Source organism: Burkholderia sp. HI4860 (assembly GCF_002223045.2).
Lineage (GTDB): Bacteria > Pseudomonadota > Gammaproteobacteria > Burkholderiales > Burkholderiaceae > Burkholderia.
In genome coordinates, this window is sequence record NZ_NKFO02000003.1 from 1,746,568 (window position 1) to 1,804,238 (window position 57,671).

The 57,671-nt window shown below is 68.6% G+C and carries 42 protein-coding genes, 1 tRNA gene and 2 riboswitches (1 of these 45 running past the window's edge); of the genes, 19 read left to right on the forward strand and 24 right to left on the reverse strand.

Annotated elements, in window-relative coordinates:
* Positions 1 to 187: 187 nt before the first annotated feature.
* A tRNA-Arg gene (locus tag CFB34_RS23405) sits at positions 188 to 263 on the reverse strand.
* A gap of 251 nt (positions 264 to 514) precedes the next feature.
* Between CFB34_RS23405 and CFB34_RS23410 the strand changes: the two genes are divergently transcribed.
* Complete coding sequence (locus CFB34_RS23410; RefSeq protein ID WP_089438956.1) at positions 515 to 1,405, forward strand: c-type cytochrome; 891 nt, start codon at positions 515 to 517, stop codon at positions 1,403 to 1,405.
* 88 nt (positions 1,406 to 1,493) lie between these two features.
* Here CFB34_RS23410 and CFB34_RS23415 read toward each other — a convergent pair whose 3' ends face one another.
* Positions 1,494 to 3,581: a UvrD-helicase domain-containing protein gene (locus tag CFB34_RS23415; RefSeq protein WP_071335374.1), complete on the reverse strand. Its 2,088-nt coding sequence runs from the start codon at positions 3,579 to 3,581 to the stop codon at positions 1,494 to 1,496.
* Between the two features lie 286 nt (positions 3,582 to 3,867).
* On the opposite strand from CFB34_RS23415, the gene CFB34_RS23420 reads away from it, so the two are divergent.
* From CFB34_RS23420 to CFB34_RS23455, 8 genes are all read left to right on the forward strand, one after another.
* Positions 3,868 to 4,575 (forward strand): SGNH/GDSL hydrolase family protein, encoded by a 708-nt coding sequence (locus tag CFB34_RS23420; protein WP_089438955.1) that lies wholly within the window; start codon positions 3,868 to 3,870, stop codon positions 4,573 to 4,575.
* A 236-nt stretch (positions 4,576 to 4,811) separates the two neighbouring features.
* Positions 4,812 to 5,864: an oxidoreductase gene (locus tag CFB34_RS23425; RefSeq protein ID WP_089438954.1), complete on the forward strand. Its 1,053-nt coding sequence runs from the start codon at positions 4,812 to 4,814 to the stop codon at positions 5,862 to 5,864.
* 158 nt (positions 5,865 to 6,022) lie between these two features.
* Entirely contained in the window at positions 6,023 to 6,385 is a 363-nt protein-coding gene (locus CFB34_RS23430; RefSeq protein ID WP_039351336.1) for a hypothetical protein, read from the forward strand.
* A 114-nt stretch (positions 6,386 to 6,499) separates the two neighbouring features.
* Positions 6,500 to 6,601: riboswitch (glycine riboswitch) on the forward strand.
* A gap of 33 nt (positions 6,602 to 6,634) precedes the next feature.
* Positions 6,635 to 6,768: riboswitch (glycine riboswitch) on the forward strand.
* A gap of 84 nt (positions 6,769 to 6,852) precedes the next feature.
* Positions 6,853 to 7,971 (forward strand): glycine cleavage system aminomethyltransferase GcvT, encoded by a 1,119-nt coding sequence (gene gcvT, locus CFB34_RS23435; protein WP_089438953.1) that lies wholly within the window; start codon positions 6,853 to 6,855, stop codon positions 7,969 to 7,971.
* 118 nt (positions 7,972 to 8,089) lie between these two features.
* A complete protein-coding gene (gene gcvH, locus CFB34_RS23440; RefSeq protein ID WP_089430428.1) occupies positions 8,090 to 8,470 on the forward strand; it encodes a glycine cleavage system protein GcvH in 381 nt (126 codons plus the stop codon).
* Between the two features lie 57 nt (positions 8,471 to 8,527).
* Positions 8,528 to 11,455, forward strand: coding sequence for an aminomethyl-transferring glycine dehydrogenase (gene gcvP, locus CFB34_RS23445; protein ID WP_089438952.1), 2,928 nt, complete (start codon positions 8,528 to 8,530; stop codon positions 11,453 to 11,455).
* A 150-nt stretch (positions 11,456 to 11,605) separates the two neighbouring features.
* A complete protein-coding gene (locus CFB34_RS23450; protein ID WP_089438951.1) occupies positions 11,606 to 12,742 on the forward strand; it encodes an alginate lyase family protein in 1,137 nt (378 codons plus the stop codon).
* Positions 12,743 to 12,771: 29 nt separating this feature from the next.
* Positions 12,772 to 14,160, forward strand: coding sequence for an L-serine ammonia-lyase (locus tag CFB34_RS23455; protein WP_089438950.1), 1,389 nt, complete (start codon positions 12,772 to 12,774; stop codon positions 14,158 to 14,160).
* 70 nt (positions 14,161 to 14,230) lie between these two features.
* Here the strand turns inward: CFB34_RS23455 and CFB34_RS23460 are convergent, their stop codons facing one another.
* Positions 14,231 to 14,632: a type II toxin-antitoxin system VapC family toxin gene (locus CFB34_RS23460; RefSeq protein WP_039351354.1), complete on the reverse strand. Its 402-nt coding sequence runs from the start codon at positions 14,630 to 14,632 to the stop codon at positions 14,231 to 14,233.
* Positions 14,632 to 14,868 (reverse strand): type II toxin-antitoxin system VapB family antitoxin, encoded by a 237-nt coding sequence (vapB, locus tag CFB34_RS23465; protein WP_089438949.1) that lies wholly within the window; start codon positions 14,866 to 14,868, stop codon positions 14,632 to 14,634. The genes CFB34_RS23460 and vapB overlap by 1 nt, the downstream gene beginning before the upstream one ends.
* A gap of 345 nt (positions 14,869 to 15,213) precedes the next feature.
* Here vapB and CFB34_RS23470 point away from each other — a divergent pair, with 345 nt between their 5' ends.
* Both CFB34_RS23470 and CFB34_RS23475 read left to right on the forward strand, forming a co-directional pair.
* The gene (locus CFB34_RS23470) at positions 15,214 to 16,917 is read left to right on the forward strand and encodes a thiamine pyrophosphate-binding protein (RefSeq protein ID WP_089438948.1); all 1,704 of its coding nucleotides are present in this window, start codon (positions 15,214 to 15,216) and stop codon (positions 16,915 to 16,917) included.
* Complete coding sequence (locus CFB34_RS23475) at positions 16,914 to 18,011, forward strand: ADP-heptose--LPS heptosyltransferase (RefSeq protein WP_089438947.1); 1,098 nt, start codon at positions 16,914 to 16,916, stop codon at positions 18,009 to 18,011. Before CFB34_RS23470 ends, CFB34_RS23475 begins: the two co-directional genes overlap by 4 nt.
* Before the next feature lie 297 nt (positions 18,012 to 18,308).
* On the opposite strand, the gene CFB34_RS23480 is transcribed toward CFB34_RS23475, so the two are convergent.
* From CFB34_RS23480 to CFB34_RS23490, 3 genes are all read right to left on the reverse strand, one after another.
* Positions 18,309 to 19,343: a helix-turn-helix domain-containing protein gene (locus tag CFB34_RS23480; RefSeq protein WP_089438946.1), complete on the reverse strand. Its 1,035-nt coding sequence runs from the start codon at positions 19,341 to 19,343 to the stop codon at positions 18,309 to 18,311.
* A 217-nt stretch (positions 19,344 to 19,560) separates the two neighbouring features.
* Entirely contained in the window at positions 19,561 to 20,115 is a 555-nt protein-coding gene (locus CFB34_RS23485) for a hypothetical protein (protein ID WP_089438945.1), read from the reverse strand.
* Between the two features lie 316 nt (positions 20,116 to 20,431).
* Entirely contained in the window at positions 20,432 to 21,958 is a 1,527-nt protein-coding gene (locus tag CFB34_RS23490) for an aldehyde dehydrogenase family protein (protein ID WP_089438944.1), read from the reverse strand.
* Between the two features lie 322 nt (positions 21,959 to 22,280).
* On the opposite strand from CFB34_RS23490, the gene CFB34_RS23495 reads away from it, so the two are divergent.
* A complete protein-coding gene (locus CFB34_RS23495; RefSeq protein ID WP_089438943.1) occupies positions 22,281 to 22,709 on the forward strand; it encodes a pyridoxamine 5'-phosphate oxidase family protein in 429 nt (142 codons plus the stop codon).
* Positions 22,710 to 22,808: 99 nt separating this feature from the next.
* Here CFB34_RS23495 and CFB34_RS23500 read toward each other — a convergent pair whose 3' ends face one another.
* Positions 22,809 to 24,422, reverse strand: coding sequence for an MFS transporter (locus tag CFB34_RS23500; RefSeq protein WP_089438942.1), 1,614 nt, complete (start codon positions 24,420 to 24,422; stop codon positions 22,809 to 22,811).
* A gap of 154 nt (positions 24,423 to 24,576) precedes the next feature.
* Between CFB34_RS23500 and CFB34_RS23505 the strand changes: the two genes are divergently transcribed.
* The gene (locus CFB34_RS23505) at positions 24,577 to 25,461 is read left to right on the forward strand and encodes a LysR family transcriptional regulator (protein WP_039351377.1); all 885 of its coding nucleotides are present in this window, start codon (positions 24,577 to 24,579) and stop codon (positions 25,459 to 25,461) included.
* A gap of 72 nt (positions 25,462 to 25,533) precedes the next feature.
* On the opposite strand, the gene eutC is transcribed toward CFB34_RS23505, so the two are convergent.
* From eutC to CFB34_RS23525, 4 genes are all read right to left on the reverse strand, one after another.
* On the reverse strand, positions 25,534 to 26,328 hold the full coding sequence (gene eutC, locus CFB34_RS23510) for an ethanolamine ammonia-lyase subunit EutC (protein ID WP_089438941.1): 795 nt from the start codon (positions 26,326 to 26,328) through the stop codon (positions 25,534 to 25,536).
* Positions 26,325 to 27,722 carry an ethanolamine ammonia-lyase subunit EutB gene (locus CFB34_RS23515; protein WP_089438940.1) on the reverse strand — a complete coding sequence of 466 codons (1,398 nt, stop codon included), beginning with the start codon at positions 27,720 to 27,722 and terminating at the stop codon, positions 26,325 to 26,327. Before CFB34_RS23515 ends, eutC begins: the two co-directional genes overlap by 4 nt.
* A 90-nt stretch (positions 27,723 to 27,812) precedes the next feature.
* On the reverse strand, positions 27,813 to 29,225 hold the full coding sequence (gene eat / locus CFB34_RS23520; protein WP_089438939.1) for an ethanolamine permease: 1,413 nt from the start codon (positions 29,223 to 29,225) through the stop codon (positions 27,813 to 27,815).
* A 324-nt stretch (positions 29,226 to 29,549) separates the two neighbouring features.
* Positions 29,550 to 31,013: a mechanosensitive ion channel gene (locus tag CFB34_RS23525; RefSeq protein WP_089438938.1), complete on the reverse strand. Its 1,464-nt coding sequence runs from the start codon at positions 31,011 to 31,013 to the stop codon at positions 29,550 to 29,552.
* Positions 31,014 to 31,288: 275 nt separating this feature from the next.
* Between CFB34_RS23525 and CFB34_RS23530 the strand changes: the two genes are divergently transcribed.
* On the forward strand, positions 31,289 to 32,167 hold the full coding sequence (locus tag CFB34_RS23530; protein WP_089438937.1) for an AraC family transcriptional regulator: 879 nt from the start codon (positions 31,289 to 31,291) through the stop codon (positions 32,165 to 32,167).
* Between the two features lie 83 nt (positions 32,168 to 32,250).
* Here the strand turns inward: CFB34_RS23530 and CFB34_RS23535 are convergent, their stop codons facing one another.
* Together CFB34_RS23535 and CFB34_RS23540 are read right to left on the reverse strand one after the other, a co-directional pair.
* On the reverse strand, positions 32,251 to 32,622 hold the full coding sequence (locus CFB34_RS23535) for a zinc ribbon domain-containing protein (RefSeq protein ID WP_089438936.1): 372 nt from the start codon (positions 32,620 to 32,622) through the stop codon (positions 32,251 to 32,253).
* A 10-nt stretch (positions 32,623 to 32,632) separates the two neighbouring features.
* Positions 32,633 to 35,248, reverse strand: coding sequence for a heavy metal translocating P-type ATPase (locus tag CFB34_RS23540; RefSeq protein WP_089438935.1), 2,616 nt, complete (start codon positions 35,246 to 35,248; stop codon positions 32,633 to 32,635).
* An 81-nt stretch (positions 35,249 to 35,329) separates the two neighbouring features.
* Between CFB34_RS23540 and cadR the strand changes: the two genes are divergently transcribed.
* On the forward strand, positions 35,330 to 35,761 hold the full coding sequence (cadR, locus tag CFB34_RS23550) for a Cd(II)/Pb(II)-responsive transcriptional regulator (RefSeq protein WP_011350541.1): 432 nt from the start codon (positions 35,330 to 35,332) through the stop codon (positions 35,759 to 35,761).
* A gap of 68 nt (positions 35,762 to 35,829) precedes the next feature.
* Positions 35,830 to 36,402, forward strand: a complete 573-nt coding sequence (locus CFB34_RS23555; RefSeq protein WP_089424169.1) for a PadR family transcriptional regulator — start codon at positions 35,830 to 35,832, stop codon at positions 36,400 to 36,402.
* 45 nt (positions 36,403 to 36,447) lie between these two features.
* Here CFB34_RS23555 and CFB34_RS23560 read toward each other — a convergent pair whose 3' ends face one another.
* The 4 genes from CFB34_RS23560 to CFB34_RS23575 form a co-directional block, all read right to left on the reverse strand.
* The gene (locus CFB34_RS23560) at positions 36,448 to 37,878 is read right to left on the reverse strand and encodes an FAD-binding oxidoreductase (RefSeq protein ID WP_089438934.1); all 1,431 of its coding nucleotides are present in this window, start codon (positions 37,876 to 37,878) and stop codon (positions 36,448 to 36,450) included.
* 13 nt (positions 37,879 to 37,891) lie between these two features.
* The gene (locus CFB34_RS23565) at positions 37,892 to 38,680 is read right to left on the reverse strand and encodes an ABC transporter substrate-binding protein (protein WP_089438933.1); all 789 of its coding nucleotides are present in this window, start codon (positions 38,678 to 38,680) and stop codon (positions 37,892 to 37,894) included.
* Positions 38,681 to 38,750: 70 nt separating this feature from the next.
* Positions 38,751 to 39,905: a pyridoxal phosphate-dependent aminotransferase gene (locus CFB34_RS23570; RefSeq protein ID WP_089438932.1), complete on the reverse strand. Its 1,155-nt coding sequence runs from the start codon at positions 39,903 to 39,905 to the stop codon at positions 38,751 to 38,753.
* Between the two features lie 210 nt (positions 39,906 to 40,115).
* On the reverse strand, positions 40,116 to 40,784 hold the full coding sequence (locus CFB34_RS23575; protein ID WP_089438931.1) for a TetR/AcrR family transcriptional regulator: 669 nt from the start codon (positions 40,782 to 40,784) through the stop codon (positions 40,116 to 40,118).
* Between the two features lie 120 nt (positions 40,785 to 40,904).
* Here CFB34_RS23575 and CFB34_RS23580 point away from each other — a divergent pair, with 120 nt between their 5' ends.
* Positions 40,905 to 42,557 (forward strand): acyl-CoA dehydrogenase family protein, encoded by a 1,653-nt coding sequence (locus CFB34_RS23580; RefSeq protein WP_089438930.1) that lies wholly within the window; start codon positions 40,905 to 40,907, stop codon positions 42,555 to 42,557.
* Positions 42,558 to 42,618: 61 nt separating this feature from the next.
* On the forward strand, positions 42,619 to 44,127 hold the full coding sequence (locus tag CFB34_RS23585) for an AMP-binding protein (protein ID WP_089438929.1): 1,509 nt from the start codon (positions 42,619 to 42,621) through the stop codon (positions 44,125 to 44,127).
* A 118-nt stretch (positions 44,128 to 44,245) separates the two neighbouring features.
* Here CFB34_RS23585 and CFB34_RS23590 read toward each other — a convergent pair whose 3' ends face one another.
* From CFB34_RS23590 to hemE, 4 genes are all read right to left on the reverse strand, one after another.
* The gene (locus tag CFB34_RS23590) at positions 44,246 to 45,385 is read right to left on the reverse strand and encodes a branched-chain amino acid ABC transporter substrate-binding protein (protein ID WP_089438928.1); all 1,140 of its coding nucleotides are present in this window, start codon (positions 45,383 to 45,385) and stop codon (positions 44,246 to 44,248) included.
* A gap of 84 nt (positions 45,386 to 45,469) precedes the next feature.
* The gene (gene putA / locus CFB34_RS23595; protein WP_089438927.1) at positions 45,470 to 49,402 is read right to left on the reverse strand and encodes a trifunctional transcriptional regulator/proline dehydrogenase/L-glutamate gamma-semialdehyde dehydrogenase; all 3,933 of its coding nucleotides are present in this window, start codon (positions 49,400 to 49,402) and stop codon (positions 45,470 to 45,472) included.
* Between the two features lie 388 nt (positions 49,403 to 49,790).
* Complete coding sequence (locus CFB34_RS23600) at positions 49,791 to 52,052, reverse strand: primosomal protein N' (protein ID WP_089438926.1); 2,262 nt, start codon at positions 52,050 to 52,052, stop codon at positions 49,791 to 49,793.
* A gap of 454 nt (positions 52,053 to 52,506) precedes the next feature.
* Positions 52,507 to 53,601: a uroporphyrinogen decarboxylase gene (gene hemE, locus CFB34_RS23605; protein ID WP_278190121.1), complete on the reverse strand. Its 1,095-nt coding sequence runs from the start codon at positions 53,599 to 53,601 to the stop codon at positions 52,507 to 52,509.
* Between the two features lie 149 nt (positions 53,602 to 53,750).
* Here hemE and CFB34_RS23610 point away from each other — a divergent pair, with 149 nt between their 5' ends.
* Positions 53,751 to 54,551, forward strand: coding sequence for a transporter substrate-binding domain-containing protein (locus CFB34_RS23610; protein ID WP_089438924.1), 801 nt, complete (start codon positions 53,751 to 53,753; stop codon positions 54,549 to 54,551).
* A gap of 721 nt (positions 54,552 to 55,272) precedes the next feature.
* Here the strand turns inward: CFB34_RS23610 and CFB34_RS23615 are convergent.
* Together CFB34_RS23615 and CFB34_RS23620 are read right to left on the reverse strand one after the other, a co-directional pair.
* A complete protein-coding gene (locus CFB34_RS23615) occupies positions 55,273 to 57,000 on the reverse strand; it encodes an AMP-binding protein (RefSeq protein ID WP_089438922.1) in 1,728 nt (575 codons plus the stop codon).
* Positions 57,001 to 57,254: 254 nt separating this feature from the next.
* A protein-coding gene (locus CFB34_RS23620; RefSeq protein WP_006477288.1) for a F0F1 ATP synthase subunit epsilon crosses the window boundary here: on the reverse strand, positions 57,255 to 57,671 show its 3' portion. Its footprint extends 9 nt past the window's final position; 417 of the gene's 426 nt are visible here — the last part of the coding sequence; its start codon lies off the right edge, out of view; its stop codon occupies positions 57,255 to 57,257.

A 57,671-nucleotide genomic window follows, 5' to 3' on the forward strand; every position in this document is an offset into this window, starting at 1 on the left:
TGTCGTTTCGGTCGACACTTTCAACCAGTGTTTTCAGATGGGTTTCGCGCACGTCGAACCGGACCGGCGAACGACTGAGCCGGATCGGATGCGCATGCGATCGAACACCGCTAACCGGCCGGGATATTACTGCAAACGGGAAAACGACGAAGCGATGAAACCGCAGAGTGCCTGAACAGGCATGTTTTGGCGCGCCCGGCTGGGATCGAACCAGCAACCCCTGCCTTCGGAGGGCAGTACTCTATCCATTGAGCTACGGGCGCCTGTGACAGTGAAGCGACCCCAATATACAGGCCGCCCACGATTGGCAAGACGGCAAGGATACCCGGTTTCCCATGACGCGTCCACCTTGCCCGACGAATCCCCGCCGGGCCGGGCCGCGTGCGGGTAAACACGCGCCATCGCACCGCTCGCCGTGATGTAAACGTTCCGTCTATAATCGACCGGGCTTCATTGGACTGCCATTTGCCGTTGCACCGCGCTCACAATTCCTATTCACGGAGACGAGGCAAGCATGAGCGAAGCACCCCACGAATCTCCCGTCAAAACCCCCGGGCAGCTGATTGCCGTCATCATCGCGTCGTTCGCGATTCCGATCATCCTGATCGTCCTGTTCGCCAACTATGCGAACCATGCGTTCCGTTCCGGCGCCGGCACGGACGCGCTATCCGACGAACAGGTCGCCGCACGTGTCGCCCCGCTCGCGAAGGTCGACGTGAAGGACGCCAACGCGCCCCGCACGTTCAAGACCGGCGAGGAAGTCTACAAGGCCGTCTGCGTGACCTGCCACGGCACGGGCGCCGCCGGCGCGCCGAAATTCGGCAACAAGGACGACTGGGCGCCGCGCATCTCGCAAGGCTTCGACACGCTGCTGAAGACGGCGCTGGCCGGCAAGGGCGCGATGCCGCCGCGCGGCGGCACGAGCCCTGACGACGTCAGCGACTATGAAATCGCCCGTGCGATCGTCTACATGGCGAACAACGACGGCGCGAACTTCCCCGAACCGGCCGCGCCGGCCGCCAACGCGGCGCAACTGGCCAGCGGCGCCGCAGCCGCGTCGGGCACGGCGGACGCCGCCAGCGCGCAAATCGCCGCGGCCCAGGCTGCGATCGCCGCGATCCCGAAGGCCGGCGAAGCGCCTGCGGCAGCAGCCGCTCCGGCCGGCGCCGACGCCGGCAAGGCGCTGTACACGTCGACCTGCCAGGCCTGCCACGCGGCGGGCGTGCTCGGCGCGCCGAAGTTCGGCAGCAAGGAAGACTGGGCGCCGCGCCTGAAGGACTCGATGGATACGGTCTACAACTACGCGCTGCACGGCAAGGGCGCGATGCCGCCGAAGGGCGGGTCGAACGCGTCGGACGCCGACGTGAAGGCCGCCGTCGACTACATGGTCAACGCGTCGAAGTGACCCCACCCGGCCGTCAGTAAAAAGCCCCCGCGATGCACACGCGTCGCGGGGGTTTTGTTTTGCTGGCGCTCAGCCGGAACGCCCGGCGTCACTTCTGCAGCAACGCCTTCAGGCTCGCGAGCCGGTCCTTCGGCGACATCGGCGCCTCCTCCGGCGTCGGCGGCGGCGCGTCGTCGAGCCCCATCTCCGGGATGAAGCGCGACGGTTCGCACACGACCGTCTCGCGCGCCCGCTTGCGCTTCTTGCACCAGTTCAGGTGCAGGCTGCGCTGCGCGCGCGTGATCGCGACGTACATCAGCCGGCGCTCCTCCTCGATCCGCTCGTTGTCGATCGGGCCGTCGTCCTCGGAGCCGCCGCGGTGCGGCATGATGCCTTCCTCGACGCCGACCAGGAACACGTGCGGATACTCGAGCCCCTTCGACGCGTGGACCGTCGACAACCGCACCGCATCCGGATCCTCGTCCTTGCCCTCGAGCATCGACATCAGCGCGACGGTCTGGATCAGGCCGAGCAGGTTCTTGCCGGTATCGGCGAGCCCGTCCGCGTTGTGAAAACCTTCCGCCTCGCCGTCGACCGCTTCCGTCTCGGGCTTGGTGCCCTTGCGCTTCAGCCATTCGAGGAATTCGAGCACGTTCTGCCACTTCGACTGCGCCTGCCGTTCGTCGAACGCGTCGTACAGGTACGCCTCGTAGTGGATCGCCTCCATCATGTCGTCGAGCACGGCGGTGGCGGGATCCTTGTCCGCACGCTCGGTCAGGCGCTGGATGAAGTCGCAGAACATCCGCAGCGGCTCGACCTGGCGCGCGGACAGCCGCGCCTCGATCCCGCCCATGTACACGGCCTCGAACAGCGACACCTTCGCCTGGCCCGCGAACGAGCCGAGCGCTTCGAGCGTCGTGTTGCCGATCCCGCGGCGCGGCGTGGTGACCGCGCGGATGAATGCAGGATCGTCGTCGGCGTTCGCGATCAGCCGCAGGTACGCGCACAGATCCTTGATCTCGGCCTTGTCGAAGAACGACTGGCCGCCCGACAGCACGTACGGAATCCGCTCGCGGCGCAGCACCTGCTCGAAGATCCGCGCCTGGAAGTTGCCGCGATACAGGATCGCGTAGTCGCGAAACTGCGCGCGACGCTCGAACTTGTGCGCGGACAGCCGGAACACGACCGATTCGGCTTCATGCTCCTCGTCGTTGCACGGCGTGACGGTGATCGAATCGCCCATCCCGTGCTCGGACCACAGCTTCTTCTCGAACAGCTTCGGGTTGTTCGCGATCACGTTGTTCGCGGCGGTGAGGATGCGCACCGTCGACCGGTAGTTCTGCTCGAGCTTGATCACGTGCAGCTTCGGGAAATCCTTGCCGAGCTGCGCGAGGTTCTCGAGCGTCGCGCCGCGCCAGCCGTAGATCGCCTGGTCGTCGTCGCCCACCGCCGTGAACGCCGCGCGCGGGCCGGCGAGCAGCTTCAGCAGCTCGTACTGGCACGCGTTGGTGTCCTGGTACTCGTCGATCAGCAGGTAGCGCAGCTTGTTCTGCCAGCGGTCGCGCACCTGTTCGTTCTTCGCGAACAGTTCGGCCGGCAGGCGGATCAGGTCGTCGAAGTCGACCGCCTGGTACGCATGCAGCGTCGCGACGTAGTTGCGGTAGACCAGCGCGGCCTGGTGCTCGTCCTCGTTGGCCGCGATCGTCATCGCCTCGTCGGGCATGATCAGGCCGTTCTTCCACAGCGAGATGGTGCTCTGGATCTTGCGGATCAGGCCCTTGTCGGTCGTGCCGATCTGCTCCTGGATCATTCCGAAGCAGTCGTCCGAATCCATGATCGAGAACTGCGGCTTCAGGCCGACGTGCTCGGCCTCCTGGCGCAGGATCTGCACGCCCAGCGAGTGGAAGGTGCAGACGGTGAGCTGGTTGACGGGCACCTTGCGGCCTTCCTTGCCGGGCGTGGTGAGCGTCTTGCCCTCGAGCAGCTTCGACACGCGCTCGCGCATTTCGGCGGCCGCCTTGTTCGTGAACGTGACGGCGGCAATGTGGCGCGGCTCGAAGCCTTTCGCTTCGATCAGGTGCGCGATCTTCTGCGTGATCACGCGGGTCTTGCCGCTGCCCGCGCCGGCGAGCACGAGACAGGGACCGTCGAGGTAGCGCACCGCTTCGTTCTGGGCGGGATTCAGGCCTGCGGACATGATGACGGATGGTGTTGCGGTTGACGGCGGAACGCCGGGAGGATGCCGTGCGCGGCGGGCTGGCGAAGCAGGCGGACACGCGGGCAGGACGCGCATGTTAACACGTCGGCGGCGCGCTTTTCGGGAGCGCCGCCGCGCGGGGCTGCGCGGGCCGACCGGCCGGCCGCCCCCTGTCCGTTCGGCCAATCCGGCCCCGTTCGCGCACCGATCGGCCACAATACGTCCACCCCGGCGCCGCCCCGCGCCGGCCCGTTTGCCTCACTTGCACCACCACCGGATCGACATCATGGGATACCCGTTCGCCACCGCCGCCCTCGGCCCGCTGCTGTTCGCGCAGGGGCGCCACGTGCGCCGCGTCACGCCGCGGCTGCCCGAGGCGGCCGGCCCGCGCGACGGCGTGGCGGGCGACGGCCCGCCGCTGCGCGTGCTGGTGGTCGGCGATTCGGCCGCCGCGGGCGTCGGCGTCGCGACGCAGCGCGACGCGCTGTCCGGGCAACTGGCGAGCGCGCTCGCGGCCACCCATCGCGTGAGCTGGAAGCTGCTCGCGCGCACCGGCCTGACCACGCGGGAGCTGGTCGACTGGCTCGCCGCCGAGCCGGCCGAGCCGTTCGACGTGGCCGTCACGTCGCTCGGCGTCAACGACGTGACGGGCGGCGTGCCGCCGGCTCGCTGGCAGGCGCAGCAGGCCGAGCTCGTCCGGCTGCTCGCCGCGCGCTTCCGGGTCGGGCACGCGATCCTGTCGGCGGTGCCGCCGATGGAGCGCTTTCCGGCGCTGCCGCAGCCGCTCGCGTGGTATCTCGGGCTGCGAGCAAAGCGGCTCAACACGGCGCTCGCCGGGTGGGCCGCCACGCAGCCGCACTGCACGTTCCTGCGCGTCGAGCTGCCGCTCGAGCGCCACCTGATGGCCGCCGACGGCTTCCACCCCGGCGCAACGGCCTGCGCGGTGTGGGCGGCGCAGGTCGCCGCCGCCGTGCGGCAGCGGGCAACCCTATGACGCCGGGCGGCGCCCCTGCGGCAGCCGTTCATTGCACGGGCGCAGGCGGGCAAACCCCGCTCACGCGGCCACCCGGCCTGCGCAAATGCCGGCTTGCCTTGCGCAAGCGCCGCATCGCATCGCGCATTTCGCCTGAACGCGCCGGTGCAAGCGGCGGCGCCATGCCAAAATAGCCGGTCGTCTACGCGCCGTCCCGGCGCGCCATCCTTTAGTTTCCTTCGCAGCCAGGAATTGCCATGTCGTCATTGCTCAGGATTGGTTTGATGGGTTTCGGTTTCGCCGGCGCGACGTTCCACGCGCCCGTGATCGCCACGAGCGGCCGCACTGAAGTCGCCGCGATCGCGACGGGTCAGCCCGATCGCGCGCAGGCGGCGTATCCGGGCGCGCGCGTCGTCCCCGATCTCGACACGCTGCTCGGCCTCGACGACATCGAGTGCGTGGTGATCGCCACGCCGAATGACACGCACTTCGCGCTCGCGCGCCAGGTGCTCGAAGCAGGCCGCCACGTGGTCGTCGACAAGCCCGTGACGCTCACCGCCGACGAGGCGCTCGCGCTCGCGCGGCTCGCGAACGCACGCAGCCGGCTGTTCGCGCCGTTCCACAACCGCCGCTGGGACGGCGACTTCCTCACCGTGCGCGACATCGTCAAGTCGGGCGAGCTCGGCCGCATCACCCGTTTCGAGTCGCACTTCGACCGCTTCCGCCCGACGCCGCGCACGCGCTGGCGCGAGGAGCCGGCTCGCGGCGGCGGCCTGCTGCTCGACCTCGGCCCGCACCTGATCGACCAGGCGCTCGCGTTGTTCGGCCTGCCGGAAACGGTGAGCGCGACCGTCAAGACGCGCCGCGACAACGGCACGGCGCCCGATTTCGTGCACCTGCAGCTCGGCTATCCGGACAAGGACGTCGCGCTGCATGCGAGCGCGCTGTCGGCGATCGAACCCGCGCGCTTCACGCTGCACGGCACGCGCGGCAGCTACCAGAAGTTCGGGCTCGACACGCAGGAAGACCAGCTCAAGGCCGGCCTCACCGCCGACGATGTCGAATTCGGCGGCGGCAACCCGCCCGGCCTGCTGCGCGTGCTCGACGGCGAAGTCGAGGTCGAGCGCCCGGTGCCGACGCTCGATGGCCAGTACGCGGAGTTCTACCGCGCGCTCGCCGCGTCGATCCGCGACGGCGCGCCGTTCCCCGTCACCGCGCAGGACGCCGTCGACGTGATGACGATCATCGAGCTCGCCGCGCAGAGCGAGCACGACGGCCGCCGGCTGCCGTTCGTGCGCCGCACGATCTGACACCGCGCGCCGGCCGGTCGCGGCCGGCCGGCGCCGGTGCACCGGGATCAGCCGGAACATTCGGTTACAAATGCCGGGGGAACGAAAGTCAGCGGCAGACTGGTCTGATGCGTTTCTCAAAAAAGTCGATCCGACACCAATCCGTCAGGAGAATGTTGATGCAACGGTTGATTCGCGCAGCAGTGTGCTGCGCCCTGGTTTCCTCGCTTGCGGCCTGTATCGTGCAGCCGCAGCAGCCGGTCCGCCCGGCGCCCCCGCCGCGGCCCAATCCGCAGGTCGTCGCGAACGAGCGGATGCAGCAGATCCAGGGCCGGATCGACAACCTGCACCGCCGCATCGATGCGCGCGTGAACGGCGGCTACTACCCGCCGCCGTACGGCGCGCAGCTGCATCATCGCCTCGACGTGATCCGCCAGGAATCGAACGACATGTCCGCGCAACACAGCGGCGGCCTGTCCGGCGACGAGCAGCGCGTGCTGAACCAGGAACTCGACACGGCCGCGCGCGCGATCGGCGAGTAACGCACCGGCGCCCGCCGGAGCGTAAAAAAGCGGCGGCACCGGTTGCCGCCGCTTGTCGCGAAGCGACATTCTTTTGCTCAAATTGACAAGGCCCACCCGCTCGCGTACAGTCGCCCGCACGCGTCGGGAGAGCGTGTGACCGGGCTGTTTCAGCCGGTTGCGCCGCCGAAGGGGCACACCCGCAAACTCTCAGGCAAAAGGACCGACCGCGTCGGGGAATCCCGTCCGCGCATTGCGCGGGCCACACTCTCCCCGCACTCTGGAGAGCGGCAGTAGCCCGCAGCGCATCCGCTGCGCGGGCAAGCTGCCCACCGAAGGGGCGCGCGTTCGCCAGGCCTGGCCGGCAACGCAATCTCTCAGGTATCGAGGACAGAGGGGCATGTACCGGATCGCTCGCAGGCCATCGGCCGCGGTGGTCGGCACATGGCCGTTCTGATCCGCGCGCAAGCGCCTTGCCTGAGGCCTCGATGACTGCACTGAATCACACCCCGCTCAACGCCGCGCACCGCGCGCTCAATGCCCGCATGGTCGACTTCGGCGGCTGGGACATGCCCGTCAACTACGGCTCGCAGATCGAAGAACATGAAGCCGTGCGCACCGACGCCGGCATGTTCGACGTGTCGCACATGTGCGTCGTCGATTTCACCGGCAGCCGCGTGCGCGCGTTCTTCGAGCATGCGATCGCGAACAACGTCGGCAAGCTCAAGACGCCCGGCAAGGCTCTCTACTCGTGCCTGCTCAATCCGCAGGGCGGCGTCATCGACGACCTGATCGTCTACTACTTCACCGAAGAATTCTTCCGCGTCGTCGTCAACGCCGGCACGGCCGAGAAAGACATCGCGTGGTTCAACCAGCTGAACGAGCAAGGCGGCTTCGGCGTCACGATCGCGCCGCGCCGCGATTTCGCGATCATCGCCGTTCAAGGCCCGAACGCCCGCGAAAAAGCCTGGGCGACGGTGCCCGCCGCGCGTGCCGCCACCAGCGAACTGAAACCGTTCAACGCCGCGCAGGTCGCCGGCACGCCGTTCGGCGATCTCACCGTCGCGCGCACCGGCTACACCGGTGAAGACGGTTTCGAAGTGATCGTCCCGGCCGTGCACGTCGAAGCGCTGTGGAACGCGCTGCAGCAAAACGGCGTGCGCCCGTGCGGGCTCGGCGCGCGCGACACGCTGCGCCTCGAGGCCGGCATGAACCTGTACGGCCAGGACATGGACGACACCGTGTCGCCGCTCGACGCGGGCCTCGCGTGGACGGTCGATCTCTCCGCGCCGCGCGACTTCGTCGGCCGCGCCGCACTGGAAGCCAACGGCACCCGCGCCGCGTTCGTCGGCCTGATCCTGCAGAAGGAAAACGGCAAGGCAGGCGGCGTGCTGCGCGCGCACCAGAAAGTCGTCACGCCGCACGGCGAAGGCGAGATCACGAGCGGCACGTTCTCGCCGTCGATGCAGGAATCGATCGCGTTCGCGCGCGTGCCGGCGGCCGTCCAGATCGGCGACCTGGTCCAGGTGCAAATTCGAGACAAGAATCTTCCCGCGCGCGTGGTAAAACTGCCGTTCGTGCGCAACGGCAAGGTCCTCGCTGCGTAACGGCCGGGAGGCCCGCCTCCCGGGAAGCCGGGAGATGGCGCCCGGCGCAACACCACACCCGGCGCGCCCCGGCGGCGCGCCAGCATAACGAACACACCCTTTTATCCAGGAGCATCCGATGAGCAACGTCCCGGCCGATCTGAAATACACCGACGAACACGAGTGGATCCGCACCGAGGCGGACGGCACGCTGACGGTCGGCATCACCGATCACGCGCAGAGCACGCTCGGCGACATCGTCTTCCTCGAACTGCCGCAAGTCGGCAAGTCGGTGACGGCGGGCGACGCCGTCGGCGTCGTCGAATCGGTGAAGGCCGCATCCGACATCTACTCCCCGGTGTCCGGCGAGGTCGTCGCGATCAACGAAGATGCCGCCAATTCGCCGGAAGAAGTGAACAGCGACGCGTACGGCGTGTGGCTGTTCAAGATCAAGCTCGCGGCCGGCGCGTCGACCGACAAGCTGATCGACGCTGACGCATACAGCAAGCTGATCGACTAATTTCCCTACCCGATCCGCGCGGCGCCGGCTCGGCGCGCGCGGAACCAGAGTCACGCCATGAAGCTCGAACACCCGGACCGCCTGATGAACCGCACGCCCCTCTCGCTCGCCGCGCTCGAAACGCACGACGCGTTCGCCGAACGCCACATCGGCCCCGACGCCGCCAGCCAGCAGGCCATGCTCGACACGCTCGGCTTCCCGACGCGCGCCGCCCTGATCGACGCCGTGATCCCGGCCTCGATCCGCCGCGCCGAAACGCTGCCGCTCGGCCCGTTCGCGCAGCCGAAGAGCGAAGCCGAAGCCCTCGCCGCGCTGCGGGTTCTCGCGGACAAGAACCAGGTGTTCCGCTCGTATATCGGTCAGGGTTACCACGACACGCACACGCCGGCCGTGATCCTGCGCAACGTGCTCGAAAACCCGGCGTGGTACACGGCCTACACGCCGTACCAGCCCGAAATTTCCCAGGGTCGCCTCGAGGCGCTCCTGAACTTCCAGCAGATGGTTGCCGACCTCACCGGCCTCGCGATCTCGAACGCGTCGCTGCTCGACGAAGCCACCGCCGCCGCCGAAGCGATGACGCTGCTGCAGCGCACCGGCAAGCCGACGTCGAACGTGTTCTACGTCGCCGACGACGTGCTGCCGCAAACGCTCGAAGTGATCCGCACGCGCGCGCTGCCGGTCGGCATCGAGGTCAAGACCGGCCCGGCCGCCGACGCCGCGCAAGCGAATGCATTCGGCGTGCTGCTGCAGTACCCGGGCGTGAACGGCGACGTGCGCGACTACCGCGCGCTCACCGAAGCGATCCACGCGGCCGGCGGCCACGTGGTCGTCGCGGCCGACCTGCTCGCGCTGACCGTGCTCACGCCGCCGGGCGACTGGGGCGCGGACGTCGCGATCGGCAACACGCAGCGCTTCGGCGTGCCGATGGGCTTCGGCGGCCCGCACGCCGCGTATCTCGCGGTGCGTGACGAATTCAAGCGCCAGATGCCGGGCCGCCTCGTCGGCGTGACGGTCGACGCGCAGGGCAAGCCCGCGCTGCGCCTCGCGCTGCAGACGCGCGAACAGCACATCCGCCGCGAGAAGGCGACGTCGAACGTGTGTACCGCGCAGGCACTGCTCGCGATCATGGCCAGCATGTACGCGGTCTACCACGGCCCGCACGGCCTGAAGACGATCGCGCTGCGCGTGAACCGCATCGCGGCGCTGCTCGCCGCCGGCGTGAAGCAGCTCGGCTTCGCGACCGTCAACGACACGTTCTTCGACACGCTGACGATCGACACCGGCGCGCGCACCGCGCAGGTTCACGAATTCGCGAAGGCGAAGCGCATCAACCTGCGGCGCGTGAGCGACACGCAAGTCGGCGTATCGGTCGACGAAACGACGACGCGCGACGACCTCGCCGATCTCCTCGCCGTGTTCGCGCAGGCCGCGGGCGGCACCGCGCCGGCCGTCGACGCGCTGGATGCGGGCCTCGCCGGCGTCCCCGCGCTGCCGGCCGGCCTCGAGCGCACGAGCGCGTACCTGACGCACCACGTGTTCAACCGCCACCATTCCGAAACCGAAATGCTGCGCTACCTGCGCAGCCTGTCGGACAAGGATCTCGCGCTCGACCGCTCGATGATCCCGCTCGGCTCGTGCACGATGAAGCTGAACGCGACGTCGGAAATGCTGCCCGTCACGTGGCCCGAATTCGGCCGCATCCACCCGTTCGCGCCGGCCGAGCAGACCGTCGGCTACCGCGAGATGATCGACCAGCTCGAGCAGATGCTCGTCGCGGCCACCGGCTACGCAGCCGTGTCGCTGCAGCCGAACGCCGGCTCGCAGGGCGAGTACGCGGGCCTGCTGATCATCCACGCTTACCACGCGTCGCGCGGCGAAGCCCATCGCGACGTGTGCCTGATCCCGGCGTCGGCGCACGGCACAAACCCGGCATCCGCGCACATGGCCGGCATGAAGGTCGTGGTCGTCGCCTGCGACGCGCAGGGCAACGTCGACATCGCCGACCTGAAGGCGAAGGCCGAGCAGCACGCGAAGGACCTCGCGGCAATCATGATCACGTATCCGTCGACGCACGGCGTGTTCGAGCAGAACGTCCGCGAGATCTGCGAGATCGTCCATGCGCACGGCGGCCAGGTGTACGTCGACGGCGCGAACATGAACGCGATGGTCGGCCTGACCGCGCCGGGCCAGTTCGGCGGCGACGTGTCGCACCTGAACCTGCACAAGACCTTCTGCATCCCGCACGGCGGCGGCGGCCCGGGCGTCGGCCCGGTCGCGGTCGGCGCGCACCTCGCAAAGTTCCTGCCGAACCAGCGTTCGACCGGCTACACGCGTGAAGAAGACGGCATCGGCGCGGTGTCGGCCGCGCCGTACGGCTCGGCGTCGATCCTGCCGATCTCGTGGATGTACATCGCGATGATGGGCGCGAAGAACCTGACCGCCGCGACGGAAACCGCGATCCTCAACGCGAACTACATCGCGAAGCGCCTCGCGCCGCACTACCCGGTGCTGTATTCGGGCCCGGGCGGGCTGGTCGCGCACGAGTGCATTCTCGACCTGCGTCCGATCAAGGAATCGAGCGGCATCACCGTCGACGACGTCGCGAAGCGCCTGATGGACTATGGCTTCCACGCACCGACGATGAGCTTCCCGGTGCCGGGCACGCTGATGGTCGAGCCGACCGAATCGGAGTCGCAGGAAGAACTCGACCGCTTCATCGCCGCGATGATCGCGATCCGCGAAGAAATCCGCGCCGTCGAGGAAGGCCGCGCCGACCGCGAGGACAACCCGCTGCGTCACGCACCGCACACGGCGGCCGTCGTCACCGCGAACGAATGGCCGCACGCGTACTCGCGCGAGCAGGCTGCGTACCCGGTCGCGTCGCTGGGCACGAACAAGTACTGGCCGCCGGTCGGCCGCGCGGACAACGTCTACGGCGACCGCAACCTGTTCTGCTCGTGCGTGCCGATGTCGGACTACGCATAACGCGCGCCAGCCCAGGAGCCGCCCGATGGTGACCGCACCGCACGCAACCCGGAGTTGCGTGCGGTTTTTTGTTCGCCGCTCGAACCGGTTCACGTTCGTCCGCCAATCCGGCTAACATCACACGCGATCCAGCCAATGAAGGAGTTCCGCATGGTGCGTCCGATGTTTCCGGGCCATGGTGCAATGCAAGCGCGGCCGCGCGCGCGCCGCGTCGTGCCGATGCTCGTCGCGTCGCTGTCGTTTGCCGCCGCCGGTCTCGGCGCGTCCGGCAGCGCGCGCGCGGCGATGAATTTCTGCGCGGCGCCGGCACTGCAGGCGAGCGAGACGACACAGGCCGAGCCGGGCATCCAGGCGCTGATCCGCAGCGTCGACGCGCGCATCGGCGAGCAGCCGAAGGCGATGGCGCGCGTGCACACCGAGGGCACGCTGCCGCACGAAGGCATCTACGACCAGAGTGCCGCCGCGCTGAAGGATCTCGACCTGATGCGCGATGCCGCGCTCGCGTGGCGCGTGACGAACGCGCCGCGCTACCTGCAGCTCGTCGACCGCTTCCTGTCCGCGTGGGTCGCGACCTACCAGCCGAGCTTCAACCCGATCGACGAGACGCGTTTCGAAAGCCTGATCGTCGCGTACGACATGACCGCGAGCGCGCTGCCGGTGAAGACCCGCAACGCGACGGCCGCGTTCATCGCGAAGCTCGGCGCCGGCTACGTCGCGCAGATCGACGCGCAGAAGCGTCCGCTCACGGGCACCTGGCGCAACAACTGGCAGAGCCACCGGATCAAGCTGATCGCGCTGTCCGCGTTCACGCTCGGCGACCGCAAGATGATGAACGCCGCGCAGCGGCTGTTCGTCGAGCATCTCGCCGACAACATCGGCCCGGACGGCAAGACCTGGGATTTCGAGGAACGCGATGCGCTGCATTACGCGGTCTACGACCTGCAGCCGCTGGTGACGGCCGCGCTCGCCGCGCGCCGCTTCAACCGCAACTGGCTGCGCGAACGGGGCGCGAACGGCGCGACGCTCGCGGCCGCGCTCGACTGGCTCGTGCCGTACGCGCTCGGCGAAAAAACCCACGAGGAATTCGTGAATTCGCCGGTGCCGTTCGACGCGAAGCGCCGCGAGGCCGGCCTGCCGGGCTACACGGGGCAGTGGGACCCGAAAAACGCCACCGAACTCTTTCATCTGGCTGCGCGGCTCGACGGGCGCTATGCCCGCGTCGCGCAGCAGCTTTCCCCAACGCCGCCCGCATGGCTCGCCGCGTGCCTGCCATTGCAGGCGCGCTAGCACATTCTTAAAGCAAGGCAGGAATCACTATGGCAGTCAGCGTCTTCGACCTTTTCAAGATCGGCATCGGCCCGTCCAGTTCGCATACGGTCGGGCCGATGCGCGCGGCGCTGATGTTCGTCCAGGGACTCGAGCGTGACGGGCAACTCGCGGCGACGGCCCACGTGAAGGTCGAGCTGTACGGCTCGCTCGGCGCGACCGGCAAGGGCCACGGCACCGATCGCGGCGTGATGCTCGGCCTGCTCGGCGACGCGCCCGACACCGTCGATCCCGACACGATCGACGCGCGGCTGGAAGACATCCGCAAATCGAAGCAGCTCGCGCTGCTCGGCACGCATCCGGTGCCGTTCGTGCTGAAGGAGAACATCGCGTTCTACCGTCAGGCGCTGCCCGAGCACCCGAACGGGATGAAACTGCGCGCGTCCGACGCGAGCGGCAACGTGCTGGTCGAGCGCACCTACCTGTCGGTCGGCGGCGGCTTCGTCGTGACGGCCGGCGCACCGAACACGAAGGTGCTGAGCGCGGCCGAGCAGATGACCCACCCGTTCCGCACCGGCGCCGAGCTGCTCGCGCTGACCGAGTCGACCGGCAAGTCGATCGCGCAGCTGATGTGGGAAAACGAGCGCGCATGGCACACCGAGGAAGAGACGCGCGACGGCCTGCTGAAGATCTGGGCCGTGATGCAGTCGTGCGTGTCGCGCGGCTGCGGGATCGGCAACCCGGAAGCAGACGGCAACCTGCCCGGCCCGTTCCAGGTCAAGCGCCGCGCGCCGCAGCTGTACCGCACGCTGACGGGCAGCCCCGAGCGCGCGCTGCAGGATCCGCTGTCGATGATCGACTGGATCAACCTGTACGCGATCGCGGTCAACGAGGAAAACGCAGCCGGCGGCCGCGTCGTCACCGCGCCGACCAACGGCGCGGCCGGCATCATCCCGGCCGTGCTGCACTACTACACGCGCTTCACGCCCGGGGCGAACGAACAGGGCGTGATCGACTTCCTGCTGACGGCCGCCGCGATCGGCATTCTCTACAAGCTCAACGCGTCGATTTCGGGCGCGGAAGTCGGCTGCCAGGGTGAAGTGGGCGTCGCGTGCTCGATGGCGGCCGGCGCGCTCGCGGCCGTGCTCGGCGGCACGCCGCGGCAGGTCGAGAACGCGGCCGAGATCGGGATGGAACACAACCTCGGCCTCACCTGCGACCCGGTCGGCGGGATGGTGCAGATCCCGTGCATCGAGCGTAATGCGATGGCGTCGGTGAAGGCGGTCAACGCGGCGCGCATGGCGCTGCGCGGCGACGGCTCGCACTACGTGTCGCTCGACTCGGTGATCAAGACGATGCGCGAGACGGGCGCCGACATGAAGACGAAGTACAAGGAAACGTCGCGCGGCGGGCTGGCGGTGAATATCGTCGAGTGCTGATGCTGGATCCGGGCGTCATGCGGGACAATCCGACGTCTCGCATGACCCTCGGGCGCCCTGCGTGCCCTGATCAATCGTCCAGCCAGTTCTCCAGCCGCAATCCCGGATAGCTCACAAAATCCCGCTCGTTGTTGGTCACGAGTACGACATCGAGCGACACCGCATGGGCGGCGATCAGCTTGTCGAGGTGATCCTTCTTCCGCTCCCGGGTTGCCTCGCGAACCGGACCATACGCTTGCGCCGCCGCGACGTCGAACGGCGCGACCGGAATGTCGTCGATCAGCGCGGCAAGATTGCCGCGCTCCCGCGCAGGGCTCGCGCACGCCGCGACGCCGTACTCGAGCTCGGCGTACGTGATCGCCGACATCACGACGTCCCCCGTGTAGCACTGCGCAAACCGCCTCGCAACCTGCTCCGGCTGATTCTTCATCAGGTAGATGCACATGTTGGTGTCGAGCATGTAGCGCGGCATCACCAACCCTCGCGTTCGGCCTGCTCGTGGTCGCCGCGCCCTTCGGCCATGAAATCCGGCCCGAATTTCGCGAATTTCTCGAGGACGCGGGTCAACGGCCGCCGCGCCGGCCGAATGCGGATTTCGTCGCCGATGCGCTCGATTTCCAGTTCGATATCACTGCGTTCATAGGCAAGGTCGGCAGGAATTCGCACGGCCTGCGAGTTGCCGTTCCGAAATACCCTCGTCGTATGCATGTCGCCCCCAAGATCCGGATGTACTGTGGATGTACAGTATATCCGCTTGGCCGACGATGTAAATCCATGTGTGTACATCAGCGCTTACCTCGGTATCGATTCGGACGCGAACGCCGGCACGCCGCTCTTTTCTTCGCGGACGCGGCCCCTTCCGTAACCCCACGCCGAGCGGGCCGGCGAGACATTCGTAGCGTTCAATTCTTCTGCGTTGGGGCGGCACGCACAAGCTGGCCGTTCGGCCGAAACCGCGTTGCATGCCCCGCATCCCTACGTGTTCCGACACTATTCAGGGGCCGCCCAACGGGCGTAAGCTGTACGTCCCGCTACCCAGGGAGACGGCAGCCCATGTCGCATTCCAAGGATCTCGAGCAGCCCGCCACCACCGGCGCACGACTGCTCGTCGATGCGTTGCTCGCCAATCACGTCGAACGCGTGTTCTGCGTGCCGGGCGAGAGTTTCCTCGCCGTACTCGATGCGCTGGCGGACGACACCGCGCGCATCCAGACGGTCGTCTGCCGCCACGAGGCGGCCGCCGCGAACATGGCCGAGGCCGTCGGCAAGCTCACCGGCCGCCCCGGCATCGCGTTCGTCACACGCGGCCCCGGCGCGACCCATGCGTCGATCGGCGTGCACACCGCGTTCCAGGATTCGACGCCGATGATCCTGTTCGTCGGCCAGTGCGCCCGCGAGCACCTCGATCGCGAAGCCTTCCAGGAAATCGACTACCGGCGGATGTTCGGCCAGATGGCGAAATGGGTCGCGCAGATCGACGACCCGCGCCGTATCCCCGAATACCTGAGCCATGCATTCCACGTCGCGACGTCGGGCCGCCCCGGTCCGGTCGTGCTCGCGCTGCCGGAAGACGTGCTGTCCGACGCGTGCGCGCCGCAGCCGGTCGTGCCGGCCGCAAAACGCGTCGCAGCCGCGCCGTCGGCCGCGCAGCTCGACGAACTGCGCGAGCGGCTCGCGCGCGCCGAGCGGCCGTTCGCGATCGTCGGCGGCAGCGGCTGGACGCCCGACGCGTGCGCGAACCTGCGCACTTTCGTCGAGCGCTGGCAGTTGCCGGTGGCCTGCGCGTTCCGCTACCAGGACACGATCGACAACGCGCACCCGAACTACGCGGGCGACGTCGGGCTCGGGATCAACCCCGCGCTCGCGAAGCGCATCCGCGACGCCGACCTGCTGCTCGTGATCGGGCCGCGTCTCGGCGAAGCGACGACCGGCGGCTACACGCTGCTCGACATCCCGAAGACGCGCCAGACGCTGATCCACGTACATCAGGGCGCGGACGAGCTTGGCCGCGTGTATGCGGCCGACCTGCCGATCGTGTCGGGCATGCCCGAAATCGCCGCGCCGCTCGCCGCGCTCGAGGCGCCCGACCACCCGGCGTGGGCCGGCACCCCTGCCGACGCGCATCGCGCGTACCGCGAATGGCATGCGCCGCTGCCGATGCCCGGCGACGTCCAGCTCGGCGACGTGATGGTGCAGCTGCGCGAGCGCCTGCCGCATGACGCGATCCTCACCAACGGCGCCGGCAACTATGCGATCTGGCTGCATCGCCACTTCGCGTACCGGCACTTCCGCTCGCAGCTCGCGCCGACCAGCGGCGCGATGGGCTACGGCGTGCCGGCCGCGCTTGCCGCGAAGTCGCTGTACCCGTCGCGCGCCGTCGTCGCGCTCGCGGGCGACGGCTGCTTCATGATGGCCGGCAACGAGCTCGCGACCGCGATGCAGTACGGGCTGAACATCGTCGTGATCGTCGTCAACAACGGGCATTTCGGTACGATCCGCATGCATCAGGAGCGCAACTACCCGGGGCGCGTGCATGGCACGGGGCTCACGAATCCCGATTTCGCCGCGTATGCGCGTGCGTTCGGCGCGCATGGCGAGACCGTCGAGCGCACCGCCGATTTCGCACCCGCGCTCGAGCGCGCACTGACCTGCGGGCTGCCCGCGCTGATCGAGATCCGCATCCCGCAGGACGCCAGCACGCCGGCCGCGACACTCGAGCAGATCCGCGAACAGGGCCGCCGCGCGCGCGGCGGATGACGATGGGCACGCACGCCGCGCCGCCCGCCGTCGCGCTGTCGCACGACGACGCGCTCACGCTCCCCGGCACGCTGCTCGCGCCGGACGGCACGCTCGTCGCGCCATACGACCTCGAGCAGGGCGGCGCGCGCGCCGTCGGCCACGTGCCGGCCGCGTCCGCGCGTGGCCTGCTGCACGCCGCGCACCGGCCGTTCCGGCTCGACTACGACCGCGCACGGCACGTGCACGTGATCAACGGAATGGGCGTCACGCTCGGCGATTCGGTGATCGGGCTCACCGCCCTCGCCGCGCTGCGTGCGGCGCACCCGGGCCTGCACTTCACGCTGTACCGGCCGGCCCGCGCGCCGCGCTACGTCGAGGCGCTGTATGCGCTCGCGGCCGACCTCGTCGCGCCGTCGCGCGCATTGCCGTACCGCGCCGACACGCTGCCGGCGGATGCACCGTGCATCGACGTCGGCAATCACCTGTACTGGCCCGCGTTCGCGCGGCTGCCGATGATCGATTTCTTCCTCGACGCGCTCGGCGTGGAGCCCGAGTCGGTACCGGCGTCGGCCAAGCGCAACCGCTGGCTCGCGCGGCTGCCGCTGCCTGCGCTGCCCGAGGAATGGCGGCGCCCGTACGTGCTGTTCTGCCCGACCGCGAGCACCGCGTTGCGCAGCGTGCCGCCCGCGCTGCGGGCAACGTTCGTCGAGCAACTCGCGCAGCGCTACGGATTGCCGGTGGCCGGGTTCGGGCCCGTCGCCCATCCCGCCTATGTCGACGTGAGCGCCGATGCGGCCGACGATACGGCCCGGTTCATCGCATGGGTCAAGGGTGCCGCCCTGCTGTTCGCGCCCGATACCGCCGCGCTCCATCTCGCCGACGGTTTCGACGTGCCGACGCTCGCGTGTTTCACGACGATCGGGCCGGCGCTGCGCGTGCGCGACTACCCGCATTGCGTGCCGGTCGCGCTCGACGTGCCCGCCGAATTGTTCGGGATGCATCGCAGCGAGCGGCCGGCCGATCTCGCGGCGGTCGAGGCCGCCTATCGCGCGATCGACTGGGATGCGCTGGCGTGGCCCGCGCCGCGCGAAGCGGCGGCTACGGCCGAATAGGGGAACAGGGTGCGGCGGCCGGTTGGGAGGCTGAAAACGTCGCTGCGTGTACGCGCGGCCTGAGCCCGAGCCTGAGCCCGAGCCTGAGCCTGAGCCTGAGCCTGAGCCTGAGCCTGAGCCTGAGCCTGAGCCTGAGCCTGAGCCTGAGCCTGAGCCTGAGCCTGAGCCGGAGCCGGAGCCGGAGCCGGTGCCGGTGCCGGTGCCGGAGCCGGTGCCGGTGCCGGAGCCGGTGCCGGTGCCTGCTCCTGAGCCGAAGGCCGCGTCTAAACCAGACCCGCTTCGCCTACCGCCCCACGCTCACCCCACCGCCACCATCACCGCGCGATCGCGCAGCGTCTCCGACGGCCGCTTGCCGAACAGCCGCCGGTAATCCGTCGCGAACTGGCTGAGGTGCCAGAAGCCCCACGCCTCGGCCACGTCCTGCACCGAGCCGGCCGCGCGGCCGCACAAGTCACGCCGCGCGCCGTTCAGCCGCAGCGTGCGCAGGTAAGTGGCGGGCGCCATGCCGAGCACGTCCTGGAAGCAGTACTGCAGCGTGCGCCGGCTCACGTGCAACTGCTCGCACAGCTCGGGCACGCCGACCGGGCGCGTGCGGTGCGCGAGCACGTAGTCGCGCGCCTGGTCGACGATCCAGCGGCGCATCGACGGCGCACGGCCCGAATCATCGTCGGCCGGCTGCGCGCACGCGTCGAACAGCGCGGCCAGCACCTCGGCCTGCAGGTCGTCGCGCTGCGCATCGGCCAGCGGGCCGGCCATCGCCACCGCGCCGTCGAGCCGGCGGCCGAGCAGCGCACACAGGCGCGCGAGCCGCGCATCGCCGACCTGCATCACGCGCTGCGTGAACAGCCGCTCGTCGAGCGCGCGGTGTTCGACGTCTTCCGCGTAGTGACGCAGCACGTCGCCGCGCACGACCACACCGTAGATCGAGAACTGCGCGGGCGTCACCAGTTCGAACTCCACGTTGCCGGGCCGGAACGCGAGCGCACCCGGCCCGATGCGGCACGCATCGACGCGCGCGGTGCCGTCGCTCACGAGCGGAATGCCGAACCAGTACGCATCGCCGCGCACCTCGCATGCCTGGCGCAGCAGGTGGCTCGTCGATTCGCGAAACAGCTTCATCGTGTCGAGCGGCAGCTCGGTCAGCGTGCCGACGAAGCGGCCGGCCGCGAGCTGGTCATAGGTCTGCCGCCAGCCGATCAGGTTGCGCGCCTGCTCGTCGGCGTCATGCGCGACGCTGACGACCGCCTGCCCGGCCAGCGCGTCGTCACCCTGCGCGTTGCGCCGCGTGTCTTCGGCCGTCGGTTCTTCGCTGCACGCCACGTATTGGTCCATCGTGTCCTCCCCTCACCTGCCCGGAACCGCACCTGCCACGCAAGTCCCGTGCCGAACGGCGCGCGACCCGCGCAAAGTCCGTCATTCGACGCTGCGCGGCACGGAAGCGCCATGCGGGCATGCCCGAACGCCTTGTCGCACGCACCCCGTCGGTGCGGCACGCGCCGCGCCGGCGCATCCGATACGCAGCGCCCGCCCGGCACTGCGCGGCGACCGGCTAGCCACCGTTCGCGGGCCGCAACCGCACGACGCGCGTGCCGCAATTGCCGTACGCCTGAGTCACCGCCAACTCGACGATCGCGCTGCCGGCCGGCCACGGCGCCGCGTCCGCACCCGCCAGATCGGTCCGCAGCGTCGCGCGCCCGTTGATCCGGTAACGGATGCCGCGCACGAAGTCGACGAACAGCAACCCGACGCCGCTGCCATTACACCGCGCCGCGTCAATCCGGCCGCCGTCGCTCTCGCCGTACACCGGCAGCACGAAGCGCAGCGTCTTCGTATCGATCACGCGCACGACCGGCAGCAGGTCGCCGTTCGCGTCGCGCCGGCTCTGGACGATGTCGCAGGTCACGCCCGCCTGCCCGCCGCACGCCGTGCCGACGAACATGAAGGGCTGCGTCTCGATGAACTGCCGCACGCCCATGCTCAGCCGCGTCGTCACGACGTCGCTCATCCGCTCGGCCTCGTCGGCGACGCCGAAGCGGTGATGCGCGTCGAGTTCACCTGCATGGAACACGGGATGGCGTGGATAGGATCGGGGCGGTTCTGACATGGCGTTTTACGTCCGGCGCGCCGGCTCGACTTGCCGCGGAAAACGAACGACCATCGGTATCGTTTCCGGCGAAGGCCGCGGCAATGCGCGACCGATGCCGGGTTGCGAATGCGAATGGGCGGAAACGGTCAATCTCGGGATCGCCGGTCGGTCGCGCGGCATGCATCCGCGCACCGGTCGTCGGCCAGGCAACCACCGCCGACCGGCGCGATACGCGTTCGACGACCGTCCGGTATCCGAAGCTTTGCCGCTCGAGACGGCGTCCCGACCGGCCGACGCCTACCACCGCCGGCCGGCCAGGACGCCCGCGCACGGATCAGAAGAACCCGAGCGCCTCGGCCTGGTAGCTCACCAGCAGGCACTTCGTCTGCTGATAGTTCGACAGGGCCATCTTGTGCGTCTCGCGGCCGATCCCCGACTGCTTGTAGCCCCCGAACGCCGCATGCGCGGGATACAGGTGGTAGCAGTTGGTCCACACGCGGCCGGCTTCGACCTCGCGGCCCATCCGGTACGCACGCGTGCCGTTGCGCGTCCACACGCCCGCGCCGAGCCCGTAGAACGTGTCGTTCGCGAGTTCGATCGCCTCCTGCTCGTCCTTGAACGTCATCACCGACGCCACCGGCCCGAAGATCTCTTCCTGGAACACGCGCATCTTGTTGTTGCCGAGCAGCATCGTCGGCTTCACGTAGTAGCCCGTGCCGAGTTCCGCCGCCGGCGCCGTGCGCTCGCCGCCGGTCAGGCATTGCGCGCCTTCGCCGCGGCCGATGTCGATGTACGACAGGATCTTGTCGAGCTGCTGCTGCGACGCCTGCGCGCCGATCATCGTCTGCAGGTCGAGCGGGTGGCCGGCCTTGATGCGCTCGACCCGCGCGACCGCCTTCTCGATGAACTTCTCGTATATCGATTCCTGGATCAGGATCCGCGACGGGCACGTGCACACTTCGCCCTGGTTCAGCGCGAACATCGCGAGCCCTTCGAGCGCCTTGTCGAGGAACGCGTCGTCCTGGTCGAGCACGTCGGCGAAGAAGATGTTCGGGCTCTTGCCGCCCAGTTCGACCGTCGACGGGATCAGGCTGTCGGCCGCGGCGCGCAGGATGTGCTTGCCGACCGGCGTCGAGCCGGTGAACGCGATCTTCGCGATGCGCTTGCTGGTCGCGAGCGCTTCGCCCGCTTCCTTGCCGAAGCCGTTCACGATGTTGATCGTGCCGGCCGGGAACAGGTCGCCGATCAGCTCCATCAGCACCAGCACCGATGCCGGCGTCTGCTCGGCCGGCTTCATCACCACGCAACAGCCGGCCGCGAGCGCCGGCGCGAGCTTCCACGCGGCCATCAGCAACGGGAAGTTCCACGGGATGATCTGGCCGACGACGCCGAGCGGTTCGTGGAAATGGTACGCGACGGTGTTGTCGTCGATTTCGGAGATGCCGCCTTCCTGCGCGCGGATGCAGCCCGCGAAATAGCGGAAGTGGTCGACCGCGAGCGGCAGGTCGGCCGCCATCGTCTCGCGCAGCGGCTTGCCGTTGTCGATCGTCTCGGCCACGGCCAGCAGCTTCAGGTTCTTTTCCATCCGGTCGGCGGCGGCGAGCAGCAGGTTCGCGCGCTCGGCGACCGACGTCTTGCCCCACTTGCGCCGTGCGGCGTGCGCGGCGTCGAGGGCGAGCTCGATGTCGTCGGCGCCCGAGCGCGGGATCCGACAGAACGGCTGGCCGTTGATCGGCGACACGTTCTCGAAGTACTCACCTTTCACCGGCGGAACCCACTTGCCGCCGATGTAGTTGTCGTATTGCTGACGGTACGGGTATTCGACGTCGAGGCCCAGTTGCTTCAGGTCAAACGGGTTCATACATGTCTCCTGTTCATCGTGCTTGTGTGAGTACAGCGCCGGTTGGAATTGCGCTGCCCTCGTTTACGCAACATGCGTGCCAAACAGGACGGAAGCATGGCAACCACGGCCGGCCCGCGTGCGCACCGTGCCGTGTTCACCGACGCAGCATGGCGGGTGTGCCGATTCTGAACAGCCTGGTTGCGCAGCGCGCCGGAGCGGTGTTCGAAATCTCCACAGTGCGCGGGCGCAGCTGCGCGCGGAAGCAGGCCGTGCCGCGTGGCATGTCGCTTGCGTGCGCCCTTCGCATTCCCATGAAGCGGCGTGTGCGCCGACCGACACCATGAACGACCGCGGCCCCCTGACCGACGACGCCATCGCGTTCATCCGCGAACAGGCGTTCCTGATCGTCGCGACCGCCGACGCGGCCGGCAACAGCGACTGCTCGTACCGCGGCCGCCAGCCACGCGCGGACGGCTCGTTCGAGCCGCTCGTCGACCTGCCCGACCGCCGCACGCTCGTGCTGCCCGACTTCGCGGGCAACAACCTGTTCAACACGATCGGCAACCTGCTGGTGAACCCGGCCGTCGCGCTGCTGTTCGTCGACTTCGTGCGGCAGACGACCTGGCTCGTGCAGGGCCGCGCGACGATCGACGAGGAGGCGGGCAGCCGTGCGCATTTGTGGCCCGATGCGCGGCGCTATGTCGTGGTTGAGGTGGAGCATGCGCAGGCACGGGCGGATGCGACGCTGCCGCCGCTGGTGCTGGCTTGAGGGGCAAGGCGGAGCGTCAGCGTACGAATGCGGCGATGACGAACCAGGACGACGCGCCCGCCGCCGTGGCCGGCGCGACCGTGCGCGACGCCGCGCGGCTCAACGCGTGGGCGTCTCCGCACAAGCCGGTTCGATCCGGCTGCGCACCGGCACGTCGGTGTGCGCGTGCTCGTCGGTGTCGTCATCCGTTTCAGTCGCCGCCTGTCGCCCGCCAAGAAACGCAAACACCACCCCCGCACACAGCACCGTCACGACCGCCAGCCCGATCAACAACCGATCGAACGCATGCGTGTAACTCGCGAGCAGCGCCGCATGCCCGACACCCGGCAACGCAACCGCCGCGCCCGCAAGATCACCGGTCGCGAGCCGCGCCGCCGCATGCAGCGTCGCGTCGGGCGTGCCGGCGGCACCCGCCGCCTGCGTCAACCCCGTCCGCGCCAGCCCGGCCAGCAGCGCACCCACGATCGCGAGCGCGATCCCTTCGCCGGCCACGCGCGTCGTGCTGAAGATTCCCGTCGCCATCCCCGCGCGCTCCTTCGGCACGACGCTCACCGACAGCCCGTCCATCAGCCCCCACGGCATCCCGGCGCCGACGCCGATCGTCACCATCGGCGCGATCGCCGCAGCCCCCGCGCCGCCGCGCAGCGCAATGCCCAGCCACACGAGCCCGGCTGCCGCGATCAGGAGCCCGAACCCCGAGATCACGCCGGCCGACAGCCAGCGCGTGAGCGTCGCCGCGATGAACGGCACGATCAGCATCGGCGCGGAAATCGCGAGCATCAGCCAGCCGGCGTCGATCTCGCTGAAGCCGTCGATGCCGATGAAGCGCAGCGGCAGCACGACGAGCAGCACGATGTAGCAGCAGCAGGTCGACACCGGCAGCACCTGCACGCCGACGAAGCGCGCGATCCGGAACAGCGACAGGTCGAGCATCGGCCGCGCGACGCGCGTCTCGATCGCGACGAACGCCCACGCGCCGAGCGCCGCGCCTGCCAGCAGCGCGATCACCAGCGGGCTCGACCAGCCGCGCGCGGGCGCCTCGATCACGCCGAACGTGAACAGCGTCAGCGCGGTGGTGAACGCGGCCGTGCCGGGCCAGTCGAGCCCCGTCGCATGCGGGTCGCGCGACTCGTGCATGCGCGGCAGCCCGACTACGAGCGACAACCCGCCGGCCACCGCACTCGTCACGAAGATCGCGCGCCAGCCGTGATGCCCGATCAGCGCGCCGGCCAGCACGGGCCCGAACGCGAGCCCGACGCCGAAGGTCGTGCCGAGCAGGCTGAATGCGCGCGTGCGCGCCGCGCCGTCGAACTCCTGCGCGAGCGCGGCCGTGCCGCCCGCGAGCGCCGCGGCCGCCGCGAGCCCTTGCGCGGCGCGCAACAGGTCGACCGCGAGCATCGACGGCGCGAACGCGAGCGCGACCGACATCAGCGTGAAGCCGCCGACGCCGCTCGCGAACAGGCGCTTGCGGCCGAACTGGTCGGCCAGCGCGCCGGCCGCCATCAGGAAGCTGCCGAACGCGAGCATGAACGCGTTGGTGATCCAGTTCATCGCGACCGTCCCGCCGTGCAGGTCGCGGCCGATCGCGGGCGTCGCGACCGCACCGCCCGAAAACGACAGCGGCAGCGCGACGGCGGCCAAGCAGACGGCGGCCAGCACCCATGCGCGCCGGCGTGCCGACGGGTCCGAAGCGGCTGAAAAAGGGTGATCCATCATCGCTCCTCGAAAAGCCGGCGCGGATGCGCCGTCAGAGCGACAGAAGATAAATCCGATTCAATCCGTGAAAAACCACGCAAAGCTCCGCATATAACGGACTAAAATTCCGCAATTCACTCGACCACGTGCGTCGACGCACGCCTTCGACTCGATGGACAACCTGACCGGCATCGTCGCCTTCGTTCGCACTGCGGAAGCATTGAGCTTCGTCGCGGCCGGCCGCGCGCTCGGCATCTCGGCGTCGGCGGTCGGCAAGACGATCGCGAAACTCGAGCAGTCGCTCGGCGTGCGGCTGTTCAACCGCACCACGCGGCGCGTCACGCTCACCGAAGAAGGGCGGCACTTCTACGAACGCTGCCAGCGGATCCTCGAGGATTTTCGCGACGCGGAAGCGACCGTGACGGCCTCCGCGCAGCGCCCGCGCGGCAAGCTGCGCGTGAGCCTGCCGGTGATCGGCTACCGGTTCCTGCTGCCGGTGCTGCCCGAATTCCGGCAGCGCTACCCGGACGTCGAACTCGATCTCGATTTCAACGACCGGATGGTGGACGTCGTCGAAGGCGGCTTCGATGCGGTGATCCGCAGCGGCCCGCTATCGGATTCGAGCCTGATGTCACGGCGGCTCGGCCCGTTCGCGTTCGTGCTGTGCGCGACGCCCGCGTATCTCGCGCAGGCCGGCACGCCGCGCACGCCGCGCGATCTCGAAGCGCACGAATGCGTGCGCTACTGCTTCCCGACCACCGGCAAGCTGCAGGACTGGGCGCTCGCGGCCGACGACGGCACGCCGCTGAAGCTGCGCACCGCGCTGACCTGCAACAACATGGAAGCCCTGCGCGGCACCGTGCTCGCGGGGCTCGGCATCGGCTACATGCCCGACTTCCTTGCGCGTGACGCGCTGGAGCACGGCGCACTCGTCACCGTGCTAGACGACTACCGGATCGCACCGGGGCAATTCTCGATCGTGTGGCCGTCGAGCCGACAGCTGTCGCCGAAGCTGCGCGTGTTCGTCGATTTTCTGTGCGAGCGGCTGTTCAGATAGGCGCCCATCAGGCCGCTCGAACGGCTCGAAAGGCTCGAACACCGCCACGCGGCGGCCCGCGCATGGGGTTTTTCAATCCACCCCGATCCGCTCCGCCTCCGCCTGCGGCAGCAACGCATCGCTGTCGTCCTTCAGCCCGACGCCCGTCAGCCCGAGCCGGCGCGCGTGCGTCATCAGGTAATGCAGCTTGTGCGCGGCTCCCGCGTACGGCAGCCCTTCAGGCCGCACGTTCGAGATGCAGTTACGCAATGCATCGTGGCAGCCGACCTTCGGCGCCCACGTCAGGTACACGCCGAGGCTGTCCGGCGAGCTGAGCCCCGGCCGTTCGCCGATCAGCATCGCGACGACCTTCGCGCGCAGCAATTCGCCGATCTCGTCGCCGAGCGCGACGCGCGCCTGCGTCGCGACCACCACCGGGCCGATCCGCCAGCCATCCGCATCGAGCCGCGGCCGCACGGCCTGCAGCAACGGCAGCGCCTGCTTCGCGGCCGCGAACGCCGACAGCCCGTCGCCGACCACGAACACGACGTCGGGCCCGTCGCCGCTCACCGCGTCGCCGTGCGCCACCAGCAGCGCGCGCCCTTCATCCGACAGCTTGCGGCCGAGGTCGGGCCGGCGCAGGTAATGCTGGCGATCGGGCGCCGCGCTCTGCACGCCGAGCGTCGCGAAGCCGGCCGCGTCGAGCTCGCGCCGCAGCGCGTCCGCGTCGAGCGGCTGGTGCACCGCGTCGCGCGCCTGCGCATGCGACAGGTTGAACGCCAGCAGCGGCGCGGTCGGCAGGCTGTTGCCCGCGCGGCCGAGCGCGATCCGCGCGTTCGTGAACGACTTCAGCTGTGCCCACGGGTTCTTTTCGACGGCGTCGCTCATGCCGAAATCCCCATCCAGTCGTTCGCACCCGCGAGCAGCGGCACGCGCGACGTCGCGGCGCGCAACGCACCGTGCGCGTCGGCGATCTCCATCGTCTCCAGCCACTCCTCGAATTCCGGCGCGCGGCGCAGGCCGAGCACCTCGCGCACGTACAGCTGGTCGTGGAACGACGTGCTCTGGTAGTTCAGCATCACGTCGTCCGCGCCCGGAATTCCCATGATGAAGTTGATGCCGGCCGCACCGAGCAGCGTCAGCAGCGTATCCATGTCGTCCGAGTCGGCTTCTGCGTGGTTCGTGTAACAGATGTCGCAGCCCATCGGCACGCCGAGCAGCTTCCCGCAGAAGTGATCCTCGAGCCCCGCGCGGATGATCTGCTTGCCGTCGTACAGGTATTCCGGCCCGATGAAGCCGACCACCGTGTTCACGAGGAACGGGTCGAACTTGCGCGCCACCGCATAGGCGCGCACTTCGCAGGTCTGCTGATCGACGCCGAAGTGCGCGTTCGCCGACAGCGCGCTGCCTTGCCCCGTCTCGAAGTACATCAGGTTGTTGCCGACCGTGCCGCGCTTGAGCGACAACGCGGCCTCGCGCGCCTCGCCGAGCAGCGCGAGCGAGATCCCGAAGCTCGCGTTCGCCTTCTCGGTGCCCGCGATCGACTGGAACACGAGGTCGACCGGCGCACCCTTCTCGACCGCCGCGATCGTGTTGGTCACGTGCGTGAGCACGCACGACTGCGTCGGCACGCCGTAGCGTTCGCGGAAGCCGTCGATCATCGCGAGCAGCTTCACGATCGCCGCGAGGCTGTCGGTGGCCGGGTTGATGCCGATCATCGCGTCGCCGCAGCCGTACATCAGCCCGTCGAGCATCGACGCGGCGATGCCCTTCACGTCGTCGGTCGGGTGGTTCGGCTGCAGCCGCACCGACATCCGGCCCGGCAGCCCGACCGTGTTGCGAAAGCGCGTGACGACGCGGCGCTTCCGCGCCGCCGCGATCAGGTCCTGGTTGCGCATCAGCTTCGACACCGCCGCGACCATCTCGGGCGTGAGCCCCGGCGCGATCCGTTCGAGCGCCGCGCCGTCGGCGGCCGGCGACAGCAGCCAGTTGCGGAAATCGCCGACGGTGAGGTGCGAGATTTCCGCGAAGGCAGCCGCGTCGTGATCGTCGACGATGAGGCGCGTGACCTCGTCGTCTTCGTACGGGATCACCGCTTCGTTCAGGAACGCCTTCAGCGGCACGCCCGCGAGCGCGATCTTCGCGGCGACGCGCTCCTCCTCGCTCGCCGCCGCGACCCCGGCGAGCTGGTCGCCGGAACGCAACGGGCTCGCCTTCGCGAGCAGCGTCTTCAGGTCCGCGAAACGGTACGTGCGCGGACCGATCGTCTCCGTATAGGACATCTGCGAATCTCCTTGCCAAAAGCCGACGGCGCGCCCGTTCGACGGGGCGCGCCGGATGCCGTCAGGAACGGCCGTTCATCGTCACCCTGCTCACTCCTCCAGCAGCGCGTCGCCCGGCGCACTCGCACGCTGCGCACGCGTCGCGAGGAAGTACGCGTAGCCGAACGCGAGGAAGCCGAGGAACACCAGCGCGACCAGCCCGTTGAAGTACACCATCGTACCGAGACAGACGAGCGCGGCCAGGATCGCGAACGCCGGGAAGATCGGGTACAGCGGCGCGCGGAACGGCCGCGCCATGTTCGGCTGCGAGCGGCGCAGCTTGAACAGCGACGCCATGCTCACGATATACATCACGATCGCACCGAATACCGACATCGTCACGATATTCGCGGTCAGCGTCTGGCCGCCGAACTGGATCAGCTCGTCGCTGTAGATCGCCGCGATCCCGACCACGCCGCCCGCGAGGATCGCGCGATGGGGCGTCTTGAAGCGCGGATGCACCTTCCCGAGCCATTCCGGCAGGTAGCCTTCGCGGGCCAGCGCGAAGATCTGGCGCGAATAGCCGAGGATGATCCCGTGGAACGACGCGACCAGCCCGAACAATCCCAGCCACACGAGCATGTGCATCCAGCCGCTGTTCGCGCCGACGATGTACTTCATCGCCTGCGGCAGCGGATCGTTGATGTTCGCGAGCTTGGTCCAGTCGCCCGCGCCGCCGGCGAACACCATCACGCCGATCGCGAGTGCAACGAGGGTCAGGATCCCGGCCACGTACGCGATCGGGATCGAGCGCTTCGGGTTCTTCGCTTCCTCGGCGGCCATCGCGACGCCTTCGATCGCGAGGAAGAACCAGATCGCGAACGGGATCGCCGCGAACATCCCGTGGAACGCGCCCACGCTGAAATGATCGGCGCCCGACCAGCCGCCCTTCATGAAGTTGCTCCACGCGAAGCCCGGCGACACGACGCCCATGAACACCAGCAGCTCGAAGATCGCGAGCAGCGTGACGACCAGCTCGAAGGTCGCCGCGATCTGCACGCCGACGATGTTCAGCGCCATGAACACGAGATACGCGCCCATCGCCGCATGCTTGGGCTCGAGGCCGGGGAACTGCACGTGCAGGTACGCGCCGATCGCGAGTGCGATCGCGGGCGGCGCAAACACGAACTCGACGAGTGTCGCCGCACCGGCGAGATAGCCGCCGGTCGGGCCGAACGCCCGGCGCGCATACGCGAACGGGCCGCCCGCATGCGGGATCGACGTCGTCAGCTCGGTGAAACTGAAAATGAAGGTGGTGTACATCGCCGCGACGAACAGCGCGGTGACGACGAAGCCCAGCGTGCCGGCACTCGCCCAGCCGTAGCTCCAGCCGAAGTACTCGCCGGAAATCACGAGGCCGACCGCGATGCCCCACAGTTGCCAGGTCCCGAGCGTCTGCTGGAGCGCGGGCTGGCCGGACGACTTGGCGCCGGCGGCGGGCCGGCCATTCGACTCTGCTTTCATCGGACTCTCTCCTCAAAGGCGCCATGCCTGCCGGCCTGCGCGACTGAGAATCGATGCTAGAGAGTCATTAAACGACGTGTTATCGAAATTCGGCAAAGATCGCGGCTGACATTTCGCTTGCAGAAATGCCGACACGGAACGCGTGACGCAGCCGACACGCCGCAGGCGGCACAGCGGCAGCCTTCGCCGAACGCCGACAGCCGGGCGCTGGCGGCGCCGCGCGAGCGGACGCTGTCGCGTGCCGTTCTCGCCCGGCCGGGTCCACCTGCGGCCGCAGCGCCGACCGGCCATGCCGCGCGGCCGGACGGATGCGCGACGGTGGCGTTACTGACCGCCGCCGCGCTGGTTGAACCAGCGGTCGAGCAGCTTGCCGGCCGCTTCGCGGCCGCCGAGGCCGAACGACAGCGCCACCGCCACCGCGATCGCGCCGAGCACGAGGCCGAAGGCGAGCTGGACGATCTCGTTGGCGATGCCCATCGCGCGCAGCCCCATCGCGAACACGAGGCCCAGGATCGCGAATTGCGCGATGCGCGCGAACAGCACGCTGTGCTCGCGGTCGGCCTGCTCGATCACGCGGCGCGCGAGGCCCGCGAGCCACACGCCGATCACGAGGATCACGCCGCCCATCAGCACGTGGCCGCCGAATTCGATGAACAGCGTGACGACGTCGCGCACCTGCGAGAAGCCGAGCCGGTTCGCCGCTTCGACCGACGCGAACAGCATCGCGAAGAACACGATCAGCCGCGCGACCAGCACCGACGGCTGCAGGATCCCCGAGAACACGCGCTCGACGCCGAGCACGGCCGGCAGCCCGTCGGCGCCCGCGGCTTCCAGCAGCTTCTGCGCGAGCGACGCGACGAAGCGCGCGAAGTAGAACGTCACGAGCACGATCACGATCGCCGCGACGATGTCCGGCACCGCGCCGAGGAACTGGTTCAGCATGTTGGTGGCCGGCACCGAGATCGCGTCGATCTTCAGCGCGTCGAGCGCGGAGATCAGCGTCGGCACGAACACGAACACATAGACGATCGTGCCGACCAGGCTCGACACGCGCACCGGCGTCGGGCTGTCCAGACGCTGCGTGAGGCGGTCGGCGCCGGCGGCGACGAGCAGGTTCGTCACGAGGCCGCGCAGCACGCGCGCGACGATCCAGCCGACGATGCCGATCACCGCGGCCGCGAAAATGTTCGGCACGATCGCGAGCAGCTTGTCGACCATCCCCTGCACCGGCGACAGCAGCCCCGACAGCGCGAACGATCCGAGGATCGCCGGCAGGAACATCAGGATCACGAGCCAGAACAGCACGTCGCCGAGATAGCCGCTCATCGGCTGCATGCCGGCGCCTTCGGACAACTTGTCGTCGATCTTGCTCGCCTTCAGCGCGCGGTTCGCGAGGCTGCGCAGCAGCGACGCGATGAGCCACGCGATCAGCGTCAGCGCCGCGCCGCCGATGAGGTTCGGCAGGTAGTTGACGATGTGCGTGACGAGCAGCGAGAACGGGTTGGACACCGCGTACAGGTTGAGCACGTTGAAGATGCCCACCGCGGTGACGAGCAGCACGAGCCAGAACAGGCCGCCCGCGATGATGCGCTCGACGCAGGCACCCTGGCCGGTGCTTTCGTTGATCCGCTGATCGACCTTCAGCGCGCTCAGCAGGCGCATCGCGCCGGCCCGCACCACGACGGCGATCAGCCAGCCGATCACCAGGATGCCGATCGCGCCGGCGATCTTTGGCAGATACCCCCCTAGCGTGGTCTGCAGCGACGTGATGAAGCTGGAAGCATCCATTTCTTCTTCTCCCGAAAACGTGGTGTTGCGATTGAACATCGACGAACTACCTGCGTACTTCGAAAAACGTGCTGCCCCGACGGAGCAACTTACCCGAGAAAAATGACGCGATCACCCGATTTCACCGTCTTTAACTTTAGTTCTAGATCTGCGCGGGGCAAGACCCTATTTCGCCCAAATAAAAAGGGCGCGATTCATCGGTTTCCTACGCATTTCCGCAAGATTTATCCAATCCGGCCGTGCTACCGTGACGTCGGTTCCTGCCCGGACACGCGATGACCGTCGAAACGAAACCCGCCCCGCCCGCCTGGCTTCGCTACGCAGCGAGCGTGGCGCGCGTCCACGAGTACATCCGTGCACACCTCGACGGCCCTCTCGACCTGAACCGGCTCGCCGAAGTCGCGTGCCTGTCGCCGTATCACTGGCAGCGCGTCTATCGTGCGCTGTACGGCGAGTCGATCGTGCTGACGGTGCGGCGGATGCAGATCGTGCGTGCGTCCGAAGATCTCGTGTGCACGGCGCGGCCGATCGACGAAATCGCCCGACGCGCGGGCTACGGTTCGACGCATGCGTTCGCGCGGGCGTTTCGCGACGCTTACGGCGTGCCGCCCGTGCAGCACCGGCGCACGGGCCGCCACCGGCCCATCTATCCGTTACAGCGTGGAGAAGAAGACATGTTCAAGCATGAAGTGGCGATCCGGCGGCTGCCGGAATTGCACGGCTATGCAGTGGCGCACACCGGGTCGTACCTGAAGGTCGGCGACGCGTTCGCCCGGATCGGTGCGTGGGTCGGGCAGCACGGGCTGATCGGCCCGGGCGCGAAGATGATCGGGATCTTTTACGACGACCCGGACACGACGCCCGAAGCACAGTTGCGCGCGAGGGCCTGCTTCGTGCCGGCCGATGGCGCGCCGGACGTCGAACCCGTACCGCCGGTCGAACGCGCAACGGTCGCGGGCGGCGAATACGCGGTGCTGCTGCATACGGGGCCGTATGCGGACCTGAAGACCGCCTACCAGTGGCTCTACGGCGACTGGCTGCGTCACTCGGGCCGTGAGGCTGCCGACGCGCCGCCGTTCGAGCTGTACCTCAATACGCCGATGGATGCGGCGCCGGCCGACCTGCGCACCGAGATCTACCTGCCGCTGCGCTGATCGCAAGCCTGCGCGGCGGCCTGAAACGAAGCGCGCTGGCCGGCGTTCGCACGCCGTCGGCGCGAATGCGCGGACCAACCGGCTTACGCAGCCTGCGTCCCGCACCCGGGGCAGAACCGCGCGTCGTCCGCGAGCGCCGAGTGGCAGCGGCTGCAGGACTTGCCGCGTTGCGCGGCACCGCACTGCGCGCAGAAGCGCGCATCCGCCGCATTGAGTGCGCCGCAGCCCGCGCAGGCAAGCTGGGTCAGCGGCACGTTGCCGCCGGCCGGCCCGCTTCGACTGTCGGCCGGCGCCTGCCAGCCCCAGCCGTGGCGATCGCGGCCGCGCGCCTCGTGGCCGCCGTGCCCGTCCCGGCGCTGCCCGCCGTGATGCCCGCTACCGTAACCGCTGTTGTTGCCGTGCCCGCCGCCATGGCTACCGCCGTGGCCGCCCAGGATTCGTTTCAGAAAGCTCATCGCCCGCTCCTCAACGCTTGGCCTGCGCGCCGCCGAACGCCCCCGAGGACGACAGCAGCCGCAAACCGTTGGCCACGACGATCAGGCTTGCGCCCGCGTCGGCGAAGACCGCCATCCACATCGTGCCGAGCCCCGCGACCGTGAGGCCGAGGAACACGATCTTCACGCCGAGCGCGAAGCCGATGTTCTGCACCAGGACGCGATGCGTCGCACGCGACAGCCGCACGAACGCGGGGATCTTGCGCAGGTCGTCGTCCATCAGCGCGACGTCGGCCGTCTCGATCGCCGTGTCGGTGCCCATCGCGCCCATCGCGAAGCCGATGTCGGCGCGCGCGAGCGCCGGTGCGTCGTTGATCCCGTCGCCGACCATCCCGACCGCGCCCGCGCCGCCGGCCGACAGTTCCTCGACTGCCGCGAGCTTGTCTTCCGGCAGCTGGTTGCCACGTGCATCGTCGATGCCGGCCTGCTGCGCGATCGCCTGCGCGGTATGCGGGTTGTCGCCGGTCAGCATCGCGGTGCGGATGCCGAGCGCATGCAGATCGGCGATCGCTTCGCGGCTCGTGTCCTTGATCGTGTCGGCCACCGCGAAGATGCCGAGCACGCGCGCTTCGTCGACCAGCACCACGACGCTCTTGCCCTGCCGCTCGAGCGCGTCGAGCTTCGCTTCGAGGGCCGTCGAGCAGCGCTCGAGTTCCTCGACGAGCCGGTGGTTGCCGAGCCAGTAGCGCGTGCCGTCGATCGTGCCCTGCACGCCGCGCCCGACGATCGCTTCGAAGTCCTGCACATCGGCGAATGCCGTCGTGCCGGCATCGCGGGCAGCCGTGGCGATCGCCTGCGACACCGGGTGATCGGAGCGCGCCGCGAGGCTCGCGCCGAGGTGCCGCACACGTGCGTCATCGGCGTCGGTCGCGTGCAGGTCGAAGTCGGTCTGCACCGGCTTGCCGTGCGTGATCGTGCCGGTCTTGTCGAGCGCGAGCCACGCGAGCTTGCGCCCTTCTTCCAGGTACACGCCGCCCTTCACGAGAATCCCGCGTCGTGCGGCTGCCGCGAGCCCCGACACGATCGTCACCGGCGTCGAGATCACCAGCGCGCACGGGCACGCGATCACGAGCAGCACCAGCGCGCGGTAGATCCAGTCGTGCCATGCACCGCCCATCACGAGCGGCGGCACCACCGCGACCAGCAGCGCGACCGCGAACACGATCGGCGTGTAGACACGTGCGAACTGGTCGACGAAGCGTTGCGTCGGCGCCTTCGCGCCTTGCGCTTCTTCAACCGCGTGGATGATCCGCGCGAGCGTCGAGTTGGCCGCGACGGCCGTCACGCGATAGTCGAACGAACCCGATTCGTTGATCGTGCCCGCGTACACGGCGTCGCCGGTCGTCTTGTCGACGGGCAGGCTCTCGCCGGTGATCGGCGCCTGGTTCACCGTCGAGCGGCCCGCGACGACCTCGCCGTCCAGCCCGATCCGCTCGCCCGGCTTCACGCGCACAACCGCGCCGAGCGCCACCTGCGCGGCCTCGATCGTGCGCCACGACCCGTCGGCGTCCTGCACGGTCGCGGTGTCCGGCGCGAGCTGCATCAGGCCCTGGATCGCATTGCGCGCGCGGTCGAGCGACTTCGCTTCGATCAGCTCGGCGATCGTGAACAGCACCATCACCATCGCGGCTTCCGGCCATTGGCCGATCGCCATCGCCCCCGTCACCGCAATGCTCATCAGCGCGTTGATGTTCAGGTTGCCGTTGCGGATCGCGATCCAGCCCTTCTTGTACGTGGTGAGCCCGCATGCGAGCACCGCCGCGAGCGCAAGCGCCGCCGCGAGCCACACGGGCAGGCCCGCCCAGGTCGCGCCCTCGGATGCGATCGCGGCGACACCGGCAAGCGCCAGCGGCCACCACGGCTTCGGGGGCGCGTCGGCGACACGCGCGGCCGGTGCGCCGGGCGCTGCCGCCTCGGGCGTCATCCCGAGCGAGCGGATCGCGCTTTCGATCGCCGGCTGGGCGTCCGGCACGTGCTCGACCGTCAGCATCCGCTGCATCAGGTTGAATTCGAGCGCCGACACTTCGCTCATGCCGCCGAGCTTCTTGCGGATCAGCGTTTCCTCGGTCGGGCAGTCCATCTGCATGATCCGGAATGCGGAGCGCACGTGACCCGACGCGGTCGCCTGCGCAACCGGCAGCGGCGCGAGCGTCAGCGCGGCAGGCGCGCAGCAGTCGCCGGCCGCGTGGTCGTGGTCGTGGTCGTGGTCGTGGTCGTGACCGGCATGGTCGTGCGCGGCGCTGCCGTGTGCACAGGCGGTGCCATGGACATGGCCGTCGCCGTGCTCGTGTGCATGGTCATGACCATGGTCGTGGTCGTGTTCCTTGCCGCTGCCGTGGCTGCAACCGGCGCCGTGGACGTGACCATCGTCACGCCCTGCGTGCGCGTGATCATGTTCATGGTCGTGGCTGTGGGCATGCGACTGCGCGCCGCGCGCTGCGGCGACCTCGCCGTGCGCGTGCTCGCCGGCCGTCGGCGCCGCCTCGGCGACGGTCGCCGTATCCGTATCGTGCGCGTCGGCGCAGCACGGAGCGGCGCCGCCGGCATGACGGTGTCGTGGGTCGTGGGTACGCTGGGCGTCGGTCATGACAACCTCCTCAATGGCTAACGGTGTAGAGTTAACACCCTGAAGCCACTACAAGGTCAACCCTTACACGGGAGAAAGGTCATGAAGATCGGCGAACTGGCCAAAGCGGCCCGCTGCACACCCGAGACGATCCGTTTCTACGAGAAAGAGGGTCTGATGCCGGATGCGGAGCGCACCGACTCGAACTACCGCAACTACACCGACGTGCACGTCGAGCGGCTGCGCTTCATCCGCAACTGCCGCGCGCTCGACATGGCGCACGACGAAATCCGCGCGCTGCTGCAGCTCACCGACACGCCGGCCGACCCCTGCGATTCGATCAATTCGCTGCTCGACGAGCACATCGGACACGTCGATGCACGCCTCGCGGAACTCACGCATCTGCGCGACCAGCTCACCGAATTGCGCCGCCAGTGCGTCGGCGAGCATTCGGTCGAGGATTGCGGCATCGTGCATGGTCTCGCGACGATGGAAACCGTCGCCCCGGCCGCGAAGCGCTCACACCTCGGCTGAAATCCTTGTGAAATATGATAGTCTGGTTGAGAATAGTTATATTCTTACTAGATATTGAATAACTATTCATGTCCACCAGTCGCCCGTCCCCGCTCGCACTGGCCGTCCTCGCGACGCTCACCGAAACGCCGATGCATCCCTACGGGATGCTGCAGCAGCTGAAGGCGCGCGGGTACGACGAAGTCGTCAACGTGCGCCAGCGCACGAGCCTCTACCAGACGATCGACCGGCTGCTGCGCGACGGGCTGATCGCCGTGCACGACACCGAGCGCGACGGCGCGTTTCCCGAGCGCACGCTGTATGCGCTGACCGAGGCCGGCCACACGGCCGGGCAGGCGTGGCTGCATGCGCTGCTCGCGGAACCCGCGCGTGAATTCCCGGCATTCGGCGCCGGTCTCGCGTTCCTGCCGCTGCTCGACGCCGAAGATGCCCGCCACCAGCTCGAGCTTCGAATCACGCGGCTCGACGCGGAGCGCGAGCGCCTCGAAACGCTGCGCGCCACCGCGCAGGCCGACCAGGTGCCGCGCCTGTTCCTGCTGCAGAACGAGCATGCGCTCGTCCTGCTCAATGCCGAACTCGACTGGGCGCGCAGCGTCGTCGAGCACCTGAAGATCGGTGCGCTGCGCTGGGTGGACGGCTGACGCGTTACGCCGGCCGGCTCCCGCCGGCAACGTGCGTCACCCCGATCAAAGCACCTTGCCGGGGTTCAGGATGCCGAGCGGATCCAGCGCAGCCTTCAGGCGTCGCATCAATCCGATTTCCGCGTCGCTGCGCGTATGCGCGAGATAAGCGCGCTTGAGCACGCCGATCCCGTGCTCGGCCGACACCGAGCCGCCCATGTCACGCACCACCGCGTACACGCAGTGATCGAGCGCATCGAGGTCCGTGTCGGTCATCCCGGCCAGCGACACGCCGATATGCACGTTGCCGTCGCCGACATGGCCGAAGAACAGGCACGTGAGGTCCGGCCAGCGCGCCCGCAATGCCGCCTCGCAACGCTCGGCGAACGCGCCGAGTTCGCCCGTCGGCAGGCTCACGTCGAAGTTGACGAGCTGCGGCAACGCGTCGATCGCGAGGCCTTCGCGCAGCGTCCACAAGTCACGTGCCTGCCGCTCCGACGTCGCGAGCACCGCATCCTCCACGAGCCCTGCGTCGAACCCCGCCGCGAGACCGGCTTCCAGCACCTGGTGCGCATCGCCGCCCGGCGCGCTCGTCGCGCATTCGATCAGGATCGCGAAACCATCGTCGCCGACGAACGGCGCCGAAACACCCGGCGTATGACGCGCGACGTAGTCGTAGAACGCCGGCCACATCGCCTCGAAACTGACGACCTCCGGCAACATGCGCACGCTGTTCCACAGCGCGACGACCGCGTCGTAGTCGCGCACGCGGCAGAGCGCCGTGGCCGGCGCGGCCAGCAGCGGATGTAGCCGCAGCACCGCGCGCGTGGCGACGCCGAGCGTCCCTTCGCTGCCGATGAACAGCTGCTTGAGGTCGTAGCCCGCGTTGTTCTTCAGCATCCGGTTCATCGACGACACGACCGTGCCGTCCGCGAGCACGGCCTCGAGCCCGAGCACCTGCTCGCGCATCATCCCGTAGCGGATCGCGCGCGTGCCGCCCGCATTGGTCGCGAGCATGCCGCCGATCTGGCATGAGCCGCGTGCGCCGAGATCGACGCCGAACGTGAAACCCGCCGCTTCCGCGGCTTCCTGCACCGTCTGCAGCGGCGTTCCGGCGCGTACCGTCATCGTGCCGGCCGCCGCGTCGAGCGCCTCGATGCCCGCGAAGCGCTCCATCGACAGCACCACCTCGCCGCCGAGCGCGACCGCACCGCGCGCGAGTCCGGTCAAACCGCCCTGCGGCACGACCGGCTGGCCGAGCCGCGCACACAGCGCGAGCGTGCGCGACACGTCGTCGACACTGCGCGGTCGCACCAGCGCACGCGGCCGCACGCCGGCCGGCTCGTTGTACGCGGTGAAGTAACGCGGATCGATATCCACCGAGCGCGTCACGAGCGCATCGCCCAGTTCGGCGACGAGCAGGGCCTCGATCGCGTCACCCGACAACGATCCGCCGCCCTGTTCGCCATCCGCCGCGGCCGCGTTCCGGTTCTGCATCGCGCGGCTCCGCTTACTTCGCCGAGATGTCGATATCGCCGAAATACTTCAGGCCGAGCGACTTCACCGTGCCGTCCGCCTTCAGCTTGTCGATCGCCGCATCGAGTTTCGCCTTCAGCGCGCTGTCGCCTTTACGCAGACCGAATGCGATGCCATTGCCGAGAATCTTGTCGTCGCGCACGGGCTGGCCGACGAACGAGAAGCCCTTGCCGTCCGGACGCGACAGGAAGCCGCGCTGGCCGGACGGTGCGAGCACGAGCGTCGCGTCGAGACGGCCGGCCACGAGGTCCGCGTACGCCTGGTTCTGGTCCTGGTACGCGACGACCGCGACGCCCGCCGGCTCCCAGTGCGCCTTCGCGAAGGTTTCCTGGATCGACGCCTGCAGCACGCCGACGCGCTTGCCCTTGAGCGATTCCGGCGTCGGCAGCAGGCCGCTGCCGGTGCGCGCGATCAGTTGGGTCGGCACGCGATAGATGATCGTCGTGAAGTCGATCGCCTGGCGCCGCTGCTCGGTCGCGTTCATCGCCGAGTTGATCGCGTCGAACTTGCGGCCCTGCAGCGCGGGAATCAGGCCGTCGAACGACGTCTCGACCCATTTGCACGACAGCTTCGCCGTCTGGCAGACCGCATTGCCGACGTCGATGTCGAAGCCCTGCAGGTCGCCGTTCGGCGCTTTCGATTCGAACGGCGGGTATTGCGCTTCGAGGCCGAAGCGCAGCGTCGGCGCGTCGGCAAGCGCCGCGCCCGAGCCGATGGCGCACGCGAGTGCGAACGCGAGTTTCAGGGTGGCCGTGTGCTTCATCGTGATCTCCTGTGTCTGGTCGGTGCGACGTCCCGTCGCCGGGTGCCCGTCGCCGGTTTCCGTACGGGCCTTACAGCGAACGCAGCCGCCGCGCGCCTTCGATCAGTGTCGCGTCGTCCTTCGAGAAACTGAGCCGGATCACGCCGGCGTCGGTGCCGTCGGTATAGAACGCCGACAGCGGAATCGTCGCGACGCGCGCGTCGCGGATCAGGCGCAGCACAAAATCGCTGTCGCTTTCGTCCGAGAAGTGCCGGAAGCGCGCGAGCATGAAGAACGAGCCTTCGCTCGGCAGCAGCTCGAAACGCGAATCGGCCAGCTCGCGCGAGAGCAGGTCGCGCTTGGCCTGGTAGAACGCCGACAGGCCGAGATAGCTGTCCGGCCGCGCGAGGATCTCCGCGAACGCGACCTGCATCGGCGTGTCGGCCGCGAACACCATGAACTGGTGCACCTTGCGGATCTCGTCCATCAGCTCGGCCGGCGCGAGGCAATAGCCGACCCGCCAGCCCGTCACGTGGAACGACTTGCCGAACGACGACACGATCACGCTGCGCTCGGCCAGCTCGCGATGGCGCGCCATGCTCTGGTGCTGCGCGCCGTCGAACACGACGTGCTCGTAGACCTCGTCGGACAGGATCACGATGCCGGTATCTCGCGTGAGCTGCGCGAGCCGTTCGAGATCGTCGGCGGAAAACACCGTCGCGGTCGGGTTGTGCGGCGTGTTGACGATGATCATCCGCGTGCGCGGGTTGATCGCCGCGGCGACTTCGTCCCAGTTCACGCGGAAATGCTCGGGCGACAGCTTGATCGCCACCGGCGTCGCGCCCTGCAGCCGCACGATCGGCGCATAGCTGTCGAACGACGGCTCGAAGTAGATCACCTCGTCGCCCGGATGCACGAGCGCGCTGATCGCCGCGTAGAGCCCTTCGCTCGCGCTCGCGATCACCGTGATCTCGGTCGCCGGATCGTAGTGCGTGCCGTACAGCGCGTCGGTCTTTTCGGCGAGTCGCTCGCGCAGCGCCATGACGCCGGCCATCGGCGCGTACTGGTTGTGTCCGTCGCGCATCGCGCGCGCGACGCCTTCGACGAGCGCCGGATCGGGCGCGAAATTCGGCGCCCCCTGCGACAGGTTCAACGCATCGTGCCGGGCAGCCAGTTGGCCGATCACCGTGAAGATCGTCGTCCCGACGTCGGGCAGTTTCGAACGGGGCGCGGTCGCGCTTCGCATGACTCCTCCTTCTGATGTCCTTCGGGCGGCCGCGCGCGACGCGCACGGCCTGCATCCGTCGCACGATTTAGCCCGAGCCAATATCGGTCGACAATCGAAAGTTCGTCATGGCGACCATGCATTTTTCTCATGGCCCGTGGGAAGGGGTACGCAGCGGCAAGGCTAGCCTGCCGGGGCGACATGCGAATCAGGCATTTCCCCTAGGGTCCGTTACCGGCCGGCCGCCGCCAGGTAGGCGAGCAGCACGGCCCGCAGTTCGTCGCGCAGCGCGGCGATGTCGAACGCGGGCCCGAGCGTCAGCAACGCCTGCGAAAGCCCGCCGTAGCAGATCGTATGCGCCATCCGCGCGAGCCCGTCGAGCCGTGCGGCCGGCGGCGGATCGGCCGCGTGCGCGAGCGCGTCGCGCCACAGCGCGACGTACGCGTCGTAATGCCGGCGGTAGGCGGTGAGCGGCGACACCTGCCGCTCCAGCGCGAACAGCGCGCCCCACAGCGCCGCGTCGGCGCCGATCGCGTCGACCTGCAGGTCGACGAGCGCGGCGGCGAGTTGGGCCCGCGGCGCGCCGTGCAATCGCGCGATGGCGTCGCGCAGCCGGTCGGCCATCGCTTGTACGTGCCGATGGATGCAGAGCGCCGCGAGGCTCTGCTTGTCGCCGAAGTATTCGTAGAAGGTGCCGATGCTCACGCCCGCGACCGCCGCGATCTCGCGGATCGTCGCCTTCGCGTAGCCGCGTTCGAGCAAAAGCTGAACGAACGCCTGCTGCAGCGCGTCGGAACTCGCCTGCGCGCGCGACTGGCGCGGCCGGCGGCGCAAGGCGGGCGCGGGTTGCGCCGCCGGCTGGCCGGGCGGCGCCGGAACCTGAACATGTCGCGGCGGCATATTTGCTACTCTGGAAATCAGCAGGGCATGCGTTTTACCGGGGGCCGGAACCGGCGCCGACGCGTCATCCGTGCGGCATGACGCCGGCCGCCCGCGCAGCATGAGACCGGAGACACCTCGATGACCGACTCGACTCACGCCGTCACGAACCAGTTCGACGAACTGGTCGACTATAACCTCTTCGCGACGGACATCACGCTGCGCGATGCGCTCACCCGCGCGGGCGCCGACTGGGCCGTGCCGCAGCTCGACGCGTACGGCGCGCGGCTCGGCAGCGCCGACACCGCGCGCCTCGCCGACGAGGCGAACCGCCACACGCCGGAACTGCACACCTTCGACCGGCGCGGCCGGCGCATCGACCGCGTCGACTTCCACCCGGCGTGGCACACGCTGCTCGGCCAGTACCGCCACGAAGGCTTCGTGTCGCTCGCGTTCCGCGACACGCGCCGCGGCCGCTGGGCCGCGACCGCGGCCGGCTTCTACCTGCATGGCCAGATCGAGGCCGGCACGCTGTGCCCGGCGACGATGACGCAGGCCGCGATTCCCGTGCTGCAGAAGGAGCCCGCGCTGTGGGACCTGCTGCGCGACAAGCTCTACAGCAACGACTACGATCCGCGCGACGTGCCGGTCGCCGACAAGCGCTCGATCTGGTTCGGCATGGGCATGACCGAGAAACAGGGCGGCTCCGACGTGCGCGCGAACACGACGCTCGCGAGCCCCGTCGGCGCGGGCGGACGCAGCGGCGAATACCGGCTGCGCGGCCACAAGTGGTTTTTCTCGGCGCCGATGTGCGATGCCCACCTCGTCGTCGCACGCACCGAAGCCGGCAGCCCGTCGTGCTTCTACGTGCCGCGCTGGCGGCCGGACGGCACCAAGAACGCGGTCGAGATCCAGCGGCTGAAGGACAAGGTCGGCAACCGCAGCAACTCGAGCAGCGAGATCGAGCTGAACGACGCGTGGGGCATCATGCTCGGCGACGAAGGCCGCGGCATTCCGACCATCATCGAGATGGCCACCACCACGCGGCTGAACTGCGTGCTCGGCAGCGCGGCGATGCTGCGCCAGGGCGTCGTGCAGGCGATCGCGTACACGCGCCAGCGCCATGCGTTCGGCCGCGCGCTCGCCGAGCAGCCGCTGATGCGCACCGTGCTTGCCGATCTCGCGCTCGAAAGCGAGGCCGCGCTGTCCCTCTCGATGCGTCTCGCCGATGCGTTCGAGCGCGACGACTCGCCGCGCGAACGCGCGTGGAAGCGCATCGTCACGCCCGCCGCGAAATTCTGGGTGTGCAAGCGCGCGGTCGAGCTGACCGGCGAGGTGATGGAAGTGTTCGGCGGCAACGGCTACGTCGACGACGGCCCGATCGCGCGGCTGTTCCGCGAGGCGCCCGTCAACTCGATCTGGGAAGGCTCCGGCAACGTGATGTGCCTCGACGTGCTGCGCGCGATATCGCGCGAGCCCGACGCGGCCGCCGCGCTGTTCGCCGAACTCGCCGATCTCGGCGCGGGCGAACCGCGCATCCGCACGGCGCTCGATGCGCTGCGCGCGATGCTCGCGGCGCCGGCCGACACGCTCGAGGCGTCGGGCCGCGTGTTCGCGCAGCGGCTCGCGGTGCTCGCGCAGGCGTGCCTGCTGCGCCGCGATGCGCCGGCGGCCGTGGCCAACGCATTCGTCGCGACGCGGCTCGCCGCGCCCGACTGGGGCCGCATCGCAGGCGGCTTCGATCCGCACGCGATCGACGTCGCCGCGCTGCTGCAGCGCGCGTACCCGGCCTGACGCCCTTTTCTGACAGCTTGGTACGACCCAGTTCGCCTTCGATCGCCCGCCCGGAGTCCCGATGAACCTCGTCGCCGCCCTCGACCGCGCCGCCCGTGCGACGCCCGACCAGCCGTTCCTCGTCAGCGAATCCGCGACGATCACCTATGCCGCCGCACGCGAGCGCTCGCATCGCGCGGCAGCCGTGCTGAGCGCGCTCGGCGTCGCAGCCGGCGACCGTGTCGCCGCGATGTGCTTCAACACGCCGGCGTTCGTCGACCTGATGTTCGGCGCGTGGCGGCTCGGCGCGACGTTCGTGCCGGTCAACCACAAGCTGCAGGCGCCGGAAGTCGACTACGTGCTCGAACACAGCGGCAGCAAGGCGCTGCTGTTCGACGTGGCGCTCGCGCCGGTGGTCGAACGCCTCGTGCATCCCGCGCGGCGGCTCGTGACCGAAGGCGAGCTCGACGGCGTGCCGTGCTTCGACATGCTGTGCGCGACGATGGACGGCCTCGCGGGCATCGAGCCGGCCGACGACGACATCGCGCAGATCCTCTATACGTCCGGCACGACCGGCCACCCGAAAGGCTGCGTGCACAGCCACCGCACCGTGACGCTCGCGGCGATGCAGGCGGCGCTCGCAACCGGCATCGGCCGCCACGAGCGCACGCTGATGGCGATGCCGATCTGGCATTCGTCGCCGCTCAACAACTGGTTCGGCGGCACGCTGTACGCGGGCGGCACCGTCGTGCTGCTGCGCGAATATCATCCGCTGCGCTTCCTGCAGGCCGTCGAGCGCGAGCGCGTGACGCTGTATTTCGGCGCGCCGGTGTCGTACCTGCTGCCGCTCGACACGGTCGACGGCTTCGCGGCGTTCGACCTGTCGAGCGTGCGCGCGTGGCTGTACGGCGGCGGCCCGATCGGCCCCGCGCAGGCCGAACGTCTCACGCGTGCGTATCGCAGCAACGCGTTCTTCCAGGTGTACGGCATGACGGAAGCCGGGCCGGCCGGCACGACGCTGTATCCGGACGAGCAGATCGCGAAGGCCGGTTCGATCGGCCGCACCGGCGGCCCGGGCGTCGACCTGCGCGTCGTGCGGACGGACGGCCTCGACGCGCAACCGGGCGAGACCGGCGAGATCTGGCTGAAGACCGACAGCATGATGCTCGGCTATCTCGACGATGCGGCCGCGACGCGCGCCGCGTTCGCGCCGAACGGCTGGTACCGCACCGGCGACATCGCACGGATCGATCAGGATGGCTACCTGTTCATCGTCGACCGGCTGAAGGACATGATCGTGACAGGCGGCGAGAACGTCTATTCGAAGGAAGTGGAGGACGTGCTCGGCGCGCACCCGGACATCGCCGAGGCGGCCGTCGTCGGCGTCCCGCATCCCGACTGGGGCGAGACGGTCGTCGCTCACGTGGTGCTGCGCGCGGGCGCCGCGCCCGACGCGGATGCATTACGCGCGTTCTGTGGCGAGCGGCTGGCCGCGTACAAGATCCCGCGCGAATTCACGTTCGCGCAGGCGCTGCCGCGCACGCCGACGGGCAAGCTGCAGAAGTTCCTGCTGCGCGTGCGGCGCGAATAGCCGCTTGTGCGACCGCGGCAAAAGAAAAAGCCACCCGGCCCGACGGCCCGGTGGCTTTTTCGCATGATCGACGGGGCGGCGACATGCGCCGCCGCCTGCGCGTCACATCAAAGGCGGCTTACTTCCCGCCGATGCTCTTCAGCGGCTTCCACTCGCCCTTCTCGACCTTGTACATCGTGATGCCGCCGTTCTTCAGGTCGCCCTTCGCGTCATACGCGACGTGCGTCGACGTCACGCCGGCCATGTCGGTCTTCGCGAGCACCGGCAGGTACTTCGCCGGATCGGTCGAATCGGCCTTCTTCATCGCGTTGAACAGCGCCATCGCGCCGTCGTACGCGTACGGCGAGTACGTCTGCACGTCTTCGCCGAAGCGCTTCTTGTACTTGTCGGCGTACGTCTTGCCGCCCGGCATTTCTTCCAGCGGGAGGCCTGCCAGCGAAGCGATCGTGCCGTCGGCCGCGTTGCCCGCGATCTTCAGGAACGTCGGCGTCTTCACCATTTCGCCGCTCATCAGCGGGGCGGTGATGCCGAGCGCCTTCATCTGCTTGACCATCGGTGCCGCCTGCGAATCCGCGCCGCCGTAGTAGACGAGATCCGGCTTCGCCGCCTTCAGCTTGGTCAGGATCGCCTTGAAGTCGACCGCCTTGTCGTTCGTGAATTCACGGTCGACGATCGTCGCGCCCCCGGCCTTCGCGGCCTTCTCGAACTGGTCGGCGAGACCCTGGCCGTAGGCCGTGCGGTCGTCGACGATCGCGATCTTCTTCATGCCGAGATCCTTCGACGCGAACGTGCCGGCCACCGAGCCCTGCTGCGTGTCGGACGTCATCATGCGGAAGGTCGTCTTGTAACCCTGCTGCGTGTATTCCGGTGCGGTCGCCATCGCGATCTGCGGAATGCCCGCGTTCGCGTAGATGCGCGAAGCCGGAATCGTCGTGCCCGAGTTGAAGTGGCCGAGCATGCCCTTGATGCCGTCGTCGACGAGCTTCTGCGCGACCGTCGTGCCGGTGCGCGGGTCAGCCTGGTCGTCCTGCGTGTCGAGCACGAACTTCACCGGCTTGCCGCCGATCTTCGGGCTCGTCGCGTTGAAATCCTCGATCGCGAGCGCGATCCCGTTCTGCATATCCTTGCCGTAGTGCGCCTGCGCGCCCGTCATCGGCCCTGCGTAACCGATCTTCACGTCATCCGCATGGGCCGTCCCCGCCAGCGACATGACCGCGACAAACGTCGCGCCTGCCAGCTTTTTCATCGTGTGTTGCATAGCATCTCCTTGGTACCAGGGTAAATGGAGCGGCTTCGGGATCGCCTTGCCGCTTCCTATGTTTGATCCGAACGGCAAGGATGGTCAGCCGATCGTCATCAAATTCGCATTGCCACCCGCCGCGGCCGTGTTCACGCTCACCGAGCGCTCCGTCAGCAGCCGTTCCAGCGCGTAATCTTCCGCATCGCCGTTCTCGAACGCGCCCACCGACACGCCCTGCACCGACACGATCGGGCCCGGCCGCTGCGCGACGTCCTTCACGAGCGTCTGCAGTTCGTCGCTGTCGCCTTCGAACAGCACCGCGTCGAACGGCGCGTCGGCCTGCTTGCGCACGCTCGCGTGCGCCTTCAGCGACGCCGGCAGCGCGGCAACCAGCGCCTCGCCAGCGGCACCCGCGAACAGCGCGCGGTTACCGGTCGCCAGCACCGCCGCAAACTGCGCGCGCGCACCGCCCGGCGTGGCCGCGACACACAACACCGTGCCGCGCGGGCCGAGTGTATACGTGTTTCGCTCGCCCGTCGGACCGGTCAGCACCGCGGTCGCACCGGCCGGCACCTGGGCCAGATAGCCGTCGCAACGCGCGGCCAGCGCCGGCTCGCGCTGCTCGATCAGCCAGTCGCGCAGCGTCGTGAGCGCCGCCGCCGGGTTGCCGCGTGCGTCGCCTTCCACCGCGCCGTCCGCCACCAGCGACTGCGCGAGCGAACGCGGCAGGCCCGACGGACGCGTCGCGAGCAGGCGCTGCAGGTACAGCGCGCCGCCGGCCTTCGGGCCCGTGCCCGACAGCCCTTCGCCACCGAACGGCTGCACGCCGACCACCGCGCCGATCACGTTGCGGTTCACGTAGATGTTGCCGACGTGCGCATTCGAGATCACGTGCGCAATCGTCTCGTCGATGCGCGTGTGGATGCCGAGCGTCAGGCCATAGCCGGTCGCGCGGATCTGCTCGAGCAGCTTGTCGAGCTGGCTGCGGCGGTAACGCACCACGTGCAGCACCGGGCCGAACACCTCGCGCTTCAGCTCGTCGATGCTGCCGATCTCGATCAGCGTCGGCGGCACGAACGTGCCGTGCGCGCATGCGTCGGGCATCGGCAGTTGCGTGACCGCGTGCCCCTTGTCCTTCATCGCCGCGACGTGCGCGTCGATCGTCTGCTTCGCTTCGCCGTCGATCACCGGGCCGACGTCCGTCGATAGCCGGTCGGGATTGCCGAGCGCCAGTTCGTGCATCGCGCCCTTCAACATCGTGAGCGTGCGGTCCGCAACGTCGTCCTGCAGACACAGAACGCGCAGCGCCGAACACCGTTGACCGGCCGAGTCGAACGACGACTGCATCACGTCCGCGACGACCTGCTCCGCGAGCGCCGACGAGTCGACGATCATCGCGTTCTGGCCGCCCGTTTCGGCGATCAGCGGGATCGGCTTGCCGTCCGGGTCGAGACGCGCGGACAGCGTCTTGTTGATCAGGCGCGCGACTTCGGTCGAGCCGGTGAACATCACCGCACGCGTGCGCGCATCGGCCACCAGCGCCGCGCCGACCGTCTCGCCCGTGCCCGGCAGCAGCTGCACCGCACCGGCCGGCACGCCGGCCTCGCGCAGCAGGCGCACGGCCTGCGCGGCGATCAGCGGCGTCTGTTCGGCCGGCTTCGCGAGCACCGTGTTGCCGGCGGCGAGTGCCGCGGCGACCTGCCCCATGAAGATCGCGAGCGGGAAGTTCCACGGGCTGATACAGACCACGGGGCCCAGCGGGCGGTGCGTGTCGTTCGAGAATTCGTCGCGGATCTGCGCGGCGTAGTAGCGCAGGAAGTCGACTGCCTCACGAATCTCGGCGATCGCGTTCGGCAGCGACTTGCCGGCTTCGCGCACGATCAGGCCCATCAGCGTATGCATCTGCGCTTCGAGCAGGTCGGCCGCGCGCACCAGGCAATCGGCACGCGCATCGACCGGCGTCGCCTGCCAGATCGGCGCGGCGGCCACCGCGTGCGCGAGCGCCGCGCTCACGTGTTCGGCCGTCGCTTCGCTGACCGTGCCAACCAGGTCGCGCTGATCGGCCGGGTTGCGCACGTCGCGGGCCGGTGCGTCGGCGAGCGTGTCGTCGGCGAGCATCGGCGCCGCGCGCCACGGGAAATGCGCACTCGCGAGCAGCGCGGACGACAGCGACGCGAGGCGGTGTTCGTTCGACAGGTCGAGGCCCATCGAGTTGGGACGCTCGTCGCCGTACAGGTTGCGCGGCAGCGGGATCTTCGTATGCGGCGCGCCGAGCGGCACGACCTTCGATGCCTCGTCGACCGGATCGGCGACCAGCTCCTTCACCGACACGGTTTTATCCGCGATACGGTTCACGAACGACGTGTTCGCGCCGTTCTCGAGCAGGCGGCGCACCAGGTATGCGAGCAGCGTCTCGTGCGTGCCGACCGGTGCATACACGCGGCACGGACGGTTCAGCTTGTCGCGGCCGGTGACCTCCTCGTACAGCGGCTCGCCCATCCCGTGCAGGCACTGGAACTCGTACTGGCCCGGGTAGTAATTCTGGCCCGCGAGCTGGTAGATCGCGGCCAGCGTGTACGCGTTGTGCGTGGCGAACTGCGGGTACACGGCATCCGGCGCCGCGAGGAGCTTCTTCGCGCACGCGAGGTACGACACGTCGGTGTAGATCTTGCGCGTGTAGACCGGATAGCCTTCGAGGCCGTCGACCTGCGCACGCTTGATCTCGGTATCCCAGTACGCGCCCTTCACGAGGCGGATCATCAGGCGATGGCGGCTGCGGCGCGCGAGATCGATCAGGTAGTCGATCACGAACGGGCAGCGCTTCTGGTAGCCCTGCACGACGAAGCCGATGCCGTTCCAGCCTGCGAGATCCGGATCGAAGCACAGCGCCTCGAGCAGGTCGAGCGACAGTTCGAGGCGGTCGGCCTCTTCGGCGTCGATGTTCAGGCCGATGTCGTAGCGGCGCGCGAGCAGCGCGAGCGCGCGCACGCGCGGCAGCAACTCGCTCATCGTGCGGTCCTGCTGCGAGCGCGAGTAGCGTGCGTGCAGCGCGGACAGCTTGATCGAGATGCCCGGGCCTTCGTAGATGCCGCGGCCGCCGGCCGCCTTGCCGATCGCGTGGATCGCCTGTTCGTACGACGCGTAGTAGCGCTGCGCGTCCTCTTCGGTCGTCGCCGCTTCGCCGAGCATGTCGTACGAGTAGCGGAAACCGCGCGCTTCGTACTTGCGGCTGTTCGCCAGTGCTTCGGAAATCGTTTCGCCGGTGACGAACTGCTCGCCCATCAGGCGCATCGCCATGTCGACGCCCTTGCGGATCAGCGGCTCGCCGCCGCGGCCGATCAGGCGCGTGAGCGCCGACGACAGCCCGGCTTCGCTGTTGGTCGTCACGAGCTTGCCGGTGATCATCAGCCCCCACGTGGCCGCGTTCACGAACAGCGACGGCGCGTGACCGACGTGCGAGCGCCAGTCGCCCTTGCTGATCTTGTCGCGGATCAGCGCATCGCGGGTCGCGCGATCGGGAATGCGCAGCAGCGCTTCGGCGAGGCACATCAGCGCGACGCCTTCCTGGCTCGACAGCGAGAACTCGTGGATCAGCCCTTCGACGCCGCCGCCGGAGCTCTTCTCGCGCAGCGCCTCGACGAGCTTCGTCGCGAGCGCCTGCACGTCCGCCTGCAGGTTCGCGGGCAGGCGGGCCTGGCCGAGCAGGAACGGCACGCATTCCGGCTCGGGGCGGCGGTACGCCGCCGTGATCGCCGCGCGCAGCACCGATTGCGGTTGCACGTTCTGCGCGAACTCGAGGAACGGATGCGGCGAGTTGTCGTCGTCGCCGTCCGCGGACTGACCGTCGGCGAGTTCCGTCACGCCGCTGTGGCCCGACAGCTCGGGCGGCAGCTGGCCGTGCTCGATCCGCTCGAGATACGCGAAGATCGCCTGCTTGATCAGCCAGTGGGGAGTGCGCTCGAGACGCGCGGCGGCGTCCTTGAGGCGCGAGCGGAGTAGGTCGTCGACTTTGACGCCGAGAGTCGTGCTTGCCATGGTGGGTTCGTGCGCCGGTGCGAGCCCGGCAATGTGGTGTGAGAGGATGCGCGAAATCCTACGGCACGCAATAAAAAGGTGCAACCAAATTACGAGATGGGTTGCACCACAAGGTTACTCAATATAATCAGCCACTTATACGGTTGCAACCTAGGAGTTGCCCGTGGTCGGAAGCTCGGTGTTTTCCCTGATCGGGCCGGTTCGACATGCGTGCGCAACCTTCCGCGCGGGTCGAGGCGGACGAAAACGGGTTGCACTGGGTGTGGCGGGAGGTGCGGCGCCCGGGCACGGCCGGGCGGCAAGAGACGGTTCGGGTGTATCCGGCCCGGCGGCCGGGGGTGCAACGCAGCGGCACGCGGCACGGCGGCCGCATGCCGCGCCGCTCAGCTCAGATGTCCAGCGGATCGACCTCGACGCTCCACCGCAGCACGCCCTTCAGCGCGCGCAACTCAGGCTGCCATGCGCGCAGCGCATGCTGCAGCGCCGCCCGCGATGCGCTTTCGAGCAGCAACTGCGCGCGATGCACGTTCGCGACCTTGACGATCGTCATCGGCACCGCGTCGTAGACGGTCACGCGATCGGCGCCCGGCAGCCCCGGCAACGCGGCCGCGGCTTGCAGCAGGAACGCGAGCGCGGCGTCGAGCGTGCGCCCTTCGGCGCGCAGCAGCGCCTGGTAGACGAACGGCGGCAGGTGCGCGTCGCGGCGCTCGCCGAGCGTCGAATTCGCGAAGCCGACGTAATCCTGCCGCCCGAGCGCGTGGTACAGCGCGTGACGCGGGTAACGTGTCTGCACGAGCACTTCGCCCGGCAGCCCGGCGCGGCCCGCGCGGCCGCTCACCTGCATCAGCTGCGCGAACAGCCGTTCGCTCGCGCGGAAGTCGTGCGAGAACAGCGCGGTGTCGGCATTGAGCACGCCGACGAGCGACACGCGCTGGAAGTCGTGCCCCTTCGCGATCATCTGCGTGCCGACGAGGATATCGACCTCACCCGCATGCACATCGGAAAAGAGCGCCTGGGCGCTGCCCTTGCGGCGCGTGCTGTCCGCGTCGATCCGCAGCACGCGCGCGCCCGGCACGGCTTCGGCGAGCGCCTCCTCGATCCGTTGCGTGCCGCGCCCGAGCGGCGCGATGTCGACGTTGCCGCACTCGGGGCACGACCGCGGAATGCGCGATTCCCAGCCGCAGTGATGGCAGCGCAACGCGTGCTCGGGCTTGTGCAGCACGACGTACGCGCTGCAGCGCGGGCAGCCTGCGACCCAGCCACAGGCGTCGCACGCGAGCTGCGGCGCATAACCGCGCCGGTTCAGGAACACGAGGCTCTGTTCGCCACGCTCTAGCCGCGCCTTCAGCGCCGCGACGAGCGGCCCCGACAGCCCGCCCATCGACGCGCGCCCGCGCCGCCGCTCCTCTTCGAGATCGATCAGCCGCACGGTCGGCAGCGTCGCGTCGGCCACCGCGCGGCGCGAGAGCGTGAGCCGCGTGTAGCGGCCCTGCTCGGCCTGCCACCAGCTTTCGAGCGATGGCGTCGCCGAGCCGAGCACGACCGTGATGCCGAGCTGCTTCGCGCGCCACACGGCGAGGTCGCGCGCTGAATAGCGCAGCCCTTCCTGCTGCTTGTACGCGGGCTCGTGCTCCTCGTCGACGACGATCAGCGCGAGCGTCGGCATCGACGCGAGCACCGCGAGGCGCGTGCCGAGCACGATCCGCGCGCGGCCCGTATGCGCGGCGAGCCAGTTGCGCGCACGCTCGCCCTCCGCGAGCCCGCTGTGCAGCGTGACGATCGCGTCATCGGCGAGCGCCCCCGCGAAGCGCGCGCGAAACGCGGCCTCGAACTGCGGCGTCAGGTTGATTTCGGGAACGAGCACGAGCGCCTGCGCATCCGGCCGCGCGTCGAGCAGCGACGCGAGCGCATGCAGATAGACCTCGGTCTTGCCGCTGCCCGTCACGCCGTGCAGCAGGAACGGCGCGAAGCCCTGCGCGGCGCGGATCGCGTCGAGCGCCTCGGCCTGTTGGTCCGTGAGCGCCGGCGGCACAGTTCGTCCACCGGCTGCCAACAGGTTATCCACAGCTTTGGGCACAGGCGCATCGCCCCAGCCGATCTCCTCGATGTCGACCCAGCCGCGCGCTGCCCAGTCGTCGAGCGTGGCCGCGGCCTTCGGGTGCAGCGCGCGCGCGTCGGGCAGCGCCAGCGAGCCGGTGTCGACCAGCGCCTGCGCGAGCCGACGCAGCGCGGCGCCGCGCGCGGGCAATGCATCGGGCAGCGCCGTGCGGCCCGCTTCCGTCGGCCGGTAACGCACCTCGGGCGCGAGCAGCCGCCCCCAGCGCCCCGCATCGCGCAGCGCCTGCGGCAGCGCCGGCAGCGCGACCTCGCCACGCCCGCGTTGGTAGTAATCCGCGGCGAACGACACGAGCGCGAGCCAGTCCGGCGACAACGGCGGCAGGTCGGTGCAGATCGCGTCGATCGCGCGCAGCCGCGACGGCGGCACGTCGGTGTGAGTCGTCACTTCGCAGACGAGCCCAACGGCCTGCCGCTTGCCGAACGGCACCTGCACGAGCGTGCCGGGTCCGGGCGCCGGTTGCGCGTCGCAGCGGTAATCGAACAGGGTCGCGAGCGGATGGTCGAGCGCGACGCGCAGATAGGTGCCGCTCATCGCGGCGCTCCGGCGGCGGGATGCGCCGCATGGGCATGGACGGCCGACATCCGCGCCCGCCTCGGGGCAGCGAACTTAAAGTAAAACTTCAGTTTCGGCGCTAAGTTTTGGATTCGCATTAGGAATCGCCGTATACCCTGCCCAGCCTGTGGATAACTTTGTTGAGAACTCGCCGCTCGATGGCCGCAACGCGCGCGGGGACGCGCTTTGCGCTGATTTTCGCCGCTTGTTGCGGTGCCCCGCGAAGCCTTATGCCATAAGGCTGCTATTCAAATTACCGAACCATAGCGAGACAAATTGACCGATACAGGGCTCTACCGCGCTGCAACGTGGAAAATGTGTATAAGTCAAGTCTTGACAAGCACTGAATCGGCAACCGGTGAGGGGTTGCGCCCTGTTTAGTGCCGATAGCGAAACGCCGTCACGCCGCAGTGCAGCATGACAGCGCTTGCGTTCAGCCGGCGGCTCCGCTACGGATCGCGCGGCTGTGGCGATGGACTTCGTCGACAAGTTCGGCGACGTGATCGGGCGACGTGAATTGCGAAATGCCGTGCCCGAGGTTGAATACGTGGCCCGGATGGTTGCCATAGCTGTCGAGCACCGCGCGCGCCTGCTCGCGCACCGCGGCCGGCGGCGCAAACAGGATCGTCGGGTCGAGGTTGCCCTGCAGCGCGACCTTGCCCGCGACGCGCTCGCGCGCCTGGCCGAGGTTGACCGTCCAGTCGAGCCCGACCGCGTCGACGCCGGTCGCCGCGATCTCCTCGAGCCACAGCCCGCCGCCCTTCGTGAACGTGATCACCGGCACGCGTTCGCCGTCGTGCTCGCGCTTGAGCTGCGACACCACGCGGCGGATGTAGTCCAGCGAGAAGCGCTGGTACGCGCCGTCCGCCAGCGCGCCGCCCCACGTATCGAAGATCATCACGGCCTGCGCGCCCGCTTCGATCTGCGCGTTCAGGTACGCGGCCACCGCCTGCGCGTTCACGTCGAGGATCCGGTGCATCAGGTCGGGGCGCGAATACGCCATCGACTTCACCGTGCGGAAGTCGTCCGACCCGCCGCCTTCGACCATGTAGCACGCGAGCGTCCACGGGCTGCCCGAAAAACCGATCAGCGGCACGCGTTGGCGGCCCTGGCCGTCGGTGAGCGCGCGACGGATCTCGCGCACGGCGCCCGTCACGTAGCCGAGCGTTTCCTCGATGTCCGGCACCGCAAGCTTCGCGACGTCGGCCTCGGTACGCACCGGATGCGCGAACTTCGGCCCTTCGCCGACCTGGAAGTCGAGGCCGAGCCCCATCGCGTCCGGAATCGTCAGGATGTCCGAGAACAGGATCGCGGCGTCGAGCGGAAAGCGCTCGAGCGGCTGCAGCGTCACTTCGGTCGCGTAGTCGGGATGCTTCGCGAGACCGAGGAAGCTGCCGGCGCGTGCGCGCGTCGCGTTGTATTCGGGCAGGTAGCGGCCCGCCTGGCGCATCAGCCAGATCGGCGTGTAGTCGGTCGGCTCGCGCAGAAGCGCACGCAGGAAGGTGTCGTTGAGCAGGGTATGGGCCACGGTAGGAGCGACGGTGCGAGGGCAAAGCGGCATTTTACCGGACAGCCGCCCTCAGGCTGCGCATGCCGACGCGATGGCGGCCATATGACGCGCGCGATGGCTCCGTTATGATCGGACGCTCATATCGAACCAAACGAAGGAGGAGACCGATGAAGACACTCGCCACGCTCGCCGCGACCGCACTGCTTTGCTGCACCGCCGCGCACGCGCAGACCGCCACGCTCGCCGCTGCCGCCGCACCAGGCGCCGGCTCGCGGCTCGACGACGTGCTCGCGCGCGGCACGCTGCGCGTGTGCACGACGGGCGACTACAAGCCGTATTCGTACTACCGCGCGGACGGCCGCTTCGAGGGCATCGACATCGACATGGCCGAATCGCTCGCGAAGTCGCTCGGCGTGAATGCCGACTACGTGAAGACGAGCTGGCCGAACCTGACCGGCGATTTCGTCGCGAAATGCGACATCGCGGTGGGCGGCGTGTCGACGACGCTCGAGCGCCAGAAGCGCGTGTTCTTCACGCAGCCGTACGTCGTCGACGGCAAGACGCCGATCGTGCGCTGCGCGGACGCCGACAAATACCAGAGCGTCGCGCAGATCGACCGGCCGGAAACGCGCGTGATCGTGAACCCGGGCGGCACCAACGAGCGTTTCGCGAAGCAGTATTTCACACACGCGAACCTCACCGTCTATCCGGACAACGTAACGATCTTCAAGCAGATCCTCGCCGGCAAGGCGGACGTGATGGTGACGGATGCATCCGAGACGCTGCTGCAGCAAAAGCTGAATCCAGGCCTGTGCTCGGTGCATCCAGACAAGCCGTTCCAGTTCGGCGAGAAGGCGTACATGGTGCCGCGCGGCGACGTCGCGTTCCAGCAGTACGTCGACCAGTGGCTGCATCTCGCGCTGTCGACCGGCGAATATCAGGCGATTTCGGATAAATGGCTGAAGTAAGCAGGCTCGTGCGTGGCAGCAGATAGCGGGCACCGACCCCGCCTCCGACGCCCGCAAAAATCGCTGCGCGGCGGTGGCCTCATCACCGCCGTTACACTTCGCTGCGGTGTGCCGACGCCCGGAAAATCGGCCCGGTGCCACCGAATTGGCCGAACGGCCGACTTCCGCGCCTGCCAATCACGTTTCAAAATCTTTCTGACGAATGAATCGTCATGCGCGGTATCGGCCGGACGGCGCATTTTCTCGCGTGCAAATCGGCAATTCGTCGAGCCTGATACGCGTGAAAAACGCATCGTGCGCATGCGCTGAAAACGCTGCGGAAAATATGGGTAAAAATGACCTTTTTCAGGCCCTCAAAAACAGCAAAAAATCCCGGAAAGCCTTATCTGGCGGGCGTTACAACCTGAAACACTTTGTTACCGCGACGGGTCATTAATTCGCCCACAATGGCCTCAACGGTTTCAACACGGATGCGGTCTCGTGTGCCAAGTGTGAGCGGACGCGAAGCGCTGCGAGCCAGTCGGTCACGTACCGAAGCCCTTCCGAGGGGCATCCCTGTTGGAGTCGTTTCCGGCCCCCGCCGGACTCGGTTTCATCTTTGGTCTCCTCGCGCTAACCCCGTAGCGTGTGGTTTTTAGCGGGCTAATAAGCCCGCTTTTTTTCGTCCATCGAAAACGCAACGGCCCGCAGGCCGCCGCGTTTTTCCCGCCTTCATGCCGCGCTACGCGGTCTTCTGCACGTCGAGCTTCAGTTCCTCGATCATCCGGTCGCGCATCACGAACTTCTGCACCTTGCCCGTCACCGTCATCGGCAGCTCGTCGACGAAGCGAATGTAGCGCGGGATCTTGTAGTGCGCGATCTGCCCGTTGCAGAACGCACGCACGTCGTCCTCCGTCATCTGCTCGTCTGCGCGCAGCACGATCCACGCGCACAGCTCCTCGCCGTACTTCGCGTCGGGCACACCGAATACCTGCGCGCTCTGAATCTTCGGATGCCGAAACAGGAATTCCTCGATCTCGCGCGGATAGACGTTCTCGCCGCCGCGAATCACCATGTCCTTCAGCCGGCCGACGATGTTGCAGTAGCCGTCCGCATCGAGCGTCGCGAGGTCGCCCGTATGCATCCAGCCGTCCACCAGCACCTCGCGCGTCTTCGCGTCGTCGTCCCAGTAGCCGAGCATCACCGAATAGCCCTTCGTGCACAGCTCGCCCGTCGTGCCGACCGGCACGATGGCGCCGCTCGGATCGACGATCTTCACTTCCAGGTGCGGCTGGATGCGCCCGACCGTCGTCGTGCGCTTCTCGAGCGGATCGTCGGTCGAGCTCTGGAACGACACGGGGCTCGTTTCCGTCATTCCGTACGCGATCGTGATCTCCGACAGGTGCATCTGCGACACGACGCGCTTCATCGTCTCGATCGGGCACGGCGAGCCGGCCATGATCCCGGTGCGCAGCGTCGACAGGTCGAATTTCGCGAACTCGGGGTGATCGAGCTCGGCGATGAACATCGTCGGCACGCCGTGCAGCGCGGTGCAGCGCTCGTCGGCCACCGCCGCGAGCGTCGCGACCGGGTCGAACGCCTCGCCGGGGAACACCATCGCCGCACCCGTCGACACGCAGGCGAGCACGGCCAGCACCATCCCGAAGCAGTGATACAGCGGCACCGGGATGCACAGCGTGTCCTGCTCGGTGAAACGCATCGCCGTCGCGATCGAGCGCCCGTTGTTGACGACGTTACGGTGCGTGAGCGTCGCGCCCTTCGGGCTGCCGGTCGTGCCGCTCGTGAACTGGATGTTGATCGGCTCGTTGGCCGAGAGCGTCGCGCCGATCGCATCGAGCAATGCGGGATCGACGGCCTGGCGGCCGCGCGCCATCAGGTCCGCGAAGCGGAACATGCCGGCCGGCGCGACGTCGCCCATCGACACGACCGTGCGCAGGCTCGGCACGCGCGCTGCATGAAGATCGCCCGGCGTCGCGGTCGCGAGCTCCGGCGCGATGGTCTGCAGCATCTCGACGTACGCGGACGTCTTGAAGCGCTCGGCGGCGATCACGGCCTTGCAGCCGACCTTGTTCAGCGCGTATTCGAGTTCCGACAGCCGGTAGGCCGGATTGATGTTGACGAGCACCGCGCCGATCCGCGCGGTCGCGAACTGGGTGAGCAGCCATTCGCTGCGGTTCGGCGACCAGATGCCGACGCGATCGCCCTTCACGATGCCGAGCGAGGCCAGACCCGCGGCCAGCACGTCGACCTCGTTCGCGAACTCGCGCCAGGTCCAGTGCACCTGCTGCTCGCGGAACACGACGGCCGGACGATCGGGAAAGCGCCCGGCCGTGTCGAGCAGGAACCGGCCGATCGTCGCTTCGGAGAGCGGCACGTCGGTCGTGCCGCGCACATACGACAAGCCGTTTTCGGGCGCGATCAGCGCGCCTACGCCAAGGTCTGCTGCCATGAATGTCTCCGTCCTTTTTGTCTGGTCGGCCTGCGCGCGCCTTCGGCGCCCGCCTCCGCCGCGCACTCGCGACGAACGGCCTCCACGCGGATGATGACGCGCGTGGCTGACGACACTCTGACATCAAATCACGGCGAACGGATGAAATAGCACGACCGGACGGAACGATCCGGCCCGCAAAAATCAGACGAACCCGACGGACGAAAAAAAAGCAGCCCGAAGGCTGCTTTCTTTCGCGGGATACGCGGCGCGGCTCAGTGCCGGCTGCGAATCTTCGCCAGACGCTGGATCGCCTCGAGCTGCGCCATCGCGGTCGCGAGCTCGGATTGCGCCTTCGCGAGGTCGAGATCCGACTTCGCGTTCTGCAGCGTTTCCTCGGCACGCTTGCGTGCTTCCTCGGCTTTCGCCGCGTCGAGGTCCTTGCCGCGGATCGCGGTATCGGCGAGCACCGTCACGGCGCCCGGCTGCACTTCGAGAATGCCGCCCGCGACGAACACGAATTCGTCGTTGCCGCCCTCGACTTCGATGCGCACCGCACCCGGACGAATCCGCGTGATCAGCGGCGTGTGGCCCGGCAGAATGCCCAGCTCACCCGTTTCGCCCGGCAGCGCGACGAATTTCGCCTCGCCCGAGAAGATCTGCTCTTCCGCGCTGACGACGTCTACTTTGAT

Bases quoted from the DNA above. Each gene is read 5' to 3' on its own strand.
- CFB34_RS23410 (WP_089438956.1), top strand. From the start codon at position 515: ATGAGCGAAGCACCCCACGAATCTCCCGTCAAAACCCCCGGGCAGCTG.
- CFB34_RS23415 (WP_071335374.1), bottom strand. From the start codon at position 3,581: ATGTCCGCAGGCCTGAATCCCGCCCAGAACGAAGCGGTGCGCTACCTC.
- CFB34_RS23420 (WP_089438955.1), top strand. From the start codon at position 3,868: ATGGGATACCCGTTCGCCACCGCCGCCCTCGGCCCGCTGCTGTTCGCG.
- CFB34_RS23425 (WP_089438954.1), top strand. From the start codon at position 4,812: ATGTCGTCATTGCTCAGGATTGGTTTGATGGGTTTCGGTTTCGCCGGC.
- CFB34_RS23430 (WP_039351336.1), top strand. From the start codon at position 6,023: ATGCAACGGTTGATTCGCGCAGCAGTGTGCTGCGCCCTGGTTTCCTCG.
- gcvT (WP_089438953.1), top strand. From the start codon at position 6,853: ATGACTGCACTGAATCACACCCCGCTCAACGCCGCGCACCGCGCGCTC.
- gcvH (WP_089430428.1), top strand. From the start codon at position 8,090: ATGAGCAACGTCCCGGCCGATCTGAAATACACCGACGAACACGAGTGG.
- gcvP (WP_089438952.1), top strand. From the start codon at position 8,528: ATGAAGCTCGAACACCCGGACCGCCTGATGAACCGCACGCCCCTCTCG.
- CFB34_RS23450 (WP_089438951.1), top strand. From the start codon at position 11,606: ATGGTGCGTCCGATGTTTCCGGGCCATGGTGCAATGCAAGCGCGGCCG.
- CFB34_RS23455 (WP_089438950.1), top strand. From the start codon at position 12,772: ATGGCAGTCAGCGTCTTCGACCTTTTCAAGATCGGCATCGGCCCGTCC.
- CFB34_RS23460 (WP_039351354.1), bottom strand. From the start codon at position 14,632: ATGCCGCGCTACATGCTCGACACCAACATGTGCATCTACCTGATGAAG.
- vapB (WP_089438949.1), bottom strand. From the start codon at position 14,868: ATGCATACGACGAGGGTATTTCGGAACGGCAACTCGCAGGCCGTGCGA.
- CFB34_RS23470 (WP_089438948.1), top strand. From the start codon at position 15,214: ATGTCGCATTCCAAGGATCTCGAGCAGCCCGCCACCACCGGCGCACGA.
- CFB34_RS23475 (WP_089438947.1), top strand. From the start codon at position 16,914: ATGACGATGGGCACGCACGCCGCGCCGCCCGCCGTCGCGCTGTCGCAC.
- CFB34_RS23480 (WP_089438946.1), bottom strand. From the start codon at position 19,343: ATGGACCAATACGTGGCGTGCAGCGAAGAACCGACGGCCGAAGACACG.
- CFB34_RS23485 (WP_089438945.1), bottom strand. From the start codon at position 20,115: ATGTCAGAACCGCCCCGATCCTATCCACGCCATCCCGTGTTCCATGCA.
- CFB34_RS23490 (WP_089438944.1), bottom strand. From the start codon at position 21,958: ATGAACCCGTTTGACCTGAAGCAACTGGGCCTCGACGTCGAATACCCG.
- CFB34_RS23495 (WP_089438943.1), top strand. From the start codon at position 22,281: ATGAACGACCGCGGCCCCCTGACCGACGACGCCATCGCGTTCATCCGC.
- CFB34_RS23500 (WP_089438942.1), bottom strand. From the start codon at position 24,422: ATGGATCACCCTTTTTCAGCCGCTTCGGACCCGTCGGCACGCCGGCGC.
- CFB34_RS23505 (WP_039351377.1), top strand. From the start codon at position 24,577: ATGGACAACCTGACCGGCATCGTCGCCTTCGTTCGCACTGCGGAAGCA.
- eutC (WP_089438941.1), bottom strand. From the start codon at position 26,328: ATGAGCGACGCCGTCGAAAAGAACCCGTGGGCACAGCTGAAGTCGTTC.
- CFB34_RS23515 (WP_089438940.1), bottom strand. From the start codon at position 27,722: ATGTCCTATACGGAGACGATCGGTCCGCGCACGTACCGTTTCGCGGAC.
- eat (WP_089438939.1), bottom strand. From the start codon at position 29,225: ATGAAAGCAGAGTCGAATGGCCGGCCCGCCGCCGGCGCCAAGTCGTCC.
- CFB34_RS23525 (WP_089438938.1), bottom strand. From the start codon at position 31,013: ATGGATGCTTCCAGCTTCATCACGTCGCTGCAGACCACGCTAGGGGGG.
- CFB34_RS23530 (WP_089438937.1), top strand. From the start codon at position 31,289: ATGACCGTCGAAACGAAACCCGCCCCGCCCGCCTGGCTTCGCTACGCA.
- CFB34_RS23535 (WP_089438936.1), bottom strand. From the start codon at position 32,622: ATGAGCTTTCTGAAACGAATCCTGGGCGGCCACGGCGGTAGCCATGGC.
- CFB34_RS23540 (WP_089438935.1), bottom strand. From the start codon at position 35,248: ATGACCGACGCCCAGCGTACCCACGACCCACGACACCGTCATGCCGGC.
- cadR (WP_011350541.1), top strand. From the start codon at position 35,330: ATGAAGATCGGCGAACTGGCCAAAGCGGCCCGCTGCACACCCGAGACG.
- CFB34_RS23555 (WP_089424169.1), top strand. From the start codon at position 35,830: ATGTCCACCAGTCGCCCGTCCCCGCTCGCACTGGCCGTCCTCGCGACG.
- CFB34_RS23560 (WP_089438934.1), bottom strand. From the start codon at position 37,878: ATGCAGAACCGGAACGCGGCCGCGGCGGATGGCGAACAGGGCGGCGGA.
- CFB34_RS23565 (WP_089438933.1), bottom strand. From the start codon at position 38,680: ATGAAGCACACGGCCACCCTGAAACTCGCGTTCGCACTCGCGTGCGCC.
- CFB34_RS23570 (WP_089438932.1), bottom strand. From the start codon at position 39,905: ATGCGAAGCGCGACCGCGCCCCGTTCGAAACTGCCCGACGTCGGGACG.
- CFB34_RS23575 (WP_089438931.1), bottom strand. From the start codon at position 40,784: ATGCCGCCGCGACATGTTCAGGTTCCGGCGCCGCCCGGCCAGCCGGCG.
- CFB34_RS23580 (WP_089438930.1), top strand. From the start codon at position 40,905: ATGACCGACTCGACTCACGCCGTCACGAACCAGTTCGACGAACTGGTC.
- CFB34_RS23585 (WP_089438929.1), top strand. From the start codon at position 42,619: ATGAACCTCGTCGCCGCCCTCGACCGCGCCGCCCGTGCGACGCCCGAC.
- CFB34_RS23590 (WP_089438928.1), bottom strand. From the start codon at position 45,385: ATGCAACACACGATGAAAAAGCTGGCAGGCGCGACGTTTGTCGCGGTC.
- putA (WP_089438927.1), bottom strand. From the start codon at position 49,402: ATGGCAAGCACGACTCTCGGCGTCAAAGTCGACGACCTACTCCGCTCG.
- CFB34_RS23600 (WP_089438926.1), bottom strand. From the start codon at position 52,052: ATGAGCGGCACCTATCTGCGCGTCGCGCTCGACCATCCGCTCGCGACC.
- CFB34_RS23610 (WP_089438924.1), top strand. From the start codon at position 53,751: ATGAAGACACTCGCCACGCTCGCCGCGACCGCACTGCTTTGCTGCACC.
- CFB34_RS23615 (WP_089438922.1), bottom strand. From the start codon at position 57,000: ATGGCAGCAGACCTTGGCGTAGGCGCGCTGATCGCGCCCGAAAACGGC.